This is a genomic window from Streptomyces sp. NPDC037273, from assembly GCF_055603625.1.
On sequence record NZ_JBVJVO010000001.1, the window covers coordinates 539,330 to 597,000 of the forward strand.

Annotated in this window: 48 protein-coding genes (2 of these 48 running past the window's edge); 38 read left to right on the forward strand and 10 right to left on the reverse strand. The window is 73.4% G+C overall.

Going from position 1 to position 57,671, the window contains the following annotated elements; all coding sequences use genetic code 11:
- A protein-coding gene (locus ACZ7G1_RS02345; protein ID WP_470880062.1) for an acyl-CoA synthetase crosses the window boundary here: on the reverse strand, positions 1 to 1,383 show its 5' portion. It extends 252 nt beyond the left edge of the window; 1,383 of the gene's 1,635 nt are visible here — the first part of the coding sequence; its start codon is at positions 1,381 to 1,383; its stop codon lies beyond the left edge, outside the window.
- A gap of 174 nt (positions 1,384 to 1,557) precedes the next feature.
- Between ACZ7G1_RS02345 and ACZ7G1_RS02350 the strand changes: the two genes are divergently transcribed.
- The 7 genes from ACZ7G1_RS02350 (at position 1,558) to ACZ7G1_RS02380 (ending at position 9,889) form a co-directional block, all read left to right on the forward strand.
- The gene (locus tag ACZ7G1_RS02350; protein WP_470880060.1) at positions 1,558 to 2,358 is read left to right on the forward strand and encodes a crotonase/enoyl-CoA hydratase family protein; all 801 of its coding nucleotides are present in this window, start codon (positions 1,558 to 1,560) and stop codon (positions 2,356 to 2,358) included.
- 54 nt (positions 2,359 to 2,412) lie between these two features.
- Positions 2,413 to 3,372 carry an OB-fold nucleic acid binding domain-containing protein gene (locus ACZ7G1_RS02355; RefSeq protein ID WP_470880058.1) on the forward strand — a complete coding sequence of 320 codons (960 nt, stop codon included), beginning with the start codon at positions 2,413 to 2,415 and terminating at the stop codon, positions 3,370 to 3,372.
- Positions 3,369 to 4,427, forward strand: coding sequence for a thiolase domain-containing protein (locus ACZ7G1_RS02360; RefSeq protein ID WP_470880056.1), 1,059 nt, complete (start codon positions 3,369 to 3,371; stop codon positions 4,425 to 4,427). Before ACZ7G1_RS02355 ends, ACZ7G1_RS02360 begins: the two co-directional genes overlap by 4 nt.
- The gene (locus ACZ7G1_RS02365; RefSeq protein ID WP_470880054.1) at positions 4,420 to 5,586 is read left to right on the forward strand and encodes a thiolase domain-containing protein; all 1,167 of its coding nucleotides are present in this window, start codon (positions 4,420 to 4,422) and stop codon (positions 5,584 to 5,586) included. Before ACZ7G1_RS02360 ends, ACZ7G1_RS02365 begins: the two co-directional genes overlap by 8 nt.
- Positions 5,587 to 6,174: 588 nt before the next feature.
- The gene (locus ACZ7G1_RS02370; protein WP_470880104.1) at positions 6,175 to 8,949 is read left to right on the forward strand and encodes an ATP-binding protein; all 2,775 of its coding nucleotides are present in this window, start codon (positions 6,175 to 6,177) and stop codon (positions 8,947 to 8,949) included.
- Between the two features lie 56 nt (positions 8,950 to 9,005).
- Positions 9,006 to 9,506 (forward strand): hypothetical protein, encoded by a 501-nt coding sequence (locus tag ACZ7G1_RS02375; protein WP_024757478.1) that lies wholly within the window; start codon positions 9,006 to 9,008, stop codon positions 9,504 to 9,506.
- A gap of 17 nt (positions 9,507 to 9,523) precedes the next feature.
- Positions 9,524 to 9,889, forward strand: coding sequence for an RNA-binding S4 domain-containing protein (locus tag ACZ7G1_RS02380; protein ID WP_015031477.1), 366 nt, complete (start codon positions 9,524 to 9,526; stop codon positions 9,887 to 9,889).
- A 36-nt stretch (positions 9,890 to 9,925) separates the two neighbouring features.
- Here ACZ7G1_RS02380 and ACZ7G1_RS02385 read toward each other — a convergent pair whose 3' ends face one another.
- From ACZ7G1_RS02385 to ACZ7G1_RS02395, 3 genes are all read right to left on the reverse strand, one after another.
- The gene (locus tag ACZ7G1_RS02385; RefSeq protein WP_470880052.1) at positions 9,926 to 12,124 is read right to left on the reverse strand and encodes a terpene synthase family protein; all 2,199 of its coding nucleotides are present in this window, start codon (positions 12,122 to 12,124) and stop codon (positions 9,926 to 9,928) included.
- A 159-nt stretch (positions 12,125 to 12,283) separates the two neighbouring features.
- Entirely contained in the window at positions 12,284 to 14,203 is a 1,920-nt protein-coding gene (locus ACZ7G1_RS02390) for an N-acetylmuramoyl-L-alanine amidase (RefSeq protein ID WP_470880050.1), read from the reverse strand.
- Positions 14,204 to 14,563: 360 nt separating this feature from the next.
- On the reverse strand, positions 14,564 to 15,691 hold the full coding sequence (locus tag ACZ7G1_RS02395) for an aminoglycoside phosphotransferase family protein (protein ID WP_470880048.1): 1,128 nt from the start codon (positions 15,689 to 15,691) through the stop codon (positions 14,564 to 14,566).
- 234 nt (positions 15,692 to 15,925) lie between these two features.
- Between ACZ7G1_RS02395 and ACZ7G1_RS02400 the strand changes: the two genes are divergently transcribed.
- Positions 15,926 to 17,416, forward strand: coding sequence for a DNA-binding protein NsdB (locus ACZ7G1_RS02400; RefSeq protein ID WP_470880046.1), 1,491 nt, complete (start codon positions 15,926 to 15,928; stop codon positions 17,414 to 17,416).
- Between the two features lie 83 nt (positions 17,417 to 17,499).
- On the opposite strand, the gene ACZ7G1_RS02405 is transcribed toward ACZ7G1_RS02400, so the two are convergent.
- Positions 17,500 to 19,005: a PP2C family protein-serine/threonine phosphatase gene (locus tag ACZ7G1_RS02405; RefSeq protein ID WP_470880045.1), complete on the reverse strand. Its 1,506-nt coding sequence runs from the start codon at positions 19,003 to 19,005 to the stop codon at positions 17,500 to 17,502.
- Positions 19,006 to 19,389: 384 nt separating this feature from the next.
- Between ACZ7G1_RS02405 and ACZ7G1_RS02410 the strand changes: the two genes are divergently transcribed.
- From ACZ7G1_RS02410 to ACZ7G1_RS02435, 6 genes are all read left to right on the forward strand, one after another.
- The gene (locus ACZ7G1_RS02410) at positions 19,390 to 20,394 is read left to right on the forward strand and encodes a hypothetical protein (RefSeq protein WP_470880103.1); all 1,005 of its coding nucleotides are present in this window, start codon (positions 19,390 to 19,392) and stop codon (positions 20,392 to 20,394) included.
- Positions 20,395 to 20,555: 161 nt separating this feature from the next.
- Positions 20,556 to 21,761, forward strand: a complete 1,206-nt coding sequence (locus tag ACZ7G1_RS02415) for a threonine synthase (RefSeq protein WP_470880043.1) — start codon at positions 20,556 to 20,558, stop codon at positions 21,759 to 21,761.
- Positions 21,762 to 21,815: 54 nt separating this feature from the next.
- Complete coding sequence (locus ACZ7G1_RS02420; protein ID WP_470880042.1) at positions 21,816 to 22,928, forward strand: ABC transporter substrate-binding protein; 1,113 nt, start codon at positions 21,816 to 21,818, stop codon at positions 22,926 to 22,928.
- Between the two features lie 65 nt (positions 22,929 to 22,993).
- Positions 22,994 to 23,452: a TIGR03618 family F420-dependent PPOX class oxidoreductase gene (locus ACZ7G1_RS02425; RefSeq protein ID WP_470880040.1), complete on the forward strand. Its 459-nt coding sequence runs from the start codon at positions 22,994 to 22,996 to the stop codon at positions 23,450 to 23,452.
- Between the two features lie 122 nt (positions 23,453 to 23,574).
- The gene (locus ACZ7G1_RS02430; protein ID WP_470880039.1) at positions 23,575 to 24,246 is read left to right on the forward strand and encodes a HEAT repeat domain-containing protein; all 672 of its coding nucleotides are present in this window, start codon (positions 23,575 to 23,577) and stop codon (positions 24,244 to 24,246) included.
- A gap of 3 nt (positions 24,247 to 24,249) precedes the next feature.
- The gene (locus ACZ7G1_RS02435) at positions 24,250 to 25,254 is read left to right on the forward strand and encodes a MerR family transcriptional regulator (protein ID WP_470880037.1); all 1,005 of its coding nucleotides are present in this window, start codon (positions 24,250 to 24,252) and stop codon (positions 25,252 to 25,254) included.
- 25 nt (positions 25,255 to 25,279) lie between these two features.
- On the opposite strand, the gene ACZ7G1_RS02440 is transcribed toward ACZ7G1_RS02435, so the two are convergent.
- Positions 25,280 to 25,936, reverse strand: a complete 657-nt coding sequence (locus ACZ7G1_RS02440; RefSeq protein WP_470880035.1) for an NADPH-dependent F420 reductase — start codon at positions 25,934 to 25,936, stop codon at positions 25,280 to 25,282.
- Positions 25,937 to 26,116: 180 nt separating this feature from the next.
- On the opposite strand from ACZ7G1_RS02440, the gene ACZ7G1_RS02445 reads away from it, so the two are divergent.
- The 13 genes from ACZ7G1_RS02445 to ACZ7G1_RS02505 all read left to right on the forward strand — a co-directional run bounded on the left by ACZ7G1_RS02445 (position 26,117) and on the right by ACZ7G1_RS02505 (position 41,896).
- On the forward strand, positions 26,117 to 26,881 hold the full coding sequence (locus ACZ7G1_RS02445; RefSeq protein ID WP_470880033.1) for a response regulator transcription factor: 765 nt from the start codon (positions 26,117 to 26,119) through the stop codon (positions 26,879 to 26,881).
- Between the two features lie 183 nt (positions 26,882 to 27,064).
- A complete protein-coding gene (locus ACZ7G1_RS02450) occupies positions 27,065 to 28,120 on the forward strand; it encodes a glycosyltransferase family 2 protein (protein ID WP_470880032.1) in 1,056 nt (351 codons plus the stop codon).
- Positions 28,121 to 28,165: 45 nt separating this feature from the next.
- Entirely contained in the window at positions 28,166 to 28,354 is a 189-nt protein-coding gene (locus tag ACZ7G1_RS02455; protein WP_470880031.1) for a hypothetical protein, read from the forward strand.
- Positions 28,355 to 28,403: 49 nt separating this feature from the next.
- Positions 28,404 to 28,913, forward strand: a complete 510-nt coding sequence (locus ACZ7G1_RS02460; RefSeq protein WP_470880029.1) for a GNAT family N-acetyltransferase — start codon at positions 28,404 to 28,406, stop codon at positions 28,911 to 28,913.
- A 143-nt stretch (positions 28,914 to 29,056) separates the two neighbouring features.
- Entirely contained in the window at positions 29,057 to 30,043 is a 987-nt protein-coding gene (locus ACZ7G1_RS02465) for a LacI family DNA-binding transcriptional regulator (protein ID WP_470880027.1), read from the forward strand.
- 74 nt (positions 30,044 to 30,117) lie between these two features.
- Positions 30,118 to 31,806, forward strand: a complete 1,689-nt coding sequence (locus ACZ7G1_RS02470) for an ABC transporter substrate-binding protein (RefSeq protein ID WP_470880026.1) — start codon at positions 30,118 to 30,120, stop codon at positions 31,804 to 31,806.
- A gap of 59 nt (positions 31,807 to 31,865) precedes the next feature.
- Positions 31,866 to 32,843: an ABC transporter permease gene (locus tag ACZ7G1_RS02475; protein ID WP_470880024.1), complete on the forward strand. Its 978-nt coding sequence runs from the start codon at positions 31,866 to 31,868 to the stop codon at positions 32,841 to 32,843.
- A 16-nt stretch (positions 32,844 to 32,859) separates the two neighbouring features.
- Complete coding sequence (locus ACZ7G1_RS02480; protein WP_470880023.1) at positions 32,860 to 33,795, forward strand: ABC transporter permease; 936 nt, start codon at positions 32,860 to 32,862, stop codon at positions 33,793 to 33,795.
- Positions 33,792 to 34,739, forward strand: coding sequence for an ABC transporter ATP-binding protein (locus tag ACZ7G1_RS02485; protein WP_470880022.1), 948 nt, complete (start codon positions 33,792 to 33,794; stop codon positions 34,737 to 34,739). The genes ACZ7G1_RS02480 and ACZ7G1_RS02485 overlap by 4 nt, the downstream gene beginning before the upstream one ends.
- Positions 34,736 to 35,749 carry an ABC transporter ATP-binding protein gene (locus ACZ7G1_RS02490; protein ID WP_470880021.1) on the forward strand — a complete coding sequence of 338 codons (1,014 nt, stop codon included), beginning with the start codon at positions 34,736 to 34,738 and terminating at the stop codon, positions 35,747 to 35,749. The genes ACZ7G1_RS02485 and ACZ7G1_RS02490 overlap by 4 nt, the downstream gene beginning before the upstream one ends.
- The gene (locus tag ACZ7G1_RS02495; RefSeq protein ID WP_470880019.1) at positions 35,746 to 37,242 is read left to right on the forward strand and encodes a glycoside hydrolase family 32 protein; all 1,497 of its coding nucleotides are present in this window, start codon (positions 35,746 to 35,748) and stop codon (positions 37,240 to 37,242) included. Before ACZ7G1_RS02490 ends, ACZ7G1_RS02495 begins: the two co-directional genes overlap by 4 nt.
- 121 nt (positions 37,243 to 37,363) lie before the next feature.
- Positions 37,364 to 40,957, forward strand: coding sequence for a glycoside hydrolase family 32 protein (locus ACZ7G1_RS02500; protein ID WP_470880018.1), 3,594 nt, complete (start codon positions 37,364 to 37,366; stop codon positions 40,955 to 40,957).
- 3 nt (positions 40,958 to 40,960) lie between these two features.
- Positions 40,961 to 41,896: a carbohydrate kinase family protein gene (locus ACZ7G1_RS02505; protein WP_470880016.1), complete on the forward strand. Its 936-nt coding sequence runs from the start codon at positions 40,961 to 40,963 to the stop codon at positions 41,894 to 41,896.
- Positions 41,897 to 41,905: 9 nt separating this feature from the next.
- On the opposite strand, the gene ACZ7G1_RS02510 is transcribed toward ACZ7G1_RS02505, so the two are convergent.
- The 3 genes from ACZ7G1_RS02510 to ACZ7G1_RS02520 all read right to left on the reverse strand — a co-directional run bounded on the left by ACZ7G1_RS02510 (position 41,906) and on the right by ACZ7G1_RS02520 (position 44,360).
- On the reverse strand, positions 41,906 to 43,192 hold the full coding sequence (locus ACZ7G1_RS02510) for an ATP-binding protein (protein WP_470880014.1): 1,287 nt from the start codon (positions 43,190 to 43,192) through the stop codon (positions 41,906 to 41,908).
- 206 nt (positions 43,193 to 43,398) lie between these two features.
- Positions 43,399 to 43,755 (reverse strand): DUF805 domain-containing protein, encoded by a 357-nt coding sequence (locus ACZ7G1_RS02515; RefSeq protein WP_470880012.1) that lies wholly within the window; start codon positions 43,753 to 43,755, stop codon positions 43,399 to 43,401.
- 245 nt (positions 43,756 to 44,000) lie between these two features.
- The gene (locus tag ACZ7G1_RS02520) at positions 44,001 to 44,360 is read right to left on the reverse strand and encodes an SPW repeat protein (RefSeq protein WP_470880011.1); all 360 of its coding nucleotides are present in this window, start codon (positions 44,358 to 44,360) and stop codon (positions 44,001 to 44,003) included.
- Positions 44,361 to 44,733: 373 nt separating this feature from the next.
- Here ACZ7G1_RS02520 and ACZ7G1_RS02525 point away from each other — a divergent pair, with 373 nt between their 5' ends.
- A complete protein-coding gene (locus ACZ7G1_RS02525; RefSeq protein WP_470880009.1) occupies positions 44,734 to 45,105 on the forward strand; it encodes a cupin domain-containing protein in 372 nt (123 codons plus the stop codon).
- A 90-nt stretch (positions 45,106 to 45,195) separates the two neighbouring features.
- Here the strand turns inward: ACZ7G1_RS02525 and ACZ7G1_RS02530 are convergent, their stop codons facing one another.
- Positions 45,196 to 46,146: a TauD/TfdA dioxygenase family protein gene (locus ACZ7G1_RS02530; RefSeq protein ID WP_470880007.1), complete on the reverse strand. Its 951-nt coding sequence runs from the start codon at positions 46,144 to 46,146 to the stop codon at positions 45,196 to 45,198.
- Between the two features lie 507 nt (positions 46,147 to 46,653).
- Between ACZ7G1_RS02530 and ACZ7G1_RS02535 the strand changes: the two genes are divergently transcribed.
- From ACZ7G1_RS02535 to ACZ7G1_RS02580, 10 genes are all read left to right on the forward strand, one after another.
- Positions 46,654 to 47,883, forward strand: coding sequence for an ROK family protein (locus ACZ7G1_RS02535; RefSeq protein ID WP_470880005.1), 1,230 nt, complete (start codon positions 46,654 to 46,656; stop codon positions 47,881 to 47,883).
- A gap of 76 nt (positions 47,884 to 47,959) precedes the next feature.
- Positions 47,960 to 48,031, forward strand: a complete 72-nt coding sequence (locus ACZ7G1_RS02540) for a putative leader peptide (RefSeq protein ID WP_329625827.1) — start codon at positions 47,960 to 47,962, stop codon at positions 48,029 to 48,031.
- Positions 48,032 to 48,368: 337 nt separating this feature from the next.
- A complete protein-coding gene (locus ACZ7G1_RS02545) occupies positions 48,369 to 49,961 on the forward strand; it encodes an ABC transporter substrate-binding protein (protein WP_470880003.1) in 1,593 nt (530 codons plus the stop codon).
- 1 nt (position 49,962) lies between these two features.
- A complete protein-coding gene (locus tag ACZ7G1_RS02550; protein WP_470880001.1) occupies positions 49,963 to 50,907 on the forward strand; it encodes an ABC transporter permease in 945 nt (314 codons plus the stop codon).
- A 5-nt stretch (positions 50,908 to 50,912) separates the two neighbouring features.
- Positions 50,913 to 51,776 carry an ABC transporter permease gene (locus ACZ7G1_RS02555; protein ID WP_470879999.1) on the forward strand — a complete coding sequence of 288 codons (864 nt, stop codon included), beginning with the start codon at positions 50,913 to 50,915 and terminating at the stop codon, positions 51,774 to 51,776.
- Complete coding sequence (locus ACZ7G1_RS02560; RefSeq protein WP_470879997.1) at positions 51,773 to 53,689, forward strand: ABC transporter ATP-binding protein; 1,917 nt, start codon at positions 51,773 to 51,775, stop codon at positions 53,687 to 53,689. The genes ACZ7G1_RS02555 and ACZ7G1_RS02560 overlap by 4 nt, the downstream gene beginning before the upstream one ends.
- A 110-nt stretch (positions 53,690 to 53,799) precedes the next feature.
- Positions 53,800 to 54,633 carry a formylglycine-generating enzyme family protein gene (locus tag ACZ7G1_RS02565; protein ID WP_470880101.1) on the forward strand — a complete coding sequence of 278 codons (834 nt, stop codon included), beginning with the start codon at positions 53,800 to 53,802 and terminating at the stop codon, positions 54,631 to 54,633.
- The gene (locus ACZ7G1_RS02570) at positions 54,630 to 56,978 is read left to right on the forward strand and encodes an arylsulfatase (protein WP_470879995.1); all 2,349 of its coding nucleotides are present in this window, start codon (positions 54,630 to 54,632) and stop codon (positions 56,976 to 56,978) included. Before ACZ7G1_RS02565 ends, ACZ7G1_RS02570 begins: the two co-directional genes overlap by 4 nt.
- 79 nt (positions 56,979 to 57,057) lie before the next feature.
- The gene (locus tag ACZ7G1_RS02575) at positions 57,058 to 57,462 is read left to right on the forward strand and encodes a nuclear transport factor 2 family protein (protein WP_470879993.1); all 405 of its coding nucleotides are present in this window, start codon (positions 57,058 to 57,060) and stop codon (positions 57,460 to 57,462) included.
- A gap of 7 nt (positions 57,463 to 57,469) precedes the next feature.
- Positions 57,470 to 57,671, forward strand: the beginning of a protein-coding gene (locus ACZ7G1_RS02580) for a GNAT family N-acetyltransferase (protein WP_470879991.1). Its footprint extends 524 nt past the window's final position; the window shows 202 of its 726 coding nt (coding positions 1-202); the start codon lies at positions 57,470 to 57,472; its stop codon lies off the right edge, out of view.

Sequence of the window (57,671 nt, forward strand, 5' to 3'; positions counted from 1 at the left end):
GTCGTAGACGTCGGGGTGGGACTTGAGGGCCTGCTCGACCTCCTCCGGGTAGACCTTCTCACCCCCGGTGTTGATGCACTGCGAGCCCCGGCCGAGGACGGTGACGATCCCGTCCTCGTCGACGGTCGCCATGTCGCCGAGGAGCACCCACCGCACGCCGCCGCGCTGGAAGAAGGTCTCGGCGGTCTTCTCCGGGTCGTTGTAGTAGCCGAGCGGCACGTGGCCGCGTTGGGCGAGCCGTCCGATCTCGCCCGTCGCGACCGGCTCGTACGTCGCCGGGTCGACGACCTGGGTGCGCTCGTTGACGTGCAGCCGGAAGCCCTTGGCGGGTCCGGAGTCGTCGGTGGCGCGGCCGTTGGAACCGGACTCGGTGGAGCCGAAGTTGTTGAGGAGCAGGACGTTCGGCATGAGCTCCTGCAGCTGGGCCCGTACGGTCTCGGACATGATCGCCCCGGAGGACGAGAGGCTGAACAGGTTCGAGAGGTCGGTGTCCTTGCGCGGGCCGCGCAGGGCGTCCACGAGGGGGCGCAGCATGGCGTCGCCCACCAGGGAGAGGCTGGAGACCTTCTCCTTCTCCAGGGTGCGCAGCACCTCCTCCGGCACGTACTTGCGGTGCAGGACGACCCGCTGGCCGTAGTCGAAGGCGATGAAGGCCATGAGCATGGACGTGCCGTGCATCAGGGGCGGCGCGGGGAAGAAGGTGATGCCGGCGCCGCCGGCCGCGACCCGCTCGGCGAGTTCCTCGGGGCGTTTGACCGGCTCGCCCGAGGGGTCGCCGCCGAAGAGGCCGGCGAAGAAGAGGTCCTCCTGGCGCCACAGGACGCCCTTGGGCATGCCGGTGGTGCCGCCGGTGTAGATGATGAACAGGTCGTCGGGGGAGCGGGGGTCGAAGCCGCGCTCGGGTGAACCCGAGGCCTCGGCGTCCGCGTACGCCACGCAGTCGAGGGCGGCGGCTCCCTCGGGCGGGGTCCCCACCCGCACGAGGTGCCGCAGCTTCTCCGTCTGCGGCAGCGCCGCCGCCACCCGGTCGGTGAACTCGGCGTCGAAGACGAGCGCGGCGAGGTCGGCGTCCCGGTAGAGGTAGACGAGTTCCTCCTCGACGTACCGGTAGTTGACGTTCACCGGGACGATCCGTGCCTTGAGGCAGGCGAGGACGGTCTGGAGGTACTCGATCCCGTTGTAGAGGTGGATGCCGAGGTGTTCGCCGGGGCGGATGCCCGCGTCGATCAGGTGGTGGGCGATGCGGTTGGCGGCCGCGTCGAGCTCGGCGTAGGTGAGCCGGCGCTCCTGGCCGGCCCCCGGGTGGTCGACGTACACCAGTGCTTCGCGGTCGGGGACCACGTCGACCACCGATTCGAACAGGTCGGCAAGGTTGTACTCCACCGTTCCTCCTGACCCCGGCTCGCGCTCCCGCGCATGGACGTGGCGGTCATTAGAGCGCCGACGGCCCAACGGGGGAAGGGGGTGCGCAGAAGAATCTGACTGAGTGTCAGAAAACTATTGAACTGGACCCCCGGCTCCTGCAACCTGTTCCAGAACTGGAGACGGGAGACCCCCATGGGCGGCACCGAACACCTCAGCGTCCGGCGCGAAGGCGCCACGCTCGTCCTCACCTTGAACCGGCCCGAAGCCAAGAACGCCCTCTCGCTGCCGATGCTCGTCGGCCTCCACGACGGCTGGCTGGAGGCCGACGCGGACGACAGCGTCCGCTCGATCGTGCTCACCGGCGCGGGCGGCGCCTTCTGCGCCGGCATGGACCTCAAGGCCCTCGCCGGCAAGGGCATGGCGGGCGAGCAGTACCGGGACCGGCTGAAGGACGACCCCGACCTGCACTGGAAGGCGATGCTCCGCCACCACCGGCCCCGCAAGCCCGTCATCGCGGCCGTCGAGGGCTACTGCGTCGCCGGCGGCACCGAGATCCTCCAGGGCACCGACATCAGGGTCGCCGGCGCCTCCGCCACCTTCGGCCTCTTCGAGGTCAGGCGCGGGCTCTTCCCCATCGGCGGCTCCACCGTCCGCCTGCCCCGCCAGATCCCCCGCACCCACGCCCTCGAAATGCTCCTCACCGGCCGCCCCTACACCGCGGAGGAGGCCGCCCGCATCGGCCTCGTCGGCCGCGTCGTGCCCGACGGCACGGCCCTGGACGCGGCCCTGGACATCGCCGAGCGGATCAACGCCTGCGGCCCGCTCGCCGTCGAGGCCGTGAAGGCCTCCGTCTACGAGACCGCCGAGATGACCGAGACGGAAGGCCTCGCCGCCGAACTCAAGCGGGGCTGGCCGATCTTCGACACGGCCGACGCCAAGGAAGGCGCGAAGGCCTTCGCGGAGAAGCGGCCCGCGGTCTACCGGCGGGAGTGAACCACCGCGGTCAGCGCCGAACCCCCACGCCGTCCGTCACCAAGGAGACCGCACATGAGCGTCACCCCATCGCCGGAGGTCCTCCGGGCACCCCTCGTCGTCGAGTTCCCCTTCACCCGCTCCCTCGGCCCCGTCCAGTCCGCCTTCCTCACCGGACTGCGCGAACGGACCGTCCTCGGCGTCCGCACCGAGGACGGCCGGGTCCTCGTCCCGCCCGTCGAGTACGACCCCGAGACCGCCGCCGAACTCCGCGAGCTCGTCGAGGTCGAGACCACCGGCACCGTCACCACCTGGGCCTGGAACCCCGAACCCCGCCGCGGACAACCGCTCGCCACCCCCTTCGCCTGGGTCCTGGTCCGCCTGGACGGCGCCGACACCGCCCTCCTGCACGCCCTCGACGCCCCCGGCCCCAAAGCCGTCCGCACCGGGATGCGCGTCCGCGTCCGCTGGGCCGGGGACCGCTCCGGCGCCATCACCGACATCGCCTGCTTCGAGCCGTACGAGAGCGCCGAAGGCGGCCCGGCCCGCGACCACGACGGCACCTTCGACGAACCCGTCACCGGCATCGTCGCCGAGGCCCGCCTCGACTACACCTACAGCCCAGGACGCGCCCAGACCCGCTACCTCCAGGCGCTCACCGAGCGCCGCACCGTCGGCGAACGCTGCCCCTCCTGCGCCAAGGTGTACGTGCCTCCCCGCGGCGCCTGCCCCACCTGCGGCGTCGCCACCACCGACCGCGTCGAGGTCGGCCCGCGCGGCACCGTCACCACCTTCTGCATCGTCAACATCAAGGCGAAGAACCTCGACATCGAGGTCCCCTACGTCTACGCCCACATCGCCCTCGACGGCGCCGGACTCGCCCTCCACGGCCGCATCGCCGGCATCCCCTACGACCAGGTCCGGATGGGCCTGCGCGTCGAACCCGTGTGGAGCGAGGACGGCCGCTACCCCGACCACTACCGGCCCTGTGGCGAGCCCGACGCCGACTACGACACGTACAAGGAGCTGCTGTGACGCCGGACCGAGAGGTGGCCATCGTCGCCTTCGCACAGAGCGACCACCTGCGCCGCACCGACGACCTCTCCGAGGTCGAGATGGTCATGCCCGTCCTGCACGAGGTCCTCCGGCAGACCGGACTCAAGACCGCCGACATCGGCTTCACCTGCTCCGGCTCCTCCGACTACCTGGCCGGCCGCGCCTTCTCCTTCACCATGGCCCTCGACGGCGTCGGAGCGTGGCCCCCGATCTCCGAGTCCCACGTGGAGACCGACGGCGCCTGGGCGCTGTACGAGGCCTGGGTGAAGCTGCTGACCGGCGAGGCCGACACCGCGCTCGTCTACTCCTACGGCAAGTCCTCGCCCGGTTCCGTCCGCGACGTCCTCACCCGCCAGCTCGACCCCTACTACCTGGCCCCGCTGTGGCCCGACTCCGTCGCCCTCGCCGCCCTCCAGGCCCAGGCGCTCGTCGACGCCGGCCACACCGACGAGCCCGCCCTCGCGGCCATCGCCACCCGCAGCCGCGAGGACGCGCGCACCAACCCGCACGCCCAGCTGCCCGGTGCCCGCCCCCAGGGCGAGTACGTCGTCCGGCCACTCCGCACCGGCGACTGCCCGCCCATCGGCGACGGCGCCGCCGCCGTCATCCTCGCCGCCGGAGACCGCGCCCGGGAGCTCTGCGCGCGACCGGCCTGGATCCGGGGCATGGACCACCGCATCGAACCGCACTCCCTCGGCGTCCGCGACCTCACCGACTCGCCCTCCACCCGCCTCGCCGCCGAGCGCGCCGGAGCCTTCCGGCGGCCCGTCGACACCGCCGAACTCCACGCCCCCTTCAGCTCCCAGGAAGTCGTCCTCGCCAAGGCCCTCGGCCTCGACGACAGCGTCCGCGTCAACCCCTCCGGCGGCGCCCTCGCCGCCAACCCCGTGATGGCCGCGGGACTGATCAGGCTCGGCGAGGCCGCCGCCCGCATCCACCGGGGCGAGTCCGACCGGGCCCTCGCCCACGCCACCTCCGGCCCCTGCCTCCAGCAGAACCTGGTCGCCGTCCTGGAAGGGGACCCCCATGAGTAAAGAGCCCGTCGCCGTCGTCGGCATCGGCCAGACCAAGCACGTCGCCGCCCGCCATGACGTGTCGATCGCCGGACTCGTCCGCGAGGCCGCCCAGCGCGCCCTGGCGGACGCCGAACTCACCTGGGCGGACATCGACGCGGTCGTCATCGGCAAGGCCCCCGACTTCTTCGAGGGCGTCATGATGCCGGAGCTGTACCTCGCCGACGCGCTCGGCGCGGTCGGCAAGCCCATGCTCCGGGTGCACACCGCGGGATCGGTCGGCGGCTCCACCGCCCTCGTCGCCGCCAACCTGGTCTCCGCGCGCGTGCACCGGACCGTCCTCACCCTCGCGTTCGAGAAGCAGTCCGAGTCCAACGCCATGTGGGGCCTCTCCCTGCCGGTCCCCTTCCAGCAGCCGCTGCTGGCCGGCGCCGGCGGCTTCTTCGCCCCGCACGTGCGCGCGTACATGCGCCGCACCGGAGCCCCCGACGCGATCGGCTCCCTCGTCGCGTACAAGGACCGGCGCAACGCGCTCAAGAACCCCTACGCCCACCTCCACGAGCACGACCTCACCCTGGAGAAGGTGCAGGCCTCCCCGATGCTCTGGGACCCCATCCGCTACTCCGAGACCTGCCCGTCGTCCGACGGCGCCTGCGCGATGGTCCTCACCGACCGCACGGGCGCCGCCCGTTCACCCCGCCCGCCGGCCTGGGTGCACGGCGGCGCCATGCGCAGCGAACCCACCCTCTTCGCGGGCAAGGACTTCGTCTCCCCGCGCGCCGGCCGCGACTGCGCCGCCGACGTCTACCGCCAGGCCGGCATCACCGACCCCCGCCGCGAGATCGACGCCGTCGAGATGTACGTGCCCTTCTCCTGGTACGAGCCGATGTGGCTGGAGAACCTCGGCTTCGCCGACGAGGGCGAAGGCTGGAAGCTCACCGAGTCCGGCGTCACCGAACTCGACGGCGACCTCCCCGTGAACCCCTCCGGAGGCGTCCTCTCCACCAACCCCATCGGCGCCTCCGGCATGATCCGTTTCGCCGAAGCCGCCCTTCAGGTACGCGGCGAAGCCGGCGAACACCAAGTCGACGGCGCCCACCGCGCCCTCGGCCACGCCTACGGCGGCGGCGCCCAGTTCTTCTCCATGTGGCTGGTGGGCGACACCCCGCCCACCGGCTGAGCCCCGGGCGAAGGGGGCGCCCCGCACCGGCGCCCCCACCGCGGATCGAACGGGCGCGTGCCGGGCGCACATCGGGCCTCGCGCGGAGCCCGCCGCACCGGCCGGGAAGCTTGCGCGATTGACCGTTGCATACCGTGCCAAGCGGCGTACGCTGGGGCTTTCGCGGGGTCACCCGCCGGGCGCCGCCCCTCGTGCGCCGGGCGTACGCCCCCGGTGTGGGGGTGGAACGTGGCAGGACAGGGCGGCAGGCCGACCCGTCAGGGGCTCGGTCTCTTCGAACGCGAGGCGGCACTCGCCGCCGCCGACGACGCGCTGGACCTGCTGACCGGACTGGCCGACGACCCGCCCTGGCCCGACCGCGTCCCCCTCCCCGTACCCGAGCCCCGCGTCGCCCGGGGACCCCACCTCGTCGCGGTCCCCGACAGCCCTGCCGCACCCGACGGCCCGACCGTCCACGACACCGCGCAGGACACGGACGGCGGGTCACCCCCGGCCGCCGGGGCACCGCACCCCGCGCACCCGGCGGAAACCGCCACCCACCCCGCCGACCCCGCGCCCGACCGCCCCCGCGCGGCCCGGCGCGGCGGCATCCTCGCGTACGCCGCGCCCGCCGGGCTCGGCAAGACCACACTGCTCGCCGAGATCCGCCGCCGCGCGGCCGCCCGGGGCTGCACCGTGCTCTCCGCCCGCGGCGGCGACCAGGAACAGCGCGTCGCGTTCCACGTCGCCCGGCAGCTCCTCCAGCCGCAGCTGGCCCACGCCACCGACGCCGAACTCCGGGAACGCCTCGGCTCCTGGTACGACATCGTCGGCCCCGCCCTCGGGCTGCGCGCCGCCGCCGAGGGGTCGCCGCCCGACCCGCAGGGCCTGCGCGACGGTCTCGACTGGGTCCTGACCCATCTCGCCGTACGCCGGGCGCCCCTGGTCGTCGTGCTCGACGACGTCCACTGGGCCGACCCCGAATCCCTGGGCTGGCTCGCCGCCTTCGCGCCACGCGCCGAGGAGCTGCCGATGCTGCTCGTCGTCGCCTACCGGCCCGACGAACTCCCCGACGAGGGAGCGGAATTCACCGGACACCGATCCGGCAGGCGACCCCTCGGGCTCGCCCCGCTCACCTCCGACGCCATCGCCAGCCTCGTCCGCGACCGCGTCGGCGCCCACGCCGACGACGCCTTCTGCCACGAATGCTGGACCGTCACCTCGGGCAACCCCTTCGAGGCCGTCGAACTCGCCGCCAAGGTCCGCGACCACGGACTCGAACCCACGGCGGGCGGCGCCCACGAACTCCGCGACCTTGCCGCCGCCCTCAAGGGAAGCGGCCTCGTCACCCGGCTGGAGCGGCTCGGCCCCGCGACCGTGCGCCTCGCCTGGGCCTGCGCCGTCCTCGGCACCGAGATCTCCCCGCAGCTCGCCGGAGCGGTGGCCGGCCTCGGCGGTGAGGCGGTCGCCGACTGCGCCGCACGGCTGCGCGAGGCCCGGGTCCTCGCCGAGACCGACGATCCGGACGACCCGCTCGAATTCGTCCACCCCCTCATCGCCACCACCGTCTACCGGTCGATCCCCGCCGCCACCCGGGTCGCCCTGCACGGCCAGGCCGCCTGGTGCGTCGTCGACGCGGGCCTCGGGCCCACCGCCGCCGCACGCCACCTCCTGGAGACCCACCCCGAGGGAGACCCCTGGGTCGTCGGGCGGCTGCGCGCCGCCGCCGGGGAGAACCTGCGCGCCGGCGCCCCCGACGCGGCCCGGCGTTTCCTCGCCCGCGCGCTGCGCGAACCGCCCGCCGCCGACGACCGGGCCGCCGTCCTGTACGAACTCGGCTGCTCGTCCCTGCTCACCGAGCCCGCCACCACCGTCAACCACCTGCGGGCGGCCCTGGAGGAGACCATCGCCGACCCGGCGCTCCGCCACGGCATCGTCTACCGGCTCTCGCAGGTCCTCGCCCACAGCGACCGACTCGTCGAGGCGTCCGAGCTCCTCGGCCGTGAGGCCCGGCAGACCACCGACGCCCGCAGCAGGCTGCGGATGCAGGCCGAGAAGTTCATGTGGGACGCCTTCCGCGCCGACGAACCCGAGTCGCCGGCCCGCTCCCGCCGCCTCGCGGCCCTCGCCGACCGGCTCACCGGCCGCGACCTCACCGAGCGGTACATCATCGGACTGCGCGCCTGGGACGCCACCCTGCGCGCCGAGCCCTCCGCCGTCGCCCTCGGCCACGCCGAGCGCGCCCTCGAAGGCGGCCTGAGCTGGGCCGACGAGAGCCGCGGCTTCGAGGTCCCCGTCCTCACCGCGCTCACCTTCCTCTACGCGGACCGCCCCGGCCGCGCCGAGGAGCTGTTCGCCGCCGGAACCGCCGAGTTCGAGCGCCAGGGCTGGCGCGGCGCCCACCTCTCCTTCGCGTACACGCTGCTCGGCTACATCCGCTACCGGCGCGGCCGGCTCGTGGAGGCCGAGGACTTCGTCCGGGCCGGACTGCGCCTGTCCGAACGCGTCGGGCCCCGCACCCCCGCCCAGTGGTACGCGGTCGGCGTCATGATCGAGGTGCTGCTCGCCCGGGGGCGCGTCGACGAGGCCGCCCGCATCGCCGACGCCCACGACTTCGGCGAGCCGTTCCCCGCGGCCGTCACCTTCCCCGACTCCCAGACCGTCCACGCCGAACTGCTCCTCGCCCGCGGACGCACCGAGGAGGCGGTGGCCGAGCTCGCCGCCGTCGGCCGCCGGCTCGACCCGCGCGGCATGCGCAACCCCGCCTGGTGCCCCTGGCAGCTCCACCTGGCCGTCGCCGAGGCGGCCACCGCCCCCGCGACGGCCCGCAGGACCGCCGAGGACGCGGTCGCCCGCGCCCGCCAGTACGGCGCGCCCTCCGCGATCGGCACCGCGCTCCGGGTGACCGCCGAGGTCTCCGAGCCCTCCGCGCGCGTGAAGCTCCTGGAGGAGTCCGTCGACTGGCTCGACCAGTCGCCCGCCGCCTACGAGCTGGCCCGCTCCCTCGTCGCCCTCGGCACCGCGCTGCGCCGCACCGAACGCTCGGGAGAGGCCGCCGAGCACCTGTACCGGGGCCTGGAGGCCGCCCAGGACTGCGGCGCCGACGGCCTCGTCGAGGACGCGCGCGCCGAGCTCGCGGCGGCCGGGCTGCGCCCCCGCCCGCTGCACCCCGCCGGGACCGACACGCTCACCGCGCGTGAGCGGGCCGCGGCCGAGCTCACCGTCCGCGACCGGGACGCGGCCACCGTTCTCGGCGTCGACGCCGCGACGCTCGGCCGGCTTCTTTCGGCCGTCTACCGCAAGCTCGGCACTGACCGCACGGGCCTCGAGCGGGCCCTCAGGAACAGCGAGCGGGAGCCCCGGGAGCCCGGCGGGGAGGCCTGAGCGCACGGAGCCGCCCGGCGCGTCGCATCGCGCGCCGGGACACGTACCATGGCCGTATGTCCTTCCTCCGCCGCCGCAGCGCCGCCACACCCGCGGGCCCGGACTTCGATGTCCTGGCCATGGATCCGGGGGACTGGCCCGGCAATCTCGGCGCCGGTCTGCTGCCCGCCCCCGACGGCTCCTGCCAGGGCGTGTTCCTCCGGTACGACCTGTTCGGCGGCCGCGGCCCCGCGATGATCATCGGCAACCTGCCCGAGGGCTCGCCCGCGCGCGAGCTCGCCGACGGGCAGATCCCCTTCGAGGTGGCCCAGCTCCTCGCCGCCCTGGAGAACGACGAGCCGGTCGAGGTGCTCGACACCGAGGACGTCCCCGTCATGCAGGGCGACAACCTCCTCATCGTGCGGCGCCTCAAGCTCTCCGAGAGCCGCATCTCCTGCGTCCAGTTCGACCGCAGCGACAACGTCCTCGTGACGATCGCCAGTTGGGACCGGCCGATCACCGACGACCTGTACGCGCTGCTCAAGCCGCTGCCCGCCGAACTGTTCCAGCAGGGCTGACGGGGGAGCGGGGGCCGATGAGCGCGCGCGTCGACAGCTGGATCTGGGCGGTACGTCTCACCAAGACCCGCTCCCAGTCCGCCGCGGCCTGCCGGGCCGGGCACGTGAAGGTCAACGGCGAACGGGCCAAGCCCGCGCAGCCGGTGAAGCCCGGCGACGAGGTCAGGCTCTTCCACGGCGGCCGCGAGCGGATCGTCGAGGTCAAGGAGCTCCACACCAAGCGCGTCGGCCCGCCCGTCGCCGCCGAGGCGTACGTGGACAACAGCCCGCCCCCGCCGCCCCGCGAGCACGTTGCCGTCGCGGCCGTCCGCGACCGGGGCGCCGGCCGCCCCACCAAGCGCGACCGCCGCGAACTCGACGAACTGCGCGGCCGCCGCGCCTGACCCCCGGGAGCACCTCCCGGGGGCCGTCGGCACAGGTCAGCGCGGTGCCGCGGCGAGCAGCTCGGAGATCCGTGCCGCCGAGGTGCCGAGCCCCGTAGGGCCCCGGCGGAGGAGCGCGCTGCCGCTGCCCGCGCGGACGTCATCGGAGCCGTAACGCCGCACCTTCCGGTGCCAGTTGAGGACACCGGCGAGCCAGTCCTCCAGCTCCCGCAGATACGCGCCGAACGCGGCGCGCCCGGTCGAGTCGAGCCCGAAGTCCTCCAGGAGCAGAGGCACTTCGCGCTCCTTCAGGTGCTCGTACTGGCGCAGTCGGCCCCGCATCAGGTCGGCGACCATCGCGACCGCCGTCGGGTAGTCGCAGTCGAAGAACTTCTGGAGCACGAGCACGCCGTTGTGCACCTCGCCCTCGACCTCGATCTCCTTCTGGTACGAGAACAGGTCGTTGATCAGGGCGCCGTAGTCCATCACCGCGTTCTCCAGGCTGCGGACCGTGCCCGAGCGGAAGAGCTCCGGAGGCAGCGCCGCGTCCTGCCGCAGCCGGCACAGCAGCATGGTCAGCTCGGAACCGAACGTGCTGCGCCGCATCTCGACGTAGTCGACCGGGTCGGGCACCCGGTGCTGCACCACGTTGTGCATCTCCCACAGCCAGCTGTCGAGCATCGCGTCGAGCGCGGCCCGCAGCCGCGCCCGCGCCTCCGGGGCCATCGGGGTGGCCGTCCGCTCCCAGACGTCCGCGAGCGCGAGCTCCAGCGGGTTCAGCGCCGACGCGGCGCCGGCGGGGGGCTCGTCGACCGGCATGCACGCCTTGAGCCGGTCGGTCTGCTCCTTCGCACCGGCCAGGCTGCCCGTGCGGCCGAAGACGGCCGGGTAGTAGTCGTCCGCGTACGTCCCCCAGGTCAGCCAGTCGGCGCTGAGCTCCAGCTCCTCCCGGGACGCGTCGGGATCGAGCCCGGCCGCGCACAGGGCGAGGTCGAAGCCCTCCGCCATCGGCCGGTCCCACAGGTCGTCGAGCAGCCCCGTCCGCTCGGCCCAGTCCACCGTGTGCCGACGGGCCGCCTCGTAGTGGGGGTTGAGCGTGAGCGGGTACGGCAGGTCGAGCTCCGGCACAAGGGAGGGCCCCACGTGCTGGTGCGGGGTGTGGGTGAAGGCCCGGTGGCGGGCGGCCGCGGGGCGCCCGAAAAGGGTCCGGATGTCGAGGGCGGAGGTGCCCAGGACGCCGTCGAGGCGCGAAGGACCCGAGACCATGCCCTCGTTCATGTAGCGGCTGGAGCGCATGTGCCACTCGTGGCCGCCGGACTGCCAGTCCTGGAGCCCCTTCGCGTACGCGGCGACGGCGGCGCACTCGGCCGGGCTCAGGCCCTTCTCGGCGGCGAGCAGCGGCACTTCGGTGAGGGCCGTGTTCTCGAACTGCTGGACCCGCGAGGTCAGCAGGTCGTTGACCGCGTTCGCGGCCTCCTGGGTCGTGCAGCCGAGGAAGCGCTCCAGGACCAGGACGCCGTTGCTGTTCTCCCCCTCGTCCTCCACCTCGCGCTGGTAGGAGAAGAGGTCGTTGCGCAGGTGCACGGCGTCCGAGAAGGCGTCCCTGAGCACCCGCAGGGGCCGCGAGTACGCCACCTGGGCGGGGACCTCGGCCCCCGCCGCGTACTCCACGAGCCCGGCCGACCAGGGCGCGCCGCCCACCTTGCGGCGCATCTCGATGTACTCCAGCGGGTTGGCGATCCGGCCGTCGTTGATGTTGTCGAGCTCCCACAGGGACTCGTACAGGAGATGCTCGGTGGCCTCCGCGAACCGGACGCGCCACCCCTCGGACATCGAGGGGACCGTGCGCCGCCAGAGGTCGGCGAGGCCCGCCTCGACGGGGTTGGTGGGCTCGGGCATGCCCGTCGCCGGGTCCGCCGGCATGAACAGCGGCAGCCGGTCCAGATAGGCCTTGCTGCCCGCCCGGTCCTGGGTGCGCTTGAAGACCTCGAGGAAGTGGTCGTCGAAGAAGAAGACCCAGGTGTACCAGTCGGTGACGAGGTCCAGGGCCTCGGCGTCGCAGTCGGGATGGGTGTACGAGCAGAGCAGCGCGTAGTCGTGCGAGTCGAGGTCGTGCTCCTCCCAGACTCCCGAGCCCTCCAGCATCCCCATCGCGCGCGCCCATTCACGCGTGTGCGTGCGGGCGCCCTCCACATGGGGATTGAGCCGTGCCGGATACGGGACATAGAAATCCGGCATAACGAAGGGCTGAGGCATGTGCGGAGGGGCCTTCCGGTGAGCAGGGGCGCTGTGCGGCCCCAGCCTTACCCGTCGCCCGTACGGCGCACGCGATCTCCCGAATAGTCGTATCAACGCCGAAGGGGTGGTGCCGGACCGATTCTCCGGCACCACCCCCCACCTTTCGGCCAAGCTCCGTCAGCCCTGGGAAACCCGCACGTCAGCGGCCTTCACGAAGGCCACCCGATGGCCGAACTGGATCTGGTAGTACTCCTCCTGACCCCGGACGACCGTGTGGCCCGTCGGGTCGAACACCGGCGCGAAGTAGTACTCGCCGGGGGTGCGGCCACCCACCACGTACCGCTGGCCCGCGAGCAGCTTGTACGGCAGCGGCGACACCGACTGCACCGGCACGCCCGCCGGATACGCCGAAGCCTCCGGATACGCCCTGCCGTACACCGGCACCTGCGCCAGCCCCTCGCGCGGGGTCAGGACCGTGCCCCGCGCGTTCACCGCCGTCGGCTCCCGGCGCGGGTTGTGGAACCAGGCCTTCTGTCCGAGGTACCAGATCGCGGTCCAGTCGCCCTGCCGCTCCGCCACCGCGAAGCTCTGCCCGGTGGACGCGCGCGCCCCCGTGTCGTTGACCCCGTCGGTCGAGTCCTGCCCGCCCGGCCGCAGACCGATGTCCTTCACCAGGGGCGCGTCGGCGCTCGGCGCGGTGCGCAGGCGCACCGCCCCGCTGCCGTGCGGCGCGCAGGCCACCCCGGCCGTCGCGCAGCCCGTGTAGACCGGCTGGTGGGCGCTGTAGTCGGGCCGGATCGTGACCACGCCCGCCCACGGGCCGGCGCTCGGGGTGATCGGACGGCCGAGCAGCGTGAAGTAGTGCGCCCAGTCCCAGTACGGCCCCGGGTCCGTGTGCATGCCCCGGATCGTGGAGGTCACCGTGCCCGGCACGTTGTCGTGCCCCAGGATGTGCTGCCGGTCGAGCGGGATGCCGTACCGCCCGGCGAGGTACCGCACCAGGCGCGCCGACGTCCGGTACATCGCCTCCGTGTACCAGGAGTCCGGCGCCGTCAGGAAGCCCTCGTGCTCCAGGCCCACCGACTTGGCGTTCACGAACCAGTTGCCCGCGTGCCAGCCGACGTCCTTCAGCGGCAGGTGCTGCGCGATGTGCCCGTCGGATGAGCGCAGCGAGTACTGCCACGACACGTACGTCGGGTCCTGCACCAGCTTCAGGGTGACGTCCCAGGTGGCCTCGGTGTCGTGGATCACGATGTAGTCGATCGACTGGGACTCCGGCCGGTTCGCCTTGTCGTGGTTGCCGTAGTCGCCGTCGCCGAACTCCTCGTACGGCGCCGGGATCCACTCGCAGGCCACCGAGCGCGGGCACTCCACGGGCCCGCCGGCCGGCGGCCGCAGCCCGAGCCGCCGCACCTGCTCCGTCACCGGCGCGACGGCGGGGCTCGCGGCGAGCGTCACCACCTGCCCGCTGTCCGTCGTCCGCGACTCACCGGTCCGGATCACGTCGAACACGTCGTCGGCGTACGTCGTCGCCGTCGCCGAGTCGTCCGCGCCGGAGTACGCCGCCACCGCCCCGTACCAGTCCGCCGGATCGGCACTCGCCGGAAGGCCCGACTCCTGCTGCGCCGCCGCGAGCAACGCCGCACCGCCCTCGATGTTCGCGGCCGTGCCGGTCCGCAGCTCCTCCGCCGGGATGCCGGAGAGCGCCGACGCCCGCTCAAGGGTCCGCAGCCGGGCCGGCAGCTCCACCGGGGCGGGCACCGCCGTCACGGCGCCGGAGCGCACCGCCCGCGCCGAGTCGCCGCGCGCGTCCTCCTCGCCGTCCGAGTGGTGCGGGGCGGCCTCGGCCAGGGCCGTCACGGCGTCCGTCAGGTGCATCGGCCCGTAGCCGCCCGTCACGCTCGGCGCGCCACCGTGCGCGTCCCAGCGGGACTGGAGGTACGAGACGGCGAGCAGCACGCTCTCGGGGACGCCGTGGCGCGCGGCGGCCCGCGCGAACTGCCCCTGGAGGACACCCGCCTCGGGCACGTCCGCACCCGCCGGGGGCGCGGCGGACAGCAGGGGAAGCAACAGGGCGGCGGACGCCAGCGCGCCCACCGCCCTCGGTACACGGCGCGATGACGTACGTCTGCGGGACGTGGAACGGAGCAAGGCAGCCTCCTGGGGCGGGGGGTGACTCGGGGGCGTGCGGGACCGAACCCGTACAGGGGTATCGGCTCCCGGACGATCCGTCAATCACGCCTGCGTCCACGGAAGTTCCCACGTCAGAGCGGGAATGGCGGCCAGTCGGCGGAGTTTCGCGGAGACGGGTCCCGGGCCTGGGGCGCGTCAGTGGTGTGGACCAATAGTCGGGTGGCCAGGCCCCTTCCGGAGCCGGACGCACCAGTGCGCCGCGTCCCGGTGTGTCGGCACCGGGCGCACGGCGCACCCCCCGTGTCGTCGGTCGGTCCCGCCCCTTCAGCGCGTCCCGACCGCCGCGCGCACGGCCCGCCGTGCCATGGCGCAGTCGTCGTGCAGCCGCCTCAGCAGCAGCCGCTGTTCCTCGCCGGGCGCGAGCGCCCCGGTGGGCACCGGCACCGAACCGGCCGGCGGGGCCTCCTTCATCGTGCGCTGCACCGCCGTCTCGTAGGTACGGATCTCCCGCGTCAGCACGATCATCAGATTGACCAGGAAGGCGTCACGCGACGCGGGACCCGCCTGCTGGGCGAGCTGACTGATCTGGCGCCGGGCCAGCGGCGCGTCACCGAGCACCGCCCACAGCGTCGCCAGGTCGTACCCGGGCAGGTACCAGCCCGCGTGCTCCCAGTCGACCAGGACCGGTCCCGCCGGGGAGAGCAGGATGTTGGAGAGCAGCGCGTCACCGTGACAGAACTGGCCCATGCCCTGCCGGCCGCCCGCGTGCGCCAGACCGTGCAGCAGCTTCTGCAGGTCGTCACGGTCCCGGTCGGTGAGGAGCCCGAGCTCGTGATAGCGGGCGATCCGGGTGCCGTAGTCCAGCGGGGCGTCGAAGGTCCCGGCCGGCGGACGCCAGGCGTTCAGCCGGGCGACCGCGCCCAGCGCGGCCCGCACATCGGCCCGGGGCGGCGCCTCCACGGGGTGGCGCGACAGCGCCGCCGCCCGCCCGGGCATCCGCTCGATCACCAGCGTGCAGTTCTCCGGGTCCGCCGCGATCAGCCTCGGCACCCGCACCGGCGGACGGTGGCGGACGAAGGAGCGATAGGAAGCTATCTCGTGCCTGAACCGCTCGACCCACGCGGGGGAGTGGTCCAGTAAACACTTCGCGACCGCCGTGGTCCGCCCGGTCGTCCCGACGATGAGTACGGAACGGCCGCTGCGCCGCAGCACCTGCACCGGGTTGAACTCCGGGCAGATCCGGTGGACCGACGCGATCGCCATCTTCAGCTGCGCCCCCTGAGGGCCGGACAGGTCGATTCTTCCGCTCACCGGCTGGGTGCCGGTGCCGCCCGCCCAGCGCCGGGGCCGGACGGCCTGGGGCGCGGGGGCGAGGTACGGACCGGCGCCGGCCGGGACGATGCGGTGCTGCGGCCGGGGCGGGGCGGACACGGAGGACGATGCTGTGTACATGGAGGTGACAGATCCCTTCGTGTGCCGACGAGTTGCGTGCGTCGCCCCGCCCGCTCCCCGGTCCGCACCCTGGGGAATGAGGGCCGGTCGGCGGTGCGGGGTGGCGCGTTCATACCTGACACCCGGGCGCGGGTGGCGGAACATCGGGCGCACCCTGGCGAACCCTGGCGAATAGTCGCCAGCCCTATGACAGGGGGTTACTGTCAACTCAGCCGAGAACCTGGGGGCTTAGACGTGACCGGACAAACCAACACCCGCCTGGCGGACCTCTTCGGCCTGGCCGGCTGGTCCAAGGGCGAACTCGCGAGACTCGTCAACCGGCAGGCGGCGGCCATGGGCCACCCCCAGCTGGCGACCGACACCTCGCGGGTGCGGCGCTGGATCGACCGTGGCGAAACGCCCCGCGATCCCGTTCCCCGGGTGCTGGCAGCACTGTTCACCGAGCGACTCGGCCGTGTCGTGACCATCGAGGACCTCGGGTTCGTACGACACGGGCGCGCCGGGAAAAGGCAGGACGTCAGGAAGACGGACAACCCTGACGGGCTGCCCTGGGCACCCGATCGTACGGCGGCGGTCCTCACCGAATTCACGGGAATGGACCTCATGCTCAACCGACGCGGCCTGGTGGGCGCGGGTGCCGCGCTCGCCGCCGGTTCCGTACTGACCAACGCCATGCACGACTGGCTGCAGACCGACCCCTCCCGCAAGGGCGTGGTTCCCCGGGCCACCGATCCCCTCCACGCCGACCCCGCTGGGTTCGACCGCTACGAGGCCGCCCCCATCGGGTCGGAGGAGATCGAGGCCCTGGAACACTCGGTGGAGGTGTTCCGCGCCTGGGACGCCTCCCGGGGCGGCGGCCTCCAGCGCAAGGCCGTGGTGGGCCAGCTCAACGAGGTGGGCGGCATGCTCGCCTACCGCCACGCCGACCACCTCCAGCGGCGCCTGTGGGGCGTCGCCGCCAACCTCGCCGTCCTCGCGGGCTGGATGTCCCACGACGTCGGCCTCGAACCCACGGCGCAGAAGTACTTCGTCATCGCCGCCCACGCGGCCCGCGAGGGCGGCGACCGCCCCCGCGCGGGGGAGGCTCTGTCCCGGGCCGCCCGCCAGATGGTGCACCTGGGCCGCCCCGACGACGCCCTCGACCTGATGAAGCTCGCCAAGGCGGGCGCCGGCGAGCGGATGCTGCCCAGGACCCAGGCCATGTTCCACACGATCGAGGCCTGGGCGCAGGCGTCGATGGGCCGGGGGCAGGCCATGCGCCGCACCCTCGGCGAGGCCGAGGAGCTCTTCGTCTCCGACCGGAGCGACGAGAAGCCGAGCTGGATGCAGAACTTCGACGAGGCCGACATGCACGGCATGCAGGCCCTCGCCTACCGCACCCTGGCCGAGCACGACCCGACCGCCGCCGTCCCGGCGCAGCGGCACGCCAAGCTGGCCATCGAACTCCGGCACGGCGGGCACGAGCGGTCGAAGCTCTTCGACCACATCTCGCTCGCCTCGGCCTGCTTCATCGCCGACGACCCGGAACAGGCCGACCGGTACGCCCGTCTCGCCCTCATGTCCATGGGGGACACCTCGTCCCACCGGACCTGGGACCGGCTGCGCGAGATGTACCGGCTCACCGGCCAGTACGCCGGCTACTCGAAGATCGAGAACCTCCGCGAGGAGATCGAACTGGCCCTCCCGAGGTCCCCCGTCAACCGGCCCCGCACCGGGCAGGCCTGAAGCACCGGGCAGGCCTGCCCGGCGCTTTCGGGTTGCTTTCGGCGTGCTTTCGGGTTGCGTTCGGCGGGCAGGGCCCGGGCGGCTCAGTGGCCGACCCGGACCACCATCACGCAGGCGTCGTCCTCGCGCTGCTCCTCGCCGAACTCCTCGACCACCGCACGCACACCGTCCTGGGCGTCCCGCGCCCCGGCGAGCCGCGGGCCGAGGGCGAGGAGGCGCCGGGCGCCGCTGTCGTCGCCCGGGCCGCCGAGCGCCGCGCTGCCGCGGGTCAGTCCGTCGGTGTGCAGGACGAGCACGTCGCCGGGGAGCAGCCGGGTCTCGGCCTCGCCGTACCGGGCTCCGGTGGTCGCCCCGAGCAGTACGCCCTCGGGCCTGCGCAGCACGTGCCCCGTCCCGTCGCGGAACAGCAGCGGGGCGGGGTGACCTGCCTGCGCCCAGGCGAGGGTCTGGGCGACGGGGTCGTACCTGCAGCACATGGCGCTGCCGAGCGCGGGCTGCACGGAGGTGTCCAGGAGCTGGTTGAGGTGGCCCATGAGGGCGGCGGGCCGGATGCCTGCGACGGCCATGCCGCGCAGCGCGCCCAGCAGCATGGCCATGGAGGAGGTCGCGGCGACGCCGTGGCCCGTCAGGTCGCCGACGGTCAGGAGCGCGTCCCCGTCCGGGAGCGCCAGCGCGTCGTACCAGTCGCCGCCGATCAGGCCGGTGGTGGCGGCGGGCAGGTAGTGGGCGGCCACGTCGAGGGGCGCGGGGCCGTCGTGGGCGAAGCGGAGGGAGCCGCGCCAGGGCGGGAGGACCGCTTCCTGGAGCTCGACGGCGACCCGGCGCTCGGTCTGCTCGATCTGCCGGCTGCGCTCCAGGCTGTCCCGGCTCTCCCGGACCGCCCGCTGGCTCCGCCGCAGCTCGCTGACATCCCGTAACACGGCCCACATCGAGGCGGTGCAGCCGTCGGCGTCGAGCACCGGCTCGCCGGTCATGTGGACCGTGCGCACCCGGCCGTCCGTCCGCACGATGCGGAACTCGCCGTCGATCGGCTTCCCGTCGATCAGACAGTCGGTGACCATCGCCTGGAGGACGGACTGGTCCTCGGCGAAGACCATCGAGGGCATCTCGTCCAGCGACATCGGCCCGCTCTCGTGGGCGCGGCCGAAGATCTGGTACAGCTCCTCGGACCAGCTCACCTCGTCGGTGAGCAGGTTCCATTCGGCGCTGCCGACGCGGGAGAGCAGTGAGCCGGTGCGCGGCGGCGCCGCCTGGCCGTACGCGGTGCCGGGGTCCGTCGCGAGCCCCGCGTCGAGAACGCCGTCGAAGCCGCCGTCCGTCTCCTCCACGGGGTGTGCCCCGGGCGCGAGCTCCGCCGGGACGCCCGCGCGCAGCTGGCCCAAGTGGGCGCCGAGATCGTCGAGTTGGTGCACCGCGAGGTCGCACAGGGCGCGCTGCCAGCGCTGCTGGGGGTCGTCCTCGTTCGCCACGGCGTCCCGGCGTACGGCGTCGACCTCGCCGCGCAGACGGCGGGTCTGCGAGATCAGCGCGTCCACCGCGCCTGGCTCCGGCGGTTGAGCGGGGCGGTCCGCGAACAGATGGGACGGCATGTCGAACTCCGATACAGGCGCGGCGCGGCCAAGTGTGAAGGGGAGGCCCGCATACGACTTTCGCACAGCCCGGGACAGCCCGTAAGGGATTTGGCAACACTCGATCCGGTGGTGCTTCTGGCATATGTCAACGGCCCACCGATTATCGGCCAGAGCGCGACGCGTTACGGTGCTCGGGTGGTGAACGACGACGGGAACGGCACGGTGAGCACGTACACGGCGGTCACGAACGGGCCGGGTGCGAACGCGGGAACGGGCACGCAGCCCAGGGGAACGGACGCGCGCACGGCGGGCGCCCGTACGACCACGCCCGGGGCCGAGGGCGCGGCCACCGTGGGCACGGCGCTCCTGCTCGCGGCCGCGCCCGCAGGCAAGGGGCGCGTGATGGACGCCGCTTCGGTGCTGCCGGCCCTCGCCGCCGTACCGCCGGGCATCCTCACCGGCACCACCATCGCGACCGTCGTCGAGCTCGCGGACCCGCTGGACCCGCAGACCGTGCTGACCCGGCTGCGCGCCGCCGCGGCGAGCCCCGGCCCCTTGGTCGTCTGCCTCGCCGGCCAGCTCCACCTCGACCGCCGCCAGGAACTGCCCCACCTCGCACTGGCCCGCACCACCCCGGCCACCCTCCGCTACACGGCGCTGCCCTGGCACTGGCTCGCCGGCGAACTCGGCGTACGCCCGCCCGGCACCACGACCGTCGTCGCCGACCTCGCCGCCGACCCCGAGGTGTGGCAGCGCCTCACGGCCGTGCCCGAACTGCTGCACCTCGGCCCGGGACCCCTCCTCTACGGACGGGTGACGCCCGCCCCGCGCCGGGGCGAAGCCGCCACCCCCGACTACCTCCGCGCCTGGGCGGACCTCTGGCGCTCCGGCGCCCGCCTCCCGCACGCCACCCTCCACGCCGAGGCCGCCGCCGCGACCGCCCCGGCCGCCCCGACCGCGCGGTTCCTCGCGCCGGCGCCCCCGCCCGTGGCCGCCGCACCGGAGGACCCGCACCCCGCCATCCTCGCCGCGGCCATGGCAGGCCGGCACGGAGAGGCGGCCTCCCTGGCGGCCGCCTGGGAACAGGAGGCGCTGCGCCGCCACGGACCCCGCTCGGCGGAGGCCCTGCACTGGACCGAAGTGCGGGCCGACCTCGCCCGGCTCGCCGGAGACCCCGCCCGCAGCTGCGAACTGTGGCTGGCAGCCGCCGAAGCCCGCCTCGCCCTGCGCCAGCGCCCCGACGACCCCGACGTCGAAGGCGCCGTCGACCGCGCCCACCACCAGTGGGAGCAGATCACCGACCCCACCCGCGCCCGCGCCCTCGGCCCCGGCCTCGTCACCCTGCGCCGCCACGTCCCCGGCCGCCAGCCGGGAGCACTCGCCGCCCTCACCCGCCGGATGGGCTGACCGAGACCGGCGTCCGTCCCGGCCGGGGCCGCCGTACGTGCCTCGCCGTCCGTCCCGGCTTGCCGGGGCCGCCGCACGTGCCTCGGCCGTCCGTCCCGGCCGGGGGCCGCCGCACGCGGCCCGTCTGTCCGTCCCCGGCCACTCATCCCGAAAGGCCCCGCGTGACCTCGCTCGCCACCGCCCAGCGCTCGCTCGCCGACCCGTCCGTACGCCATCCGCTCTGGCCGCCGCTGACCCGGGGCTGTCCCGTCACGTCGACGGACGAGGTCGCGTACCCCCTCGACATCGACTACGCCTACGACGAGGTGCCGTCGGATCTGTTCACCCGCCCCGCCGCGCACGGCCTCGAACGGTGGGCCCCGCTGCTGCCGCCGCTCGCCGCACCCGGCCTCGGCGAGGGCAACACGCCGCTGGTCGAACTCGCCGACGGCGTCTGGATCAAGGACGAGTCCCGCAACCCCACATGGAGCCACAAGGACCGCCTGAACCGGGTGGCGGTCAGCGCCGCCGTCGCCTCGGGCGCGCGCGGCATCGTCGTCTCCTCCTCCGGCAACCACGGCGCCGCCGCCACCGCCTACGCGGCCCGCGCCGGACTGCCCTGCGCCGTCTTCACCTCCCCGGACGCGCCTCCGGCCGTCGCCTCCCACCTCCGCGCGTACGGGGCGACCGTGCTCACGGTGCCGCGCGACTCCGTGCGACCGCTGATGCGCCGCATCGTCGACGAGCTCGGCTTCCAGAGCGTCAGCAGCGTCACGGACACGGGCCACACCGGACACCCCTTCGGGCCCGAGGGGTACAAGACCATCGCCTACGAGATCTTCCTCGACCTGGGCCGCGCCCCGGCGGCCGTCCATGTCCCCACCGGCTACGGGGAGTTGCTCTTTGGCGTGGCCAAGGGGTTCCAGGAGCTCGCCCGGCTCGGCGTCACCGGCTCCGTACCCCGCGTGTACGCGACCGAGCCCGCGGCGGCGGGCGCCCTCACCGAGGCCCTCCGTACCGGCCGGCCCGTGGCCCGGGTCCCCGTCGGACCGACCACCGCGTACGCCATCGACTGCGAGATCAACAGCTACCGGGGCGTCCTCGCCGTCCGGGAGACCGGGGGCGCGGCCCGCACGGTCACGGACGAACAGATGGCCGCCGCTCAGGGTGAGTTGGCGGCGCAGGGCCTCTGGTGCGAGACCTCGTCCGCCGCCGGACTGGCCGGACTGCGCGCCCACGGGCCGCACGAGAACGACGGGCCGGTCGTCTGCGTGGTCACCTCCAGCGGATACAAGGACATCGGCACGGCGAGGGACACGTACGCGCCGATGGACCCGGACTGGAGCGCCGTCAGGACCGCGCTGACCGGTGGTGACGACCGCTCGTAGCGGTCCGCCGCCGAAGCCGACGACCAAGCCGAAACAAATGGGAGACAGCACACCATGAACACGCCCGCGTCATCGTACGGAGCCGAGTCCACCGACCGTACCCCCGTCCTCCTGGGCGCCCTCGTCCCGCTGACGCCGCCCGGCTGGGTCGAGGCGGGCCGGCACCTGCTCGCGGGGCTCGAACTGGGCGTGCGCGAGGTCAATGACGCCGGGGGGATCGGCGGGCGTCCGCTGGAGCTGCTGGTCAGGGACACCGCGGCCGACCCGGAGCGGGCCGCCGCGGCCGTGGAGGAGTTCGCGGCTCTGGGCGTGGCCGCCGTGGCGGGCGAGTACCACAGCGTCGTCGCCCGCGCCGCCGCCGCTCGGGCCGACGCCCTCGGCATACCGTTCCTCTGCTCGTCGGCGGTGCTCGACGCCCTCACCGAGGAGCCGACGGACTGGGTCGCCCGGCTGGCCCCGGCGCAGTCCCAAGGCTGGCGGGCCTACGCCGACTTCCTCCTCGGAGCGGGTCACCACAGGATCGCCGTGGTGACCCAGCCGAGCGTCTACTGGGCCTCTGGGACGAACATCCTGCGCGAGCGTCTCGCCCCGCGCGGGGGCTCCGTCGTCGAGTTCGACGCGAACGCGCTCACCCCCGAGGGCCTCTGCGACGCGCTCGCCGCCGACGGCGCGACGGCGCTCCTCCTGCTGGTCGGGCAGCCGGAGCCGGCCGTCCCGATCGTCAGGGCCGTACGGGCCGACGGACGGCTCGCGGGGGTCCTGATGGGCGCTCCCGCCGGGCAGCCGGAGTTCGCGGGATGGGCGGAGGCGCTGGGTGAGGACGGCGCGGGGATTCCGTTCCTGCGCTATCTGCCGGAGCGGTTCGGTCCGTTCGGCGAACGCGTCGCGAAGGAGCTCCGTGAACTACTGGGCGATGAGCCCTCGTTCGTCGCCTTCGAAGGCTGGGACACCGTCACCGTCCTCGCCGAGGTGCTGCGTTCACACGGCACGGACCGCGAGGCCGTCGCGGCCGCCTGGCCGGTTGTGGAGGTCGAGGGCACGCGGGGGCCGATCAGCTTCGGCCGTGCGCCGGGCATCGGCGTATGGCAGTGGACGTGGCCGCCGGTCCAGGTCGTCGACCGGGACCCGGCGCGACCGGACCGATTCCGGGTGCGCCACACCGGCTGAGCTGCGGTTTCCCGGCACACGTGGGGCGTGGAATACCCCGGAGCATGGGCGAGTTGATCACTGACATGACTCAAGGACCCGCACCCCGACCCCTGTCCGACGACGAGCTCTCCGAACTCCTGGGCGCCCAGCAGTTCGGAACCCTCGCCACCAACAAGCGCAGCGGTCACCCCCACCTGACCACCATGCTCTACAACTGGAACGCAGAGGAGCGGGTCATCCGGTTCTCCACCACCGCCGACCGCGTCAAGGTCAAGCAGCTCCGGCGGGACCCGCGCGCGGCCGTGCACGTCCCGGGTGGCAACGTGTGGTCCTTCGCCGTGGCCGAAGGCGAGGCCGAGGTCTCCGAGGTCACGACCACCCCGGGGGACGCGACCGGCCGCGAGCTCCTCGCGATGGTGCCGCAGGCGGCGAAGCCGGAGGACGAGGACGCGTTCCTCGAGCAGCTGGTCGCCGAGCGTCGGGTGGTCATACGCCTGAAGGTGTCCCGCCTCTACGGGACGGCGCTCGACATCGCGGGCTGAGCCGAATCGCGGGCTGAGCCGAATCGCGGGCGGCCGGGTCACGGCTCCGGCCGCCGCCACTCCCACCGCTTGACCTTGACACGGTGACAAGGTCTTCACTGCCGGTCGAGGAGGTGGTCTCGATGACGGTCACGGGACAGAACACGGATGTGACGCGAGCGCTGCGGGCGCTGGAGGACGACAAGGCGTCCGTACGGCTGCGGGCGGCGCTCGCGGTGGGCACGGAGCCCGACCCGCGCTTCGTCGACGCGCTCGTCGAGCGGTGCGCGGTCGAGCCGGAGTTCTTCGTCCGCGACATGCTGACCTGGGCGCTGACCCGGCATCCGGTGGAGACGACGTTGCCCGAGCTGCTGCGCGAGGTGGGCTCGGAGCGGGCGCAGGCGCGGAGCCAGGCCCTGCACACGCTGTCGAAGATCGGGGACCGGCGGGCGTGGCCGGTGATCACCCGGGCGCTGCTGACGGACGCCGACGACGAGGTGGCGCGGAGCGCCTGGCGGGCGGCGGTGGTGCTCGTACCGGAGGGCGAGGAGACGGCCCTGGCCGAGGTGCTCGCGACGCAGCTCGGGCGAGGCGGGCGGGAGACGCACCTGAGCCTCAGCCGGGCGCTGGTCGAGCTGGGGGAGGCGATCACGCCGGCCCTGCGGGCCGCCGCGTCGGCGCCCGACCCGGACGTGCGCGCGCACGCGCTCGCCACCGAGCGGCTGCTGCGCGACCCGGACACCGGATTCGGATACGCGATCGAAGAGGCGAAGCGTGTCGTCGCCCTCGGCGGCTCGGGTGACGAGGGACGATAGGGCGTGTTGATCGGTGAGGTGGCGCGACGGTCCGGGGTCAGTGCCCGCATGCTGCGGCACTACGAGTCGCTGGGCCTCGTACGGCCCTCGGGCCGTACGGGCTCGGGGTACCGGGAGTACTCCGGGGACGACATCCGGCGGATCTTCCACATCGAGAGCCTGCGCTCGCTGGGCCTCTCGCTGCGCGAGATCGGGCGTGCCCTCGACGATCCCGGGTTCCGGCCCTCGGAGCTCGTCGGCGACCTCGTCAGCCGGACGCGTGAGCGCATCGCGGCCGAGACCGAGCTGCTCACGCGGCTGCGCCGGATCGACGCCGCGGACCCGGCGGGCTGGGAGGACGTCCTCCAGGTCGTCGCGCTGCTCCAGGCGCTCGGCTCGCCGAGCGCCGACGCCCGCCAGCGCGCGGCCCTCGCCTCCGGCGACGACGTGCCGGTCCCGGTGGAGGCGCTCGTCGAGGCGTTGCTGAACGAGCCGGAGCCGAACGTCGCCGGCGCCCTCCGCTGGGCCCTGGCCCGGTCGGGCCAGGGCGGCCCCGTGCTCCTCGCGCGAGGCCTGGAATCGCCGGAGGCCGCGGTGCGGGAACAGGCCGTCCGGTCCCTCGCCGCGCTGCCCGGCGACGAGGCCGCCGCGCTGGTGCGCCAGGCCCTCGAACACCCCGATCCCGTCGTCCACGGCCATGCCGCCCTGGCGCTCGGGACCCGCGGCGAGGCCGACGTCGTCCCGACGCTCATCGAGATGATCGTGGACGGCCGGAACGACACCGACGCGGCCGACGCGCTCAGCGTCCTCGCCGGCGACGGGGCGACGGCCGACCTGATCGCCGCCGCCGTCGTCGGCCGTCTCGCCCAAGACGCGACCGGGGCCTCTGCCCGGGGGCGCCTCACCCAGGCGCTGGCGGCCGTCCCGGGGGCGCCGGCCACCCGGGCCCTCGAAGAGCTGTCGCACGACGAGGACCGCGCCGTCGCCGTGACCGCGACCTACCTCCTGCGGCTGCGCGACGCCCAGTGATGCGGAGCACCGGGCGCCGGCCGCGTCAGGGCCGGGTTGTCGCCGGGAGGACGACCCGGATGCCGAACTCGTAGGTGCCGGTGGACCGGGCGATGGCGACGAAGAGGTCGGCGAAGTGCTCCTGGCCGCGCGCGGTGGCGATGGGGCCGAGGTCGAGGAGCGAGTCGTCGGGCCACCCCAGATCGCCGAGGAGACCGCCGACGACCCGCTTCGCGACCGGGTCGTCGCCGGAGAGGAAGACGGTGCTCGGGCCCTCAAGGGAGTCGGGGGCGACCATCACGCCGCGGTCGATGGTGGAGACGGTCTTCACGACCCGGGTGGCGGGGAAGGCCTCCTGGATCTCCTCGCCGAGGCTGACGCCGGGGTGCGAGGGCGTGCCGTCCGGCAGGAAGCCGACGGCCACGTCGAGGAGGACCTTGCCGGCGAGGGCGGGGGCCCCGATGGTGCGCAGGAGGGCCGTGGAGGCCGTACCCGGGGTGGCGTTCACGACGACCTCGCCGTGGGCGACGGCCGCGGCGAGGTCCACGATCCGTGATCCGGCGGCGACGAGCCCCTTCAGCTCCGCCTGGAGGGCCGGGTCGTCCGGGCGCCGCGACCCGATGACCACCTCGTGTCCGGTCCGGGCCCACGCCTCCGCGAGGGCCTGACCTACGTGTCCTGTTCCGAGGATTCCGATACGCATGACGCTCATGGTGGCCGGACGGGCGCCACCCGCACCTCGGTCCGGGAACCGATGACCGTTCGGCCGATGGGTCCAGGACCCGTCGGGGAGGGGCGCCCGGTGGCTGCCGGGGGAGCGTGGTGGGGCGCACGGCAGGCCGGGGAGCGTGCCGGGGAGGGAGGGTGGCCCTATTGTCCTGTTATGTCGATCTCTGTCGTGCCGGAGTCGGGCGGACCCGCCCGGCCCCTGATCCTCTTCGCCCTGAACGACCCCCGCGTGGTGGACGTGGTCGGCGGCATGCTGCGCGAGCAGGGCCATGAGGTACGGCAGACCGTGGACGGGCCGGCCACGCGGCGGGCGCTGCGCGAGCGCGCCCCGCAGGGCGTGGTGCTGAGCCTCGAACTGCCGCACTGCGACCCCTGGCGGTTCCTGGAGGACCTGCGGGCCGAGGCCTGCGCGATGCCGATCGTGGTCGTCGCCCCGGTGTACATCGAGGTGGACGCGGCCCGCGCCTACCGCACCGGGGCCGACGACTACATCACGTACGCGCTCTCCCGCGAGCAGGGCCTGCCCCGCGTCGCCGCCCGGTTCCGGCGCCTCCTGCCGGCGCCGGGCGCGCGCCCCGCGCAGCCGTACGGAGGCGGGTACGGCCCCGACGCCGGCCGCGGCGGCGCGCACCGGATCGTGGTCGACCGGGCGACACGCGTGGCCCGTGCCGACGGGACGCCGCTCGATCTCACGGCCCTCGAGTTCGACCTGCTCGCCACCTTCGTGGCCAGTCCCGAACAGGTCCTGAGCCATGGGCAGTTGCTCGACCGGGTGTGGGGCGAGAGCGTGAACGCGGACCCGCGGCGGGTGAAGTACGCGGTGCTCCGGCTCCGCCGCAAGATCGCCGAGGCGACCGGAGGCCGTACCGGCATCGCCACCGTCCGGGGCGTCGGCTACCGCTACCACCCGAGCGACTGACCTCCGGCGCCCGCCGGACGGGACCGAGTTCCCGTCCGGCGCGGCCCGACGTCCCCTCCCCGCCCCCGCCGAACGTCCCTTCCCGTGTCCCGCAACCCGGGCGCACCCTGCCCGCACCCTCGTCGCAACAGCGCCGCGAGAGGGTCGTTCCAGGACATTCGGAACGCAGGGAAGGAATCGGCGGTGGAACTCGTCGCGGTCGTGCCGGCACACAACGAGCAGCACGGCATCGTCGCCACCCTGGCGGGCCTCTACCGCCAGGAGCTCCGACCCGACCGGATCGTCGTGGTCGCCGACAACTGCACCGACCTCACGGCCGAGATCGCCGAACGCGCCGGCGCCGAGGTCTTCGTCACCTCCGCCAACCACGACAAGAAGGCGGGCGCCCTCAACCAGGCGCTCCCCGCGATCCTCGACGAACTCCCCGACGACGCACTGCTCCTGGTCCAGGACGCCGACACCGTCCTCAACCCGCGCTTCGCGCACTGCGCCGTGGACGCCCTCGACGAGGACGACACCGTCGGGGCGGTCGGCGGCATCTTCTACGGCGAGGAGGGCGGCGGGATCCTCGGCCTGCTCCAGCGCATGGAGTACGAGCGCTACGCCCTGGAGATCCACCGCAAGGGCAACAAGGCCACCGTCCTCACCGGCACCGGAACGGTCTTCCGCACGAGCGTCCTGCGCGAGGTCCGCGCGGCCCGCCGGGACGGCCGGATAGGCGGCGGCGACGGCTACTACAGCCTGGCCTCGCTCACGGAGGACGACGAGATCACCAAGGCCGTCAAGACGCTCGGCCACCGCACCGTCTCGCCCGACGGCTGCTGGCTCGTCACCGAGGTCATGCCGACCCTCCCCAAGCTCTGGCACCAGCGGATGCGCTGGCAGCGCGGCGCCCTGGAGAACCTGCGCGACTACGGCCTGACCCGGGTCACCCTGCCGTACTTCGGCCAGCAGCTGATGCTCGGCCTCGGCGGCCTCGCGCTCGCCCTCTTCGCCACCGCCACCGTGCTGGTGCTCGCCACCGTCGGCTGGCAGGGCTTCTCCCTGTTCTGGGGCGCGATCACGCTGATCTTCGTCCTCGAACGCACCCTCACCGTCCGCCGCGCCGGGCGCCGGGCCGTCCTCCTCGCCCTCCCGCTCGTGCCGGAACTCCTCTACGACGTCTTCCGCCAGCTGGTCTTCGCCCGCTCGCTCATCGACCTCGTCCTGCGCCGCCAGGAACGCTGGGTGGCCACCTGAGGCGCCCCCGTCCCCCACGCCACCCTCGACCGGAAGGAACCCCTCATGTACGGCAAGCCCATCGGAGCGAGCGCGGTAGGCGGCTCGGGCGCCGGCCTCGCCGCCACCGGCGGCGGGATGTCCCCCATCGCCGTCCTCTGCCTCGTCGTCGCGGCCACCACCCTCGTCGCCGCGGGCCTCGCCCTGCGCAGCCTCGTCCCCGTCATCCGCGGCGGCGGCCCCGAGCGCCGCTGACCCGCGCGCGGGTCCCGGGCCGCGCCCCGGTCCTGAGATGATCGAAGGCGTGACCGTCACCCCGCACCCCACCCGGCACCAGCCGCTCGTCACCGAGCGCCTGGTGCTGCGGCCCGTCCGGAGCGCGGACGTCCCGGCCGTGACGCGTCTGTGGACCGATCCCGCCGTACGCGAGCACCTCGGCGGGCCCGTGATCGACTCGGTCATCCGGATACGGCAGAGCCGTATCGTCGGCGCGCCCGGCTTCCACGCCGTCGTCCGCGCCGAGGACGGCGTGCTGCTCGGCCTCGTCACGCTGGAGGACGCCGGGCACGGCGGCGAGACGGAGGTCTCCTACCAGTTCCTGCCCGAGCACTGGGGCCACGGCTACGCCCGTGAGGCGGTCGCCGCGGCCGTCGCCCGCGCCCTGGAGACCGCCCCGAGCGTCGTCGCCGTCACCCAGGAGGCCAACCTCCGCTCCCGCCGCCTCCTGGCGGCCGTCGGCCTGGAGCACGCCGCGTCCTTCGTCGAATGGGACGCCCACCAGGTCCTCTACCGCCGCCGCGCGGCCGGCGCCTGAACAAGATATTGACAGCGGCCTGAAATCGGCCGTAACTTGCCTGCAACGTCGTACTAACGCGCGTTACTAAAGCGCGTAACGAAGAGAAGCGGCCAAGGGCAGGGGGAGACGACATGGCGGCCGGCAGTCCTCGTAGCGTGACCATGAGTGATGTCGCGCGACGGGCGGGGGTCTCGCGCACGGCGGTGTCGTTCGTCCTGAACGACCGGCCGGGCGCCGCCATCCCGGACGAGACCAGACGGCGGATCCTGGCCGCGATCGACGAGCTCGGCTACCGGCCGAACGCCGGGGCGCGCGCCCTCGCGGCCCAGCGGAGCGAGTGGTACGGGCTGATCACCGAGATCGTCACGGCTCCCTTCGCCGTCGACGTCATCAAGGGCGCCCAGGACCGTGCCTGGCTCGACCGCAAGTTCCTGCTGATCGCCGCGAGCGAGGGGGACCGGGCCCAGGAGGCGGCGGCTCTCGACAAGCTGCTCGAACAGCGGGTGGAGGGACTGCTCTACGCCACGACCTGGCACCGGGCGGTCACCCTGCCGAAGGCGGCCCGCGAGGTCCCCACCGTCCTCGTGAACTGCTACGACGCCGAAGGGGAACTGCCCTCCGTCGTGCCCGACGAGGTCACCGGAGGTCACCGGGCGGCGCGCCGGCTCGTCGAGGCCGGACACGAGCGCATCGGGTTCATCAACCTCGACCCGGACATCCCGGCCGCCGTCGGACGGCGGGAGGGGTACGAGCGGGCACTGCGCGAGGCCGGTCTGCCGCTCGACCCGGCCCTGGTCGTCTCCGGCCACGCCACCGCGGACGGCGGGTACACCGCCGCCTGCGAACTTCTCGACCGTGCCGACCGGCCGACCGCGCTGTTCTGCGGCAACGACCGGATGGCCATGGGAGCCTACGACGCCATCAAGGAACGTGGGCTGCGGATCCCGGACGACGTGGCCGTGGTGGGCTACGACAACCAGGAACTGATCGCCGCCTACCTGCGGCCCAAGCTGACCACGCTCGCCCTGCCGTTCGAGGCGATGGGCGCCAAGGGCGTGGACATGCTGGCCGCCCTCGCAGCGGGGCAGCCGCTCGACACCCTCAGGGTGACGGTCGACTGCCCGCTGCTCGAACGCTCGTCGGTCTGACCGCGAATCAGGCCCGTCGAGTCATCTCGTCCCGTCTTCGTCCTGTGAGTTGAAGAGAGGAAAGAGCCACCATTATGACACCCTCCCCTGCCCGCGGCCGAGCCCCGCGGGGGCTCCGCCCCGCCCTCGTGGCGTCCGCCGCGGCGGCCGCCCTGGTCCTGACCGGCTGCTCCGGCGGCGCGGGAGCGACCGGCGCCGGAGACACCTCCGGCAACCAGCTCCTCACCATCCCGCGCGAGGACATGGGCACCTTCACGCGGAACTTCAACCCGTTCTCGCCCAAGGCCGCGCCGATGACCAAGGAGGCGGTCTACGAACCGCTGATGGTCCACAACCCGGCCGACGGCAAGGACACGCCCTGGCTGGCCACCGAGTGGAGCCAGGCCGCCGACGGGAAGTCCGTCACCTTCACCCTCCGCGAGGGCGTGAAGTGGTCCGACGGCAAGCCGTTCGCCGCCGAGGACGTCGTCCACACCTTCGCACTCCAGAAGAAGCTGCTCGGCGGCTTCGAGTACCTCGGCCGGGTGACGGCCGACAGCCCCCGGAAGGTCACCTTCCACCTCACCAAGCCGTTCTCCCCGGCCCTGTACGAGATCGCCGGCCACTTCATCGTCCCCCAGCACATCTGGTCGAAGATCGCCGACCCCGCGAGGGACACCAACCCCACCCCCGTCGGCACCGGCCCGTACACCCAGGTCCAGGCCTTCCAGAGCCAGTCCTACGAGCTCCGCAGGAACCCCTCGTACTGGCAGGCCGAGAAGCAGCGGATCGCCGGCATACGGCTGCTCGCCTTCTCCGGCAACGACAGCGCCAACCTCGCCTTCACCAACGGCGAGGTCGACTGGACCCAGGCGTTCATCCCCGACATCGAGAAGTCCTTCGTCGCGAAGAACCCGAAGACGAACCACTACTGGTTCCCCACCACCGGCGCGATGATCAACTGGCAGCTGAACACGGCCAGGGCGCCCTTCGACGACCCCGCCCTGCGCAAGGCGCTCAGCCGCGCCGTCGACCGCGAGAAGATCGCCAAGGTCGCCATGAACGGCTACAGCACCCCCGCCGACTGCACCGGCCTCTCCCACGCCTACGACGCCTGGCGCGACAAGACCGTCGCCGCCTCCTGCGACTGGACCGGCCACGACACCGCCGCCGCGGCGAAGGCCCTCGACACGGCCGGCTACCGGCGCGGCGCCGACGGCAAGCGGACCGGCAAGGACGGCAAGCCGCTCACCCTCGACATCTCCGTCGGCTCCGCCTCCTCCGACTGGATCTCGGTCGCCAACATCATCAAGCAGGACCTCGCCGAGGTCGGCGTCACCGCCACCGTGAAGTCCCCGGACTGGTCCGCGGTCGTCGCCGGCTACGAGACCGGCGACTTCGACAGCGGCATCGTCTGGAGCAACAACGGCGCCACCCCGTACGAGTTCTACCGCGGCGCCATGAGCACCGGCACCGTCAAGCCGGTCGGCGAGAAGGCCACCGAGAACTACCACCGCTTCGGCGACCCGAAGGCCGACCGCCTCATCGACGCCTTCGCCGCCACCACCGACCCCGCGGCCCAGCGGGCCAGGGCCGCGGAGCTCCAGAAGCTGTTCGCCGCCGACGCACCCGTCGTGCCGCTCTTCCCCGGACCCGAGTGGGGCGCCTACACCGACGCCCGCTTCACCGGCTGGCCGACCAAGGACGACCCCTACGCGACCCTCTCCAACCGGTCCGTGACCACCGTCCTCGTGCTCACCTCCCTCCGGCCCGTCAAGGGCTGATCCCCAGCGGCCCCGGTGCTCGCCGCCGGGGCCCCCGTACCCCGACAGGGAGAAGAGCAGTGCGTCTCGTCCTGCGCAACCTGGGGTTCTACCTGATCGCCTTCTGGGCTTCCGTCACCCTCAATTTCCTGCTGCCGCGCGTCATGCCCGGAGACCCGGTGTCCCGGATGTTCGCGCAGGCCCAGGGGACGATGCAGCCCGAACAGATCGCCCAGTTGCAGAAACTCTTCGGTCTCGACCACCGCCCGCTGTGGCGGCAGTACGTCGACTACCTCCACAGCGTCGCCACCGGCGACCTCGGCATCTCCATCTCGCGTTTCCCGACCCCGGTCTCCGAGGTCATCGGCTCCCAGATCGGCTGGACCCTGCTCCTCGGCGTCACCGCCCTGGTGGTCGCCGCCGTCCTCGGCAACGTCCTGGGCGTGCTCGCCGCCTGGCGGCGCGGCGGCGTCCTCGACTCCGCCTTCCCGCCGCTGCTGATCTTCGTCGGCTCGTTCCCCTACTTCTGGCTGGCGATGGGCGCCCTGTACCTCTTCGGCGTCACGCTCGGCTGGTTCCCGCTGCGCCACGCGTACGACGTCGGGCTCGTGCCCGGCCTCGACGCCGCCTTCATCGGGAACGTCGCCACCCACCTCGTCCTGCCGGCCCTGACGATCGTCGTCGTCTCCGTCGGCGGCTGGATGCTCGGCATGCGGAACACGATGATCGCCACGGCCGCCGAGGACTACATCACCATGGCCGAGGCGAAGGGCCTCAGCCCCTCCCGGATCATGTTCCGGTACGCCGCCCGCAACGCGTTGCTGCCGTCCGTCACCAACTTCGGCATGGCCCTCGGCTTCATGGTCGGCGGCGCCCTCCTCACCGAGGTCGTCTTCGCCTACCCGGGCATCGGCTACCAGCTCCTCGCCTCCGTACAGGCCCTCGACTACCCGCTGATGCAGGGCATCTTCCTCACCATCACGGCGGCCGTCCTGCTCGCCAACTTCGTCGTCGACCTCGTCCACGTCCGCCTCGACCCGCGCGTCCGCGTCCGCTGAGGAGGGAAGCACCGCCATGTCCGTCCTCGACACCCCGGACACCGCCACCGCCGTGTCCCACGACCCGCCGCCGCCCCGGCCCCCGGTCGCCCGACCCGCCCGGAAGGGCCTCGGCCGCCGGCTGCTCGCCGACCGCAAGGCCCGCGCCGGACTCCTGCTGCTCGCCGTCTTCGCGCTGCTCGGGTTGCTCGCCCCGGTCCTCGCACCCGGCGACCCCTCCCTCATCACCGACCTCGGCGCCACCCCGCCCTCCGCCGGCCACTGGCTCGGCACCACCGCCAAGGGGCAGGACGTCCTGGCGCTCACCCTGCGCGGCACCCGCAGTTCGCTGCTCGTCGGCTTCACCGTCGGCATCGCCGCCACCCTGGTCGCGCTGCTCGTCGGACTCGCCTCCGCCTATCTCGGCAAGCTCGTCGACGACCTGCTGACCCTCGTCACCAACGTGTTCCTGCTGATCCCGGGACTGCCGCTGCTCGTCATCCTGGCCGCGTTCCTGCCACCGGGCTTCACCACCGTCGTCCTGGTGCTCACGGTCACCGGCTGGGCCGGCTCCGCCCGCGTCCTGCGCGCCCAGGCCACCTCCATCCGAGGCAAGGACTTCGTCGCCGCCGCCGTGGTCAGCGGGGAGCGCCCGCTGCGCGTCATGTTCCGGGAGATCCTGCCCAACATGGCGTCCGTGGTGATGACGACCCTGCTCGGCTGCGTCCTCTTCGGCATCGGCGCCCAGGCGGGCCTGGAGTTCCTCGGCCTCGGCGACGCCTCCGTCGTCAGCTGGGGCACCAACCTCTACTGGGCGGGCAACGACGGGGCCCTCATGACCGGCGCCTGGTGGGCCTTCGTCCCCTCCGGCCTCTGCATCGCGCTCGTCGCCTTCGCCCTCTCCCTCGTCAACTACGCGGTGGACGAGATCACCAACCCACGGCTGCGGTCCCGGCGGAAGGGGAAGAAGTGAACGTCCTCGACGTCAAGGACCTGCGGGTCGAGTACCGGAGCGAAGGCCGCGGCACCATCGGCGCCGACGGCGTCTCCTTCTCCATCGGCGCCGGCGAGGTCTTCGGCCTCGCCGGAGAGTCGGGCTGCGGCAAGTCGACCGTCGCCAACGCCGTCATGCGGCTCCTCAAGCCGCCCGCCGAGATCACCGCGGGCTCCGTCACCTTCCAGGGGCGCGACGTCCTCGCCATGGACGCCCGCACCCTGCGGGCCTTCCGCTGGCGCGAGATCGCCATGGTCTTCCAGTCCGCGATGAACTCGCTCAACCCCGTCCTCACCATCGGCGAGCAGATCGGCGACATCCTCACCACCCACGAGAAGCTGCGGAAGCGGGCCGCCCGCGAGCGGTCCGCCGAACTCCTCGCCCTCGTCGGCATCGGCCCCGACCGGCTGAAGGCCTACCCCCACCAGCTCTCCGGGGGCATGCGCCAGCGCGTCGTCATCGCCATGGCCGTCGCCCTCAAGCCCCGCCTGCTCATCCTGGACGAGCCGACGACCGCGCTCGACGTCGTCGTCCAGCAGGAGATCATGGGGCAGATCCGCGAACTCCAGCGCGCCCTCGGCTTCTCCGTGCTCTTCATCACCCACGACATGTCCCTGATGGTCGAGCTGTCGGACCGGATGGGCGTCATGTACGGCGGACGCCTCGTCGAACTCGCCCCCGCCGCCGAGCTGTTCGCCCGCCCCCTCCACCCGTACACCGAGGCGCTGATGAGCGCCTTCCCGCCGCTCACCGGCCCGCGCAGGGAACTCACCGGGCTCTTCGACGCCACGCGCGCCGAGGGCGGCTGCGGCTTCCACCCCCGCTGCCCCGACGACCGTGCCGACTGCTCGACGAACATCCCCGACCTGCGCGAGCTCGCTCCCGGCCGCTGGGCGGCCCTCACCGGAGGCGCCACCCGATGACACTCCTCCAGATACGCGGCCTCACCAAGGACTTCCCGGTCGGCGGCGTCTTCTCGCGGCGCAAGGTCAGGGCCGTCGCCGGCGTCGACCTGGACCTCGAACGGGGACGGATCACCGCCCTCGTCGGCGAGTCCGGCAGCGGCAAGTCCACGATCGCCCGCTGCCTCGCCCGCCTCGAACGGCCCACCTCAGGGCGGATCATCCTGGACGGCGAGGACGTGCTGCGCACCGAGCCCCGCCGCGCCTCCCGCACGTACCGCGGCAAGGTCCAGATGGTGTTCCAGGACCCGTTCGGCTCCCTCAACCCCGTCCACCGCATCGACCACTTCCTCACCCGCGCGCTCGTCCTGCACGGACACCAAGCCGACCGGGGCCGGCTCGCCGCCCTCATGGAAGAGGTCGGACTGACCGCCGACATGCTCGACGCCCACCCCCACGAACTCTCCGGCGGTCAGCGCCAGCGCGTCGCCATCGCCCGCGCCGTCGCCGTCGAACCGAGCGTCCTCCTCGCCGACGAGCCGACCTCGATGCTCGACGTCTCGGTCCGCGTCGGCGTGCTCAACCTGATGCGCCGGCTGCGCGAGGAACGCGGCCTCTCGATGCTGCACATCACCCACGACCTGGGCTCCGCGCGCTACCTCGCCGACACGACCGCCGTGATGTTCGCCGGTGAACTCGTCGAAGGCGGCGACGCGCTCGCCGTCATGGACGCCCCCGCCCACCCCTACACCCGGCTGCTGCTCTCCGCCGTCCCTGACCCCGAGCGCCGCACCGGCTACGACAAGGCCGAACGCGCCCGGCTGCGGGCCGCCGTGCTGACGCCCGACTCCTGCCCGTACGACGACGGCACGTGCAGCGCCACCACCCCGGTACGCCACACCGTCGGCGAGGACGGAGGGCAGCCGCACTGGGTGCGCTGCCACCTCTACGCGCCCGCCCACGAGATCGCCCGACGAGCGCTCCAGCCCGCCGACGACGCCTCCCCGGAAGCCGAGAACACCGCCGCATGACACACGACCTGATCGCCCCCGCCGTCGAGGAAAGCCTCGCCGAACGCGCCTTCCGCGACCCGCACCGGCCCCGGTTCCACTTCACCTCGCCCGGCGGCTGGCTCAACGACCCCAACGGGCTCACCCACTGGAACGGCGTCTACCACCTCTTCTACCAGTACAACCCGCTCGCCCCCGCCCACCACCGCATCCACTGGGGCCACGCCACCAGCACCGACCTCGTCACCTGGACCGACGAACCCGTCGCCCTCGTCCCCGGCACCACGGGCCCCGACCGTGACGGCTGCTGGTCCGGCGTCCTCGTCGACGACGGGGGAGTGCCCACCCTCGTCTACTCCGGCCGCCACGGGGACCGCGAACTCCCCTGCGTCGCCACCGGAAGCCCGGACCTGCGCCACTGGACCAAGGACCCGGCCAACCCGGTGATCGCCGCACCGCCGTCCGGCGTCGACATCACCGCGTACCGCGACCACTGCGTCTGGCGGGAGGGCGACGTCTGGCGCCAGCTCGTCGGCTCCGGCATCCGCGGCCGGGGCGGGACCGCCTTCCTGTACGAGTCCGCAGACCTGCGCCACTGGCGGTACCTCGGCCCGCTCCTCACCGGCGACGCCGGCCACGGCACCGACGCCGACCCCGACTGGACCGGCACCATGTGGGAGTGCGTCGACCTCTTCCGGGTCGACGGCACCGACGTCCTCGCCTTCTCCGCCTGGGACGAGGGCACCACCCACCACCCGCTCTACTGGACGGGCAGGTACGAGGGCGACCGCTTCGAACCGAGCGCCCTGCACCGCCTCGACTACGGCCAGAACCACTTCTACGCACCCCAGTCGACGTGCGACGCCCAGGGCCGCCGGATCATGTTCGGCTGGCTCCAGGAGGGCCGCGGCGAAGAGGCCACCGCCCGCGCCGGCTGGTCCGGCGTCATGTCCCTGCCGCGCCTCGTCACCCGGGGAGCCGACGGCGCCCTCGCCCAGACCCCCGTACCCGAACTGGCCCGGCTGCGCCGGAACCACGTCCACCTCGGCCCCTTCGAGGGAGACGCCGACCTGGACGCGATCCGGGGCGACCAGCTCGACCTGGAGGCGACCCTGCGCCTCGCCCCGGGTGCCACGGCACGGCTCGCCGTACGGGAGACCCCCGACCGCACCGAACGGACCGTCGTCGAAGTCACCCGCGACCCCTCCGGCACCTCGGGAACCCTCCGGCTGCACCGCGAGACGAGCAGCCTCGACCCGGACACCGACCGCACCCCCCGCCACGGCGACCTGCCGTTCACCCCCGAGGGCACCGTCGAACTCCGGGTCCTCGTCGACCACTCGGCCCTGGAGATCTTCGCCAACGGCCGCGCCCTCGCCGCCCGCGTCTACCCGACGCGCCCCGCCGAGGCCATCGGCGTCTCCCTCAGCACCGCCGGCCACGTCCGCGCCGACCGCCTCGACGCCTGGCACATGGCCCCCACCGAGACCGCCCCGCGCCCCCTCTGGCCGTAAGGGCACGCTCGCCGACACACCCCGGGGGCCCGCCGCCCCCGCGCCCGGTGCCGGGCTCCAGGCCCGGCACCGGCCCTCCCCTTCGTACAGGCGCCACCCCACCGCCGAGGAGGCCCCTTCCATGCACCCCCACCCCAGCCGCCGCTCCCTGCTCCAGGCCGGCGGACTCGCCCTCCTGCCCGTCCTCACCCCCGGCACCGCCCACGCCGCGCCGCCCGCCCTCGCCGCGCGCCGCGGGCCCACGCTCCCCGGAGCCGTCACCTCACCGCTCCCCGACCCCCTGCCGTACCGGGGAAGCTGGCAGCGGACCCCCGACGGCGGCCGGCGCGCCACGGCCTCCGGAGGGACCGGCCTCGCCATGACCGAGCACCGCGTCGGAAGCCGCGCCGGATGCTCGGTCCGGATCACGGCCGATCCCGCCACCCCGCAGGCCCGGGGCGCGCTCGTCCTGCGCGCCGCACCCGACGGCTCCAGCGGCTACGCCGTCTTCCTCAGGCCCGCCGGCGGACAGGTCACGCTCGTCGACCTGGCGAGCGGGGACACCCTCGCCACCGGTGCCGCGGGACCCGGAGAGACCCTCGACGCCGTCTTCGACGGGCCGGCCCTGACCGTCTTCGTCGACGGCCGCCAGGCGCTCGCCGTCGAGGACCACCGGTACGCCACGGGCCAGGCAGGTCTGCTCGCCGCCGACGGCACGATCACCTTCGGGCCGCCCCGGGGCTGGTCCGTCACCACCGACCTCGCCGGCTGGACGGACAGCGGCGGCGGCAGCTGGACCCCGACACCGCTCGGACTCGCCGCCGACGCCCCCACCGGCGTCAACATCCGGACGACCGCCGCCGACGAAGCCCACGACACCGCCCTCGGCGCCGACCTCCTCGTCCACGACCCGTACGCCGTCGCCGCGCTCCTCGTCCGCACCGACACCGCCGGGACCCGCGGCTACGCCGTCGAGGCCGACCCCAACCAGGGCCGCCTCCGCCTCTACCGCATCGACGGAAACGTCACCCTCGGCACGTACGCCACCCCGATCGCCCCCGGCACCGTCCACCGGCTCCGCGTCGAGGCCGAGGGCCGCAGGCTGCGCGTCCACTGGCAGAGCGACTTCCTCCGCCCCGACGGCTACGCGCCCGTCATCGACACCGAGGACCCGGCGCCCGACCCGCACCTCTCCGGCCGCCACGGCCTCCTCGCCTACAACGGCCGGGTCACCTACGACAACGTCACCACGGCCGGCCCGCACGGCGAACTCCCCGGCGCCACCACCCACTCCGGCAGCTGGACCCGGGACCTCAAGGGCCTGCGCGGCGCCGACGGCATACGGACCGCACCCGCTCCGGCCGGCCCCGACCTCATCGCCTCCGCCGACGTACGGCTCGCCGGCGCGAGCGCCGCCGGGCTCCTCGTACGCGGCCACGAGACCGTCCTCGACACCGCCACCGGCACCGTACGCCTCCTCGACCACGCCCGCCGCACCGTGCTCGCCACGGCGCCACCACCCGTCCGCCCGCTGCGCACCGGCACCCCGTTCCGCATCGAAGTCCACCTCCTCCAGGGCGAGTTCACGGTGTACGTGGACGGGGTCGAAACCCTGCGCGCCCCGGCGACGGCCACCGGCGACACCGTCGGACTCGTCGCGACCGGCGGCACCGCGTACTTCGACGAGCTGTACGCCGCCGACGCGCGCGAGCACTTCACCGAGCCCCACCGCCCCGCAGTCCACCACTCACGGCGCACCGGCCCGGCGAGCGACCCCAACGGGCTGGTCCACTTCGACGGCGAGTACCACCTCTTCCACCAGCACGAAGGCCAGTGGGCGCACACCGTGTCCACCGACCTCCTCCACTGGCGGGCGCTGCCGCACGCCCTCACCTGGAACGCCCACGGCCACTGCTGGTCGGGCTGCGCCGTCGTGGACGCCGACGACGCCTCCGGCCTCTTCGGCGGCGGCCCCGGTCTGATCGCCTACTACACCAGCTACCACCCGGACAGGGTCGGCGGGAACCAGTCGGTGCGCGCCGCCTACAGCACCGACCGGGGCCGCTCCTGGCAGTGGTACGGAGGACCCGAACCGCTCGTCGGCAACCCCGGCGGCCCGGACGGCGGCTGGGACTTCCGCGATCCGAAGGTCGTCAGGGACGAGGCACGCGACCAGTGGGTCATGGTGGTGTCCGGCGGCGACCACGTACGCTTCCTCACCTCCCGCGACCTGCTGCACTGGACGCACACCAGCTCCTTCGGATACGGGCCCTGGCCGGCCGGCGGCGGGGTCTGGGAATGCCCGGACCTCTTCCCGCTCGCCGTCGACGGCGACCCCGCCCGCACCGTCTGGGTCCTCACCCTGAGCACCGGCGCCGCCCGCGCCACCGAAGGCTCCACCGCCCGCTACCTCACCGGCCACTGGGACGGCACCGCCTTCACCGCCGACCAGGCCCCCGGACCCGCGCCCCGCAGCGACCACGGCCGGGACTTCTACGCGGCCATCAGCTTCGACCACATGACCGACGGACGCAGGGTCTGGCTCGGCTGGACCACCAACTGGGACTACCCCTTCAGCGCTCCCACCGGCCGCTGGAACGGCCAGCACAGCATCCCGCGCGAACTCACCCTCACCCAGGGCCCGAACGGTCCCGTCCTGCGCCAACTCCCCGTCGCCGAGCTGGAATCCCTGCGCACGGACACCACCCTCCGCCGTGACCTCACGGCCGGTCCCGGGACGGCCGACCCCTGCGCGGGACTCACCGGCACCACCTACGAGATCGAGACCGAACTGGCCCTGCCCGCCACCGGCGCGGCCACCAGCTGCGCCTTCCGGCTGCGGGCGAGGAACGGACAGGCCACCCTCGTCGGCTACGACACCGTCCGCGAGCGCCTCTTCGTCGACCGCACCGCCTCCGGGCGCACCGACTTCACCCGGTACTTCGCCGGCCGCACCGAGGCCCCGCTCGCCGCGACCACCCGGCCCGACGGCAGCCGCACGGTCCGCCTGCGGATCCTCGTCGACTCCTCCTCCGTGGAGGTCTTCGGCGGCGCGGGCGAGGCCGTCGTCACCAGCCTGGTGCTGCCCGACCCCGACGCCGACGGGATCGGCTTCACCGCCGAGGGCGGCACCGTCCGCATCGCCGAACTCGCCCTCCACCGCCTCGCCTCCACCTGCCGGCTCACCGACACCCTCCCGGCACTGCCGGCGGCCCCGCCGCCCGGCGAGTTCCGCACCGACCTCGGCGGCCTCACCGCCGTGCCCGCCGGACGCTGGGAGGCCACCGGCGCCGGGTACACCGCCACCTTCGACCGCGACAGCGACGCGATGTCCACGCGCCGCTTCGGCGACCTCGAACTCACCACGCTGCTGCGGCTCGGCGGCCCCGACGGCACCCGGGGCGCGGCCTCCGTGCTGTGGCGGGCCTCGGCCGACGGCGCCGACGGCTACGTCCTCAACGTCGACCCCGACCTGCGGGCCGTCCGGCTCGTCGTCCGGCGCGCCGGCACCTTCGAGGACGCCGCGGCCCTCGCCCGCGTCCCCGCGCCGCTGCGCCACGGGACGACGTACCATCTCCGGGTCGTCCACCAGGGCACCCGCGTCCAGGTCTTCCTCGACGGCGACCGGATCATCGACCACACCGACCAGGCCGCCACCTACACCGCAGGGCACGTCGGACTGAACGTCTTCGGGGGCCGGGCCGGCTACCAGGACACCTACGCCAAGGAGCTGTGACCCATGTCCTTCCTGGTGATCGGCGAATGCGTCGCCGACATCGTCCGCGCTCCCGCCGGATCCGGCACCGCCGACCGCGTCCACCCCGGCGGCAGCCCCGCCAACGTGGCGTACGGACTCGCCCGCCTCGGCCGAGAGGTCACCCTGCTCACCCAGCTCGCCGACGACGCCGACGGGCGGTTGATCGCGGACCACCTGACGGGCGCGGGCGTCCGGGTCGAGGTCGGGGGCGTGCCCGAGCGGACGCCGTCGGCGGTCGTCGGCCTCGACGACCGGGGCCAGGCCACGTACACCTTCGACATCGGCTGGACCCTGGAGGCGGACCCGGCCGCATATGCCCCGGCCCACGTCCACATCGGCTCGATCGCGGCCGTGACCGCGCCGGGCGCCGCGACGGTGCTCGCCGTGACCGAGAGGCTGCGCGAGCGGGCCACCGTCAGCTATGACCCGAACGTCCGGCCGGAGCTGATGGGGGAGCACGCCGAGGCCGTGGCGCGCGTCGAGCGGTGTGTCGCCCTCAGCGACCTGGTGAAGGCGAGCGACGAGGACCTCGCCTGGCTGTACCCGGGGGAGAGCCCGGAGTCCGTCGCCGCCCGCTGGCTGGAGCTCGGCCCCGCCGTCGTCCTGGTCACCCGGGGCGCCGACGGCTCGCTCGCCTTCACCCGGCGGGAGACGAGGAGCGCGCCCGCGTGCCGGGTCACCGTCGTCGACACCGTCGGTGCCGGCGACTCCTTCATGGCGGCGGCCCTCGACACCCTCGCCGGACACGGGCGGGAGGCCCTGGCCCTGCTGGGCGCCGAGCAGCTCGCACGCCTGCTCCTGAGGGCGGGCGAGGCGGCGGCCGTCACCGTCTCGCGGGCCGGCGCCAACCCGCCCGACCGGGCCGAGCTGGACGCCGCCCGGGAGCGGTTCGCCCTCGGGCCGGGGCCCGTGTCGTGACGTCCGCCCTCACGTCCGGGCGTGCGTCGTGATGTCCGAGGCGAACTGCTCGGTCATCTCCGGCGTGACCGTCGGCCGGCACTGCCCGATCGCCGCCAGGTAGTCGGCCGTGCCGGCTCCCGGTGCCGGGTCGTCGCCGCGTCCGCCGACGGCGAGCAGATCGCGCTCGAAGGAGGCCTGGGCGGCGATCCGTGCCGCGTGCTCGATGTCGGCGGGGGTGAAGAGGTCGCTCGCCAGGACGAGTTCGTCGATGTCGACGTCCGGTCGGCCCTCGGTGTAACGGGCCCAGATCGCGGCCCGTGCCACCTTGTCCGGCGTCCCGATCGGGATCAGGTAGTCGAAACGCCCGGGACGCAGGAACGCCGGGTCGAGGGAGCGGATGGAGTTGGTGGCGCAGACGAGCAGCCGTTCGTCCCGCTCCCTGAACCCCGGTATCAGCTTGAGGAGTTCGTTCGTGACCCCGTGCATGCCGCCGGGCTGCGCGGGCTCCGAGCGGACCGGCGCGATCTCCTCGACCTCGTCGATGAAGACGAGCACGCGCTCCAGCTCGGCGATCCGCGCGAAGGCGGAGCGCAGGGCGGCGGCGAGGTTGCCCTCGTCGGCGAGCCGCGAGGGCAGGATCTCCACGAACGGCCAGCCGAGCCGGGAGGCGATGCCGCGTGCGAACGTCGTCTTGCCGGTGCCGGGCGGCCCGAACAGACAGACCGCGCGCGGCGGCCGCACCCCGTGCCGGGTCGCCCGCTCGGGCTCGGCGAGCGGCAGCACCACGCGCCGTTCGATCAGGTCCTTCTCGCGCTCCATGCCGGCCACCTTCGCCCAGAGGTCGCCGGGCAGCAGCCGGCCGCCCAGGTCGTCGAGGAGGCCGGCGGCCGGACCGTGCAGCGGCTCCAGTTTCTCGAAGTAGGCGACGGCGGGCCGGCGCGTGTACCCGGCGTTGAGCAGCCCCTCGCCGAGCAGCTCCTCCTCCGGCAGGACGTACGCGATCCGCCCCACGCGGGCCGCCACCAGTCGCCGTTCGAGTTCCACGAGCAGGGCGCTCGCGAGGCCGCGTCCGCGCCAGGCGGAGGCGATCGCCACCCGCATGACCCACGCCCGCTCCCCGGAGACGCAGGCGAGCGCCGCGCCGATGGGCACGCCCTGGTGCACGGCCACGACGGCCGGCTCCTTGCCCGTCAGGGCGCCGATGCACTCGGCGAGCGAGAAGACGGACTCCTGCCCGAGCTCGGCGGTCGTGTCGATCAGATGGACGACCGCTGCCAGATCGCTCTCGCGGTAGTCGTGGATGTGCCAGTTCACCGGTGGTTCCGCCCCTCGTTGGTGCCGTCGCGTCCCGTCCGGCGAGGCTAGGCGGGGCGAAGGGGGCGGGTCGTGCGCCGCCGTGCACAAGGCGGGCGGTCAAACGCTCCGTACCGGCTCTATGTATCCGCACCCGTCTCCACGCATACGGGAAACCCCCGGAAGCGTGTCTTCCGGGGGTTTCGTCGCGGAACGGCCGGGAGGCGTCAGTGCGCCGGGGCCAGCTTCGGGTTCGGGCCGTGCGCGTTGTGCTGGGCCTCTCCCTCGGTGGCGAGGAAGACGATCAGGATGATGGCGCCGACCAGCGGAACGAGGTCGATCAGGATCCACCAGCCCGAGCGGCCGGTGTCGTGCAGACGGCGCACGGTCACCCCCAGGCCCGGGAGGAACACCGCGAGGGCGTAGATCAGGTACAGCAGCGGGTAGGTGCCGATCGCCATGTCGATGACGGCGACGATGATCAGCGCGATCACGTTGAACAGCGCGAACATCCAGAATTCCTGGCGGCGCGCACGGCCGGTGAAGACCGCGTACTTCTTGAGAACGTCGAGATACCAGTTCACTTTGTCCCCCCAAGGACTGGGTGTACGTGCGGGAGCCTGTCCCTGTGGAGCAAGCTTTACGCAGAACTTATGTGGCTCAAACCGCGTGGGTCAATCCGTTACCTGGTCTTGGCCGTTCCCGTTTCATAACGGTGAACGACGGCATCTCCGGGGGATGGAGATGCCGCCGTTCCGGGAGAGGATCAACGGTTGTGTGGGGGAGGGGGTGCGGGGGTCGGATCCTGAGGGGGGATCAGACCGTCACGTCACGTCCTCCGCTTGGTCATGAGCAGTCCGCCGGCCGTCAGCGAGAAGAGGCAGACGCACGCGCCGGTGATCACGTTGCTCAGGATCATGCCCGTGTCGGGGTTCCGCGTGACCACCCACGGGGCCACGATGAGCCACGCGCCCATGAGCAGGACGACGAAGTTCAGGTCCTGCGACCGCTCGGGGGCCATCGACATACACAGGCCGAGGACCGCGAGGGCGATGCCGACGACCAGGTTGGTGATGGCGAGTTCCGGTCGGGCGGCGGAGAAGTGAACCGTCCACGCGGAGATCGCGGCGTACACGCCGGCGAGGATCACGAGCTCCTCGACCGCCGCCACACCTCGGGTCTGGAGCATACGGGCATAACGGTCCCGCATTTCCGACGCGTCGGGGTGTCCAGCGATATCACCAGGACGGTGATGGACGTCGGCCATACGACTCGCCTCCTTCTGGCGTCGTGCACGTCTGACCGCGCTTGCGGCATTTAGCGCCGCTGCTTCATTGTGCGCTTATCTGGCCTTTATGTGTAGATCTGGCCGATAAGTGATGTGCACAGAATTCGGCGCCCGGATATGCGTGGAACCACCAAGATTCGGGTGTCGTTCAACAAAAATTCAGGGAAATGGCGAGTCGCTCCCGGTCACGGCCGTGCGGGGGTGGCCGGGAACCTCCCGGCGTAGCCTGGAAGAGGACTCGGGGACCCGCCCTTCGCCCCGCCGGGAGTACGTGATGGCCGGCATCGTACGGAAGAGCTTCGACAAAGCGGACGAGACCCGTCAATTCGAGGACGGCAAGGGCAGGCTCGACCTGCTCACCAGTGACGGCGACTCGATCGGCCGGGCCGTGTTCGAACCCGGCTGGGAGTGGGCCAAGCACGTCGGGCCCATCGCCGGCACCGCCAGCTGTATGGCCTCGCACGTCGGCTACGTCGTCAGCGGGCGGATGAAGGTCACCATGGAGGACACCGGCCAGACGGTCGAGTTCGGCCCCGGCGACTTCATGCGGGTCCCCCCGGGCCACAACGCCTGGGTCATCGGCGACGAGCCCTGCGTGGCCCTGGACTGGGTCGGCTTCACGAACTACGCCCTGCCCAATTCATGACAGGACTCTCGGTCTGACACCGCCTTCGCCTCGTCCGGGGAGGACCCCCGGGCGCCCGTGGTCGGGAGCCCGGGGAATCCGCGGAGCTCGTCAGGCGGTGGCGGCCGGGACCGTCGACGCCCCCGACGCGATGCCGAAGCTCGGCTCGGGCACGGACTCGGGCGCGAGCAGCACGGACGCGCGGCCGTCCACGCCGACCGGGACGTCCCCGTCGATGGTCACCCGGCGCAGCTTGCGGTCGTGCTCGTCGGAGTCGTCCACGCCGTAGTGCTGGGTGGCGCGGTTGTCCCAGATCGCCACGTCGCCGACCTGCCACTGCCAGCGCACAGTGTTCTCGGGACGCTCGACGTGCCCCTGGAAGAGCGCGACCAGCGCACGCGAGTCCGCACCGGTGAGACCGCTGATCCGCTGGACGAAGTTGCCGAGCAGCAGGGTGCGTTCGCCGGTCTCGGGGTGGACGCGCACCACCGGGTGCTCGGTGAGGTACTTCGTCGACGCGAAGATCTCGCGGAAGCGCTCCAGCTGCTCGGGCAGGACGCCGGGGCGCAGGGCCGCGTAGTCGTAGTCGTTGGAGTGCACGGCCCGCAGGCTGTCCGCGAGCGCGCGCAGCGGCTCCGGGAGCTTCTCGTACGCCGTGGCCGTGTTGGCCCACAGGGTGTTGCCGCCGTACGGCGGGATGACCACCGCGCGCAGGATCGAGAACGCCGGGTAGGCCGGTACGAAGGTCACGTCGGTGTGCCACTGGTTGGCCCGGCCGCCGTAGTCGGAGTCGATCGGGAACGAGTAACGCCCGTCCACCGAGGGCACGGTGGGATGCGCCACGGGCGTGCCGAGCAGCCGCCCGAAGGCCTCGTGGGCCTCCTCGTCCAGGTGGTCCTGGCCGCGGAAGAAGACGACCTTGTGCGCCAGGAGGGCCGCGCGGATCTCGGCGACGGTCTCGGCGGGCAGGTCCCCGCCGAGGCGGACACCCGAGATGACGGCGCCGAGGCGGCCGCCGACCTTCTGGACGGTGATGGTGGTAGCGGGAGTCGTGGTGGTCATGACGGGTCCTCTCAGGGGTGTGCCGGTGCTCGGCACGCGGAATTAATTCCGGAGCGGAAGCAATGAAGTGACGCGAAGAGTGAGGTGAGCGCCTGCCTTGCGAGCCGTCAGCCGTGGGCAGGGGGCTCGAAGGAGACGCGAGATGTGCGGGAAGCGCGGGAATCGCAGCAGCGTGGCCGGCGGACCGTCCACGCGGAAAGGTCGCGAGGATCAGGCGCCGTGGACGGCGGGACAGGAGGAGGTCGCGAACATGTCCCGGAGCCTCGCAGCGGCCTCCGCCGCACGTCAAGCGAGCGTCCGCTCCCTCGACCGCCGCCTCCGATGGTTGAATCGGCCCCTGCCCGGAGTCCCCGTGCCCTTCCCCCGTACTCCGCGGAACCGTCTCTGACCAGCGGTGATGCCATCCCTCGGGGAGCGGGCCGCCGCCACCGAACAGCGAACGGCGGCCGCGCCGCGGCAGGCCGGGGGATTTCACGCCGCCGCAACACTGACCAGAGAGGCCCCTCCATGACGACCACCCCGCGCGGCTCCCGGATGGCGGGTGACGGACGGCGCGAGGCCAACGCCGCCAGCGTGCTGCGGACCGTCCTCGATCACGGACCGGTCGCCCGCAGCGCCGTGGCACGGCTCTCGGGGCTCAGTCCCGCCGCCGTCTCCCGGCAGGCCACCGACCTGACCAGGCTCGGCCTGCTGCGGGAACTCCCCGAGCTCGCCGGGGGCGGCGGCGTGGGCCGGCCCCAGATCCCCGTAGACCTGCACGTCGGGGCCACCGGTGGGCCCGTCGCGGGCGGGGTCCATCTGGGCGTCCCCGGTTCGACGTTCGCCCTCGTCGATCTGCGGGGGCGGGTGCTCGCCCGTCACACCCACCCGCATGAAGGACTGGCGCCGGACGTCCTGCCCGCGGCCGTCGCCCGTGAGCTGCGCGGGTTCCTCGACGAGCACGTCCGGGGGCGCCCGCTGCTCGGGGTCGGTGCCGCGGTCGGCGGGTGGGTGGACCCCGCCGACGGTGTGGTGGTGCGCCACGACGCCTTCGGCTGGCGCCGCAGGCCGCTCGCCGCCGAACTCGCCCGCGGCCTCGGCGGGCGAACGGTGCGCGTGGACAACCACGCCCGGTCCATCGCCCAGTCGGAGATCCTCTTCGGCCGGCCGGCCGCCCGTCGCAGCCTCGTGCACCTCTTCGTCGGCAACGTCGTCGACGCGGCCGTCGGGCTCGCCGGGGTCGTGCACCAGGGACCGGGCGCGGCCGCCGGCGACGTGGCCCACCTGCCCGTACCGGATTCCACGGTGCCCTGCCCGTGCGGGCGTTCGGGCTGCCTGGAGGCCACCGCGTCGAACACGGCCGTGGGGCTCACCGCCGTGCGCCGCGGCATCGTGCCCGAGCCCGACACCTCGCTCGTCGTGGACGCGGCGGCGGCCGGGGACCCGCGCGCCGACCGGCTGTTGAGGGAACGGGCCCGGGCGGTCGGCCGTGCCGTCGCCCTCCTCCTCGACATCCTCAACCCCGATCTGGTCGTCGTGACCGAGCAGTCCAGCGTGCTCGAACCGGACTATCTGGAGGAGATCCGGGGCGCCGCCATCGACCTCTCGCACGTCTGTGACGATCCCGAACGGATCGTCAGTCCACATGCCGGACCGGCCACACTGCCCGTCGCGGCGGGCACGGTTCTGCTGAATCCCCTGTTCAGAAGGCCTTTTGAGGCGATCGGCGGGCTGTCGGGCGAGGTGGGTGGCAGGTGATGCCGTCTCGGAATGCGGGCAACCCAGGTTGACCGCTTCGCGAAGCCGCTGTCATATTGCTCCCGTGAATCCGGACATGCGCCTCATCTCCCGCAGGCACGTCGACCTCTGTCGACAGGCCAGCGCGGTCTGTGCCGTCCGCGTCTGACCCAGGCGTCCGCCGCGACGCCCGACTCCGGCGCCGGTCGCCGCTGATGTCGGTCCCGCCGCGTCGCTGAACCAGGGCCGTCCGCCGTCTCCTCGTCGTACCGGAGCTCGGCGTACCTCCTTCGAGTGCCCCTCCAGGTCCGCGACCCTTTTGTGGCCGCACGCCGTCCCCGCACGCCTCCGAACCCCGTAGGTCCGGCACGTCCGTGTACCTCCCGTCGGCGTACCCCCGTCAGGCCCCGGCCGTACCCCGCGCCACCCTCCCCGACCCTCTTTCCTTCCGCAGCGGAACGAAATTCCCGCACCCTGCGGCCTCCACCCTTCACAGGCAGGCATCGATGACCGAGCTCTCCACCTCCACGCCCGAAGCCCTCTCCCGGCGCACCACCCTGCGCGCCGCCGGCGGCGGCACCCTGCTGCTCGGTCTCGGTCTCGCGGGCTGCCGCTCGGCGGTGGCGGAGGGCGAGGCGCCCGCGGGCAAGGCGGCGGCGGAGCCCAAGCGCGGCGGCACGCTCACGGTCGCCGTGAACGCGGACTTCACGCCCAGCCTGCTCTTCGCGCAGAGCGCCCAATCGCTCCAGCAGCGGCTGGTCTACAACACCCTCACCCGCTACGACGACCGTCTCCAGCCGCAGCCGGAGCTCGCCACCTCCTGGGAGTACGCGGGAGACGGCCGGGCGATCACCCTCAAGCTGCGTACCGGCGTCACCTTCCACGACGGCCGGCCGTTCACCGCCGACGACGTGATCTTCGCCGTGAAGAACCTTCAGAACCCTTTGCGCGCCGCCCAGTTGAGGTCCACGGCGGCGGCCGTCGCCGGATTCGAGAAGCGCGGCGACCACGAGCTCGTCCTCAAGCTCGCCCATCCGGTGAACAACCTCTTCGACCTCTTCGAGTTCATGATCATCACCGACCGGCACACCGTCGAGGACGCGGTCAGCGGCAAGAAGCTGAACGGCACCGGCCCCTTCAAGCTCACCAAGTGGAGCCCCGGCTCGGGTCTCAGCTTCGCGCGCAACGACAGGTACTGGCTGCCCGGCCGCCCCTACCTCGACGCCGTCGAGTTCCGCGTCGTGCCCCAGGCCGACGCACTGCTCTCCTCGCTCCGCTCCGGACAGTCCCAGCTGTCGTTCAGCGTCCCCGGCAAGAACCTCGGAGTCGTGAAGGCCGCCCCCGGCCTCACCATCAAGGAGTACGCCACCGGCGCCGGCGCCAACTACCTCGGCGTGAACACCACCGTCGCCCCGCTGGACGACAAGACCGTCCGGCAGGCCCTCGCCTGGGCCGTCGACCGCGAGCGGATCCTCAAGCAGGTCCTCGGCGGCTACGGCCTCGCCTCCGCCACCCCGTGGCCCAAGTCGTCGCCCGCCTTCACCGAAGCCGCCCGCACCCACTACACGTACGACCCCGGCAAGGCCCGGGAGCTCCTGAAGTCCGCCGGACACAGCGGGCTCGACCTGCCCCTGCTCCACGTCAACCTGCCCGGGGAGACGGCGGTCGCCGAGGCCGTCCAGTACGACCTGAAGCAGATCGGTGTACGCGTCACCCTGCAGCCCACCGACCCGGCCACCGCGCAGAAGCACCTCATCGCCCAGACCATGCCCGCCCTGTGGACCATGGGCCACGGCTTCGCGCAGGTCCAGCCGTCGACGCTCGCCGTCAGCGCCTACCCCTTCAACGAGGCCAAGAACACCTCGAAGTTCCGCTCCGCCGCCTACACGAAGGTCGTCAGGGAGGCCTGGACCGGACCGGCCACCGGCGCCCGCGCGAACGCGCTGCGGGAGCGGATCACGGACACCCTGCTCGACGAGGCGTTCATCATCGACCTGGTGATCCGCGGCTCCGTCCAGGTCTCGTCCGAGAAGCTCCGCGGAGTCACCCTCAACAAGTTCTCCTACCTCAACCTCGACGACGCCCATCTGGTGGCCTGAGGTGCGCCGCTATCTCCTGCGGAGACTCCCCTCCGTCCTCCTCGTCCTCCTCGTCGCCTCCTTCGTCTCCTTCGCGCTCCTGCGGCTCGTCCCGGGCGACCCGGCCGCCGTCCTCGCGGGACCCGACGCGAGCCCCGCCACCGAGGCCGCCATCCGGGCCCGGCTCGGCCTCGACGCGCCGCTGCCCGCCCAGTACCTGCGATGGCTCGGAGACCTCGTCACCGGAGACCTCGGACCCTCCTACGCGATCGGCGGGCAGACCGCCGACCTGATCGCCGACGGACTCGGCGCCACCGTCGAACTCACCCTCGGGGCCCTCCTGTTCGTCGTCGTCATCGGCGCCGCCTTCGGCATCCTCGGGGCGACCTCGCGCAACCGCTGGGTCCGCGGCGCCGTACGGATCCTCACCACCGGCGCCCTCGCCGTACCGCCCTTCGTCACCGGCGTCCTCCTCGTCCTCGTCTTCGCCGTCCTCCTCGGCGCCCTGCCCCCCGGCGGACGCGTCCCGTTCCTCACCGCGCCCGACCTCGGAGCCCAGTACCTGCTGCTCCCCGCCCTCTGCCTCGCGCTGCCCAGCGCCGCCGTCCTCGGCCGCTACCTCAAGGACGGCATCGAACGAACCCTCGCCGAGGACCACATCCGCACCGCGACCGCCGCCGGCATCGCGCCCCGCCGCCTGCTCTGGCGGCACGCCCTGCCGAACGCGCTCCCGCCCGTCATCACCCTCCTGGGCATGCAGACCGGCCACCTCCTCGGCGGAGCCGTGCTCGTCGAGGCGATCTTCGCCTGGCCCGGCCTCGGCCAGCTCGCCGAACAGGCCCTGGTCCGCCGCGACTACCCCGTCGTCCAGGACCTCCTGCTGCTCCTCGTCACCGTCTTCGTCCTCGTCCAGCTGCTCACCGACCTCGTCCACGCCTGGCTCGACCCCCGAATCAGGTGGGAGTGACCGCCATGACCACCCAGACCGTGAAACCGTCCCCGGCCACCCCCGTCCGCAAGCCCCGCCACCCCTACCGGGCGGCCCTCGCCACCGGCCGCGGCCGCACCGGCCTCGCCCTCGTCGGGCTCGTCGTCCTCGCCGGCCTCCTCGCCCCGCTGCTCGCCACCCACGGGCCCACCGACCAGAGCGCCCTGGCGCTCGCCGGACCCGGCACCCCGGGGCACCCGCTCGGCACCGACGACCTCGGGCGCGACCTGCTCGCCCGCCTCCTGTACGGCATCCGCGCCGACTTCGGCATCATCGCCGTCGCCGTCCCGCTCGGCGCGGCCCTCGGCTGCCTCCTCGCCCTGGCCGCCGCCGTCCACCCGGTCGCCGACACCGTCGTCCAGCGCACCTTCGACCTGATCCTCGCCTTCCCCGGACTGATCCTCGCGCTGGCCGTCACCGCCGTCCTCGGCCCCGGCCGGCTGCCGGTGATCCTCGTCATCGCGCTCGCGGAGATCCCCGCCTTCGGGCGGCTCCTGCGCACCGGCATCCTCGTCCAGAGCGGCCGCGAGTACGTCACCGCCGCCCGCGTCGGCGGCACGTCCGGCGGCAGGATCCTCACCCGCCACGTCCTGCCCAACGCCGCCGACCCGCTCGTCGTCCAGATCGCCGTCTCCCTCACCGTCGCCGTCTTCCTCGAAGGCGCCATGAGCTTCCTCGGCGTCGGCGTCCGGCCCCCCGAACCCACCCTCGGCGCCGTCCTCAGCCAGTCCATGCCCTACCTCGCCCAGGCCCCGCACTTCGCCGCCGGACCGCTCGTGACCGTGACCGCGCTCGTCCTCGGCCTCTCCCTGACCGCCGAGGCGCTGAACCGGGAGATACGCCGATGACCACCCCGCCCCTCCTGGAAGTCCAGGGCCTGGACGTGGAGTTCACCACCCCCGCCGGGGACGTCCTGCACGCCGTCCGGGACGTCTCCTTCACCCTGCGCCGGGGCGAGACCCTCGCCGTCGTCGGCGAGTCCGGATCGGGGAAGTCCACCACCGCCCTCGCCCTGCTGCGCATGCTCCCCGGCACGGGCAGGATCACCGGCGGCTCGGTCCGCCTCGACGGCGAGGAGCTCACCACGGCGGGGGAGGAGCGGCTGCGCGCCGTCCGCGGCGCCCGCGTCGGCATGGTCTTCCAGGACCCGATGACCGCCCTCAACCCCGTCCTCACGATCGGCCGTCACCTCGACGAGGTCCTCCGGGCGCACAGCCGACGGGACGGAAAGGCCCACCGGGACGGAAACCCCGACGGGGACGGGACCACGGCCCCGGGGACGTACCGCACCCGGGCCGCCCGCCGCGCCCGCGCGATCGAACTGCTCGGCCTCGTCGGCATCCCCGACCCCGAGCGGCGCCTCGACGACCATCCCCACCAGTTCTCCGGCGGCCAGCGGCAGCGCGTCCTCATCGCCATGGCCCTCGCGGCCGAACCCGACATCCTCCTCGCCGACGAACCGACGACCGCGCTCGACGCCACCGTCCAGGACCAGATCCTCACCCTCCTCGGCGAACTCACCCGCACCACCGGCACCGCCGTCGTCCTCATCACCCACAACATGGGCGTCGTCGCCCGCGCCTGCGAACGCGTCCTCGTCATGTACGGCGGCACGGTCGTCGAGGACGGTCCCACCGCCGAGGTCCTCACCCGCCCCCGCCACCCGTACACCGCCGGCCTGCTCGCCGCCGTGCCCCGGCTCTCCGCACCCTCCGGCACCCGCCTCACCGGCATCCCCGGCAACCCGCCCGACCTGGCCCTCCCGCTCGCCGGCTGCGCCTTCGCCGCCCGCTGCGCCCTCGCCGAGGACCGCTGCCACACCACCGCCCCGCCGCTCACCGCCGTCACCGACACCGTCCGCGCCGCCTGCCTGCCCGCCGCCGAACGCGCCGAGCCGCTGCCCCCGCCCCCGCCGCCCGCCCGGATCGACCGCCCGGCGCCCGGCGCCGTCGTCCTGAGCGCCGAGGGCCTCCGCAAGACCTACAAGGGGCGCGGCCGCCGCTCCTTCACCGCCCTCGACGACGTCTCCCTCACCCTCGCCGCCGGGGAGACCCTCGGCATCGTCGGCGAATCCGGCTCCGGCAAGTCGACCCTCGCCCGCGTCCTCGCCCACGCCCACCCGTCCGACGGCGGCCGCATCCACCTCCACGGCCAGGACGTCACCCGCCCCGGCCGCGCCGAACTGCACGCCGTACGCCGCCGGGTCCAGATGGTCTTCCAGGACCCCTACGCCTCCCTCAACCCCCGGATGACCGTGGGTGAGATCGTCGCCGAACCGCTGCGCGCCTTCGGACTCGGCGCACCCGCCGAGCGCGCCGGACGGGTCGCGGAACTCCTCCGCCTGGTCGGCCTCGACCCGGCCGCCGCCGACCGGCACCCACGCTCCTTCTCCGGCGGCCAGCGCCAGCGGATCGGCATCGCCCGCGCCCTCGCCCCCGAACCCGACGTCCTCATCTGCGACGAACCCGTCTCCGCGCTCGACGTGTCCGTCCAGGCCCAGATCGTCGGCCTCCTCACCGACCTCCAGCGCGACCTGGGCCTCGCCCTCGTCTTCATCGCCCACGACCTCGCCGTCGTCCGCCAGGTCAGCCACCGCATCGCCGTCCTGCACGACGGCCGCGTCGTGGAGACCGGCGACGCCGACGCCCTGTGCGAGAACCCCCGCGACCCCTACACGCGGGCCCTGCTCGCCGCCGCACCCGAACCCGTACCCCTGACGGGCGTACGCGTCCCCGCCGTACCCGAGAAGGTGTCCGCGTGACGACCTCCTGCTGCACCCCGGGCCGCGCCTGCGCGGGCGCCGCCGGCCACCCGGCGGCCACGGAACTGCTCCCGCTGCCGACGCTGCGGACCGTCCCGCCGCCCCACCCGATGGTGGAGCTGCCCGGCGGCACCTTCCGCATGGGCGACGCCTTCGACGAGGGCTACCCCGCCGACCACGAAGGGCCCGTACGAGAGGTGACGGTCGCGCCCTTCGCGATCGACGCCACCGCCGTCACCAACGCCCGGTTCGCCGCCTTCGTGGCGGCCACCGGGCACCGTACCGACGCGGAACGCTTCGGCTCCTCCTTCGTCTTCCACCTCCTGCTCCACCCCGCCGCCGAGGCCCACGTCCTCGGCCGGGTGCAACAGGCCCCCTGGTGGCTCGGAGTCGAGGGCGCCGCGTGGCACGCCCCCGAGGGACCCGGCTCCGACGTCGCCGACCGCGCCGACCACCCCGTCGTCCACATCAGCCACGGCGACGCCCTCGCCTACTGCGCCTGGGCCGGCGTCCGGCTGCCCACCGAGGCCGAGTGGGAGTACGCGGCCCGCGGTGGCCTCGACGGCGCCCGCTACCCCTGGGGCGACGAACTCACCCCCGGCGGCCAGGAGAAGTGCAACACCTGGACCGGCGACTTCCCCCACCGCTCCGAACGGCCCGGCGGCCGCACCGGCACCGTCCCCGTCACGGCGTACGAGCCGAACGGCCACGGCCTCTACAACACCTCGGGCAACGTCTGGGAGTGGTGCTCCGACGCTTTCGGGCCCGAGTCCGAGGGACCGGCCGAACGCGTCATCCGCGGCGGCTCGTACCTCTGCCACGCCTCCTACTGCAACCGCTACCGGGTCGCCGCGCGCTCCCACAACACCCCCGACTCCTCGACCGGCCACGGCGGCTTCCGTACCGCCCGCACCCTCCCCACGGAAGGACCCGCCCCCGCATGACCACCGGCAGCCCACGCCACACCGCCACCCGGTCCACGCCCACCCGCCGCGACCCCTACGAGGGCTTCGCCGGCCGCGTCGGCCGCACCTTCGCCGAGTCCGAGCCCGCCTGGCCCACCCGTACCACCCCGCCCGCCAAGGCCCCCAACATCGTCGTCGTCCTCGTCGACGACATGGGATTCAGCGACATCGGCCCCTTCGGCTCCGAGATCCCCACCCCGGTCCTCGACGGCCTCGCCGAAAGCGGCGTCCGGCTCACCAACTACCACACCATGCCGCTCTGCTCACCGGCCCGCGCCGCCCTGCTCACCGGCCTCAACCCGCACCGCGTCGGCTACGGCATGGTCGCCAACTTCGACCCCGGCTTCCCCGGTTACGGCATGGAGGTCGCCGACGACATCCCCACCCTCGCCGAACTCCTCCACGACTCCGGCTACGCCACCTACGCCGTCGGCAAGTGGCACCTCGTCCGCGACTCCGCCTCCAACGCCGCCGACCACCGCGGCAACTGGCCGCTGCAGAAGGGCTTCGACCAGTACTACGGCGTCCTCGAAGGCCTCACCAGCCTCTTCCACCCGCACCAGCTCGTCCGGGACAACAGCCCCCTCGACATCGACGAGTTCCCCGACGACTACTACTACACCGACGACATCACCGACCAGGCCATCGCCATGGTGAAGTCACTGCGCGCCCACGACCCCGACAAGCCCTTCTTCCTCTACCTCGCCCACAACGCCGTCCACGGCCCCCTCCAGGCCAAGGCCGAGGACATCGCCCGCCACAAGGGCCGCTACGACGACGGCTGGGACGCCCTGCGCGAGCGCCGCTTCGCCGCCCAGCTCGCCGCCGGACTCTTCCCGCCCGGCACCGAACTCCCCGAGCGCAACAGCGAAGCCGGCCTCGACGTCCCCGCCTGGGACACCCTCACCGAGGAACAACAGCGGCTCTACGCCCGCTACATGGAGGTCTACGCCGCCCTCGTCGACAACATCGACCACAACCTCGGCCGGCTCACCGACACCCTCGCCGCCCTCGGCGAACTCGACAACACCATCGTCGTCTTCACCTCCGACAACGGCGGCACGGGCGAGGGCGGCGCGGAAGGCACCCGCTCCTACTTCAGCCGCTTCGTCCACCACCCCCGCCTCCCCGGCGACTGGGACCCCGACGTCGACCGCGACCCCGAGCTCATCGGCGGCCCCCGCAGCCTCGTCCACTACCCGCGCGGCTGGGGCATGGCCTCCAACACCCCCTTCCGCCTCTACAAGGGCCACACCTACGCCGGCGGCGTCCGGGTCCCCTTCGTCCTCTCCTGGCCGGAGGGGGCGCGGACCGGCCGGATCACGGCGGGCGGACGCTCCCAGTACCAGTACGTCACCGACATCACCCCGACCCTCCTCGAACTGGCCGGCATCCGCAGGCCCGGGACCCGCCGCGGCACACCGCTCCAGGAACTCGACGGCACCAGCTTCACCCCCGTCCTCGCCGACCCGGCGCACGAGTCGACCCACCCCGAGCAGTACTGCGAGATGACCGGCAACCGCAGCCACTACCGCGACGGCCACAAGCTCGTCACCCTCCACCGCCCCGGCACGCCGTACGACGACGAGGAATGGGCGCTGTACGACATCCGCACCGACCCCACCGAGATCCACGACCTCGCCGCCGAACACCCGGACCTCGTCAAGGAGTTGTCGGCCGCCTGGGAAGACGCGGCCTGGCGCAACGGCGTCTTCCCGCTGCCCGACCACAGCGGCGCCCTCGCCCGCCGCAACCCCGCCGAACAGCGCCTCACCCGCCCCCTCACCCTGCTGCCCGGCACCCCGGAACTGGAGCGCTACCGCTCCTCCCGGCTCGTCTCGCTCCGCTCCTTCGACATCGCGGTCTCGGTCGAGGAGACCGGCGACGGCGTCCTCGTCTCCCACGGCGACCAGGGGGGCGGCTACAGCCTGTACGTCGAGAACGGCCGCCTCGCCTTCGCCTACAACGAGTACGGCCGCCTCCACGAGACCGACGCCGGCCCGCTCTCCGGCGGCCCGCACGAGATCCTCCTCACCGCCACCGCGGAAGAAGGCCTGCGCTGGCGCTTCACCGTCACCGTCGACGGCGAACACCGCGCGGCCCCGGACAGCGTCCACCAGCTCATCGGCATGGCCCCCTTCCAGGGCATCAGCGTCGGCGTCGACCGCAAGTCCCCCGTCTCCTGGCCCCTCTACGAGCGCCACCGCTCCTTCCGCTTCACCGGCCGCCTCCACTCCGTCACCTACCGCCCCGGCGCCCCCGGCCCCGACGCGCCCGAGACGGTCGCCGCCGCGCTGAAGGAGGCGGCCGCGGCCTTCGAGTGACCGCACACGGCGCGGGGCGTGCCGTCCGACCAGGGAAAACCCCGTGGCGACCGGCATGCCCCGCGGGCACAATGCCCGCATGAGCCACCAGCACACCCAGCACCCCGACGTGGCCGAGGCCATCGCGGGCGAACTCCGTCTCCTGGAGCCCGCCGTCCGCTCCTCCCAGGCGCTCTCGGCCGAGCTCCTCGACCCGGAGTTCACCGAGGTCGGCTCCTCCGGACGCCGCTGGACCTACGAGGACATGCTCGCCGCCCTGCCCGAGATGTCCGGCAGCACAGGCGTCGGCACCCCCCTCGCATCCGGCCCCATCACCGGCGTCCTCCTCGCCCCCGGCCTCGTCCACCTCACCTTCGAGACCCACCACGACGGCCGTCACGCCCGCCGCTCCTCCATCTGGCGCCGCGACCCCACCACCCCCTCCACCGGCCCCCTCCGCATGTACTACCACCAGGCCACGGTCGTCCCCGAGCCGTCGGCCTAGCGCGGCCGTGCCGACGCACCCGTCGCCGCGCAGGGCCCGTGCGCTGTGGGAAGGCCTGGCAGGGGCGCACGCCGCGTTCCCGCCGGCGGGCGGGATCCGGGTGGTCGTCTCCCCGGACTCGGGGCTGTGCCCCGCGGGCTGGACCGGGGTGGTCGTCCTCGCCGGCGCGGCGCTCGTGACCGCGCCGAGCGCGAGCATCGCCACGCTGG

What these genes read in the sequence shown, in the direction of transcription:
- ACZ7G1_RS02355 (WP_470880058.1), top strand. Translation starts at nt 2,413, where the DNA reads ATGAGCGTCACCCCATCGCCGGAGGTCCTCCGGGCACCCCTCGTCGTC.
- ACZ7G1_RS02440 (WP_470880035.1), bottom strand. Translation starts at nt 25,936, where the DNA reads ATGCGTATCGGAATCCTCGGAACAGGACACGTAGGTCAGGCCCTCGCG.
- ACZ7G1_RS02430 (WP_470880039.1), top strand. Translation starts at nt 23,575, where the DNA reads ATGACGGTCACGGGACAGAACACGGATGTGACGCGAGCGCTGCGGGCG.
- ACZ7G1_RS02380 (WP_015031477.1), top strand. Translation starts at nt 9,524, where the DNA reads ATGAGCGCGCGCGTCGACAGCTGGATCTGGGCGGTACGTCTCACCAAG.
- ACZ7G1_RS02375 (WP_024757478.1), top strand. Translation starts at nt 9,006, where the DNA reads ATGTCCTTCCTCCGCCGCCGCAGCGCCGCCACACCCGCGGGCCCGGAC.
- ACZ7G1_RS02500 (WP_470880018.1), top strand. Translation starts at nt 37,364, where the DNA reads ATGCACCCCCACCCCAGCCGCCGCTCCCTGCTCCAGGCCGGCGGACTC.
- ACZ7G1_RS02565 (WP_470880101.1), top strand. Translation starts at nt 53,800, where the DNA reads ATGGTGGAGCTGCCCGGCGGCACCTTCCGCATGGGCGACGCCTTCGAC.
- ACZ7G1_RS02455 (WP_470880031.1), top strand. Translation starts at nt 28,166, where the DNA reads ATGTACGGCAAGCCCATCGGAGCGAGCGCGGTAGGCGGCTCGGGCGCC.
- ACZ7G1_RS02425 (WP_470880040.1), top strand. Translation starts at nt 22,994, where the DNA reads ATGACTCAAGGACCCGCACCCCGACCCCTGTCCGACGACGAGCTCTCC.
- ACZ7G1_RS02395 (WP_470880048.1), bottom strand. Translation starts at nt 15,691, where the DNA reads ATGTACACAGCATCGTCCTCCGTGTCCGCCCCGCCCCGGCCGCAGCAC.
- ACZ7G1_RS02350 (WP_470880060.1), top strand. Translation starts at nt 1,558, where the DNA reads ATGGGCGGCACCGAACACCTCAGCGTCCGGCGCGAAGGCGCCACGCTC.
- ACZ7G1_RS02530 (WP_470880007.1), bottom strand. Translation starts at nt 46,146, where the DNA reads ATGACCACCACGACTCCCGCTACCACCATCACCGTCCAGAAGGTCGGC.
- ACZ7G1_RS02495 (WP_470880019.1), top strand. Translation starts at nt 35,746, where the DNA reads ATGACACACGACCTGATCGCCCCCGCCGTCGAGGAAAGCCTCGCCGAA.
- ACZ7G1_RS02480 (WP_470880023.1), top strand. Translation starts at nt 32,860, where the DNA reads ATGTCCGTCCTCGACACCCCGGACACCGCCACCGCCGTGTCCCACGAC.
- ACZ7G1_RS02490 (WP_470880021.1), top strand. Translation starts at nt 34,736, where the DNA reads ATGACACTCCTCCAGATACGCGGCCTCACCAAGGACTTCCCGGTCGGC.
- ACZ7G1_RS02410 (WP_470880103.1), top strand. Translation starts at nt 19,390, where the DNA reads ATGGACGCCGCTTCGGTGCTGCCGGCCCTCGCCGCCGTACCGCCGGGC.
- ACZ7G1_RS02405 (WP_470880045.1), bottom strand. Translation starts at nt 19,005, where the DNA reads ATGCCGTCCCATCTGTTCGCGGACCGCCCCGCTCAACCGCCGGAGCCA.
- ACZ7G1_RS02545 (WP_470880003.1), top strand. Translation starts at nt 48,369, where the DNA reads ATGACCGAGCTCTCCACCTCCACGCCCGAAGCCCTCTCCCGGCGCACC.
- ACZ7G1_RS02525 (WP_470880009.1), top strand. Translation starts at nt 44,734, where the DNA reads ATGGCCGGCATCGTACGGAAGAGCTTCGACAAAGCGGACGAGACCCGT.
- ACZ7G1_RS02465 (WP_470880027.1), top strand. Translation starts at nt 29,057, where the DNA reads ATGAGTGATGTCGCGCGACGGGCGGGGGTCTCGCGCACGGCGGTGTCG.
- ACZ7G1_RS02505 (WP_470880016.1), top strand. Translation starts at nt 40,961, where the DNA reads ATGTCCTTCCTGGTGATCGGCGAATGCGTCGCCGACATCGTCCGCGCT.
- ACZ7G1_RS02575 (WP_470879993.1), top strand. Translation starts at nt 57,058, where the DNA reads ATGAGCCACCAGCACACCCAGCACCCCGACGTGGCCGAGGCCATCGCG.
- ACZ7G1_RS02365 (WP_470880054.1), top strand. Translation starts at nt 4,420, where the DNA reads ATGAGTAAAGAGCCCGTCGCCGTCGTCGGCATCGGCCAGACCAAGCAC.
- ACZ7G1_RS02520 (WP_470880011.1), bottom strand. Translation starts at nt 44,360, where the DNA reads ATGCTCCAGACCCGAGGTGTGGCGGCGGTCGAGGAGCTCGTGATCCTC.
- ACZ7G1_RS02560 (WP_470879997.1), top strand. Translation starts at nt 51,773, where the DNA reads ATGACCACCCCGCCCCTCCTGGAAGTCCAGGGCCTGGACGTGGAGTTC.
- ACZ7G1_RS02555 (WP_470879999.1), top strand. Translation starts at nt 50,913, where the DNA reads ATGACCACCCAGACCGTGAAACCGTCCCCGGCCACCCCCGTCCGCAAG.
- ACZ7G1_RS02535 (WP_470880005.1), top strand. Translation starts at nt 46,654, where the DNA reads ATGACGACCACCCCGCGCGGCTCCCGGATGGCGGGTGACGGACGGCGC.
- ACZ7G1_RS02570 (WP_470879995.1), top strand. Translation starts at nt 54,630, where the DNA reads ATGACCACCGGCAGCCCACGCCACACCGCCACCCGGTCCACGCCCACC.
- ACZ7G1_RS02385 (WP_470880052.1), bottom strand. Translation starts at nt 12,124, where the DNA reads ATGCCTCAGCCCTTCGTTATGCCGGATTTCTATGTCCCGTATCCGGCA.
- ACZ7G1_RS02420 (WP_470880042.1), top strand. Translation starts at nt 21,816, where the DNA reads ATGAACACGCCCGCGTCATCGTACGGAGCCGAGTCCACCGACCGTACC.
- ACZ7G1_RS02445 (WP_470880033.1), top strand. Translation starts at nt 26,117, where the DNA reads ATGTCGATCTCTGTCGTGCCGGAGTCGGGCGGACCCGCCCGGCCCCTG.
- ACZ7G1_RS02470 (WP_470880026.1), top strand. Translation starts at nt 30,118, where the DNA reads ATGACACCCTCCCCTGCCCGCGGCCGAGCCCCGCGGGGGCTCCGCCCC.